The organism is Allobosea sp. FBZP-16 (assembly GCF_002831785.1).
GTDB lineage: Bacteria > Pseudomonadota > Alphaproteobacteria > Rhizobiales > Beijerinckiaceae > Allobosea > Allobosea lupini.
The window spans coordinates 9,794-66,181 of record NZ_LNCQ01000048.1 but is presented as its reverse complement, the minus strand read 5'-3'; the positions used below and the strand labels follow the sequence as shown (position 1 = coordinate 66,181).

Genomic DNA, 56,388 nt, shown 5'->3' with positions numbered 1-56,388 from the left:
TTCGCAGTGACCTTCGGCCTCGACGATCTCGCCGCGCTCTCCGGCGACGCGCTCACCGGCGCGGTCAAGACGCTGATGGACCGCGATTTCGCGATCTTCGACCTGGCCCGCACCCTGCAGGCCAATGTCAACGAGATGGTCGGCGTTCTCCGCGAGATCGCGCAGATAAACGACAAGGAGAAGCTGAGCCTCGCCCGCGAGCGCTTCAACGGTATCGCCTATCGGCTGCGGACGCTGCTCGCCGACGCCGAGAAGATCACCGCCAACAAGGCACGGGCCAAGACGGTCGAGGACCTGATCGCGATCGGCGAAGGCAGCGACGGGCTGGTCGACATCCGCAACCGCGACATCACCACCCGCGATGGTATCAACCGCGGCCTCAAGGAGGTCGACCAGGCTGCGGCGCAGCTGCGCCGCGAGGTCGATGCCCTCGTGCAGGGCGCGCGGGGCGAGGCGCAGGCCGCCGTCGGCTCGACGAAAGAGCTGATCGAGACCAGCAAGCTCTGGCTCGGCATGATCGGCCTCGGTTCGCTTCTCGTCGCGCTAGCGCTGTCGCTGTTCTATGTCCGGCGCCAGATCGTCGGCCGCCTCAACAAGCTCTGGGCCGCGACGAAGGCGATCGCCGACGGTCAGCTCGAGACGGTCGTCGACACGAAAGGCAATGACGAGATCGCCGACATCTCGAAGAGCGTGCTGCTCTTCCGTGACAATGCGGTGGCGCTGCGCGCCGCCGAACTCGCCAAGGTCGAGGATGAGGAGCGCGCCCAGGAGCAGCGCCGCCAGATGATGGCCGAGCTCGGCGAAGCCTTCGGCGTCGTCGTCGCAGCCGCGGCGCAGGGCGATTTCAGCCGCCGGGTCGACGCCACCTTCGCCGATGCCGAGCTCAATGCGCTGGCAGCTTCAGTCAACGAACTGCTCGAGACAGTCCAGACCGGCCTGTCCGAGACCTGCGAGGTCCTCGGCCACCTTTCGGATGGTCATCTGGTCGCCCGCGTCGAGGGTCGCTACCAGGGCGCCTTCGCCGAACTCAAAAACGGCACCAACAGTCTCGCCGGCGAATTCGAGAGCACGCTGGCACGCCTCTCGGAGACCGTCTCTGCGGTTCGCAGCGCGACAAGCGAGATACTCGACGGCGTCACCGATCTCGCCGAGCGCACCAGCGAGGAGAGCAACGCCGTCTCGGTCGCGACCAACCAGCTCGGTGCCTTCGCCAGCAACGTCCAGAAAACCGCCAAGGATGCGGCCGCCGCCGTCGGCATGGCCCAGAGCGCCGAGGAGCGCGCCCAGCAGGGCGAGCAGGTCGTCGCCTCGGCCCTGGAGGCGATGCAGCGCATCCGCACCTCCTCCAGCAAGATCTCTGAGGTGATCTCGATGATCGACGAGATCGCCTTCCAGACCAACCTCCTGGCGCTGAATGCGGCGGTGGAAGCGGCTCGCGCCGGCGATGCCGGCAAGGGCTTCGCCGTGGTCGCCAGCGAGGTGCGCAGCCTTGCCAAGCGCTCGGCCGACGCCTCGAACGACGTCAAGAAGCTGGTCGAGGCCGCCCATGGCGACGTCAAGGTCGGCGTCGGCCTGGTTGAGCAGAGCTCGGCGGTGTTCGGCAGCATCCTGACTTCGGTCAACGATCTCTCGGCGCTGATGAACGGTATCTCGCAGACGGCCCGCGGCCAGGCCACCGATGTCTCGACGATCAACAAGGAGATCGACGGCATCGGCACCATGGCGCACCAGAACGCCGCGCTGGTCGAGGAGACCAATGCCGCGCTCGCCCTGACCGACGAGCAGACCCGCTCGCTCACCGAGCACATCTCGCGCTTCAGCTTCCGCGAAAGCGGGGCAGCCGAGCACGACCAGGAGCAGGCACAGGCAGCCTGACCGCGCGAAACGCGCACGATATCGCCGGACATCACGACGCCCTCCGCCGCAAGGCGGGGGGCGTTGCGTTTGAAGCGGCTTGCGGGGCCATAGCGCGCTCTCTATTTTAGAATAATTCTAAAGGAGACTGCGATGCTATCCCGGTTCCTGCCCGCCGGCCTGAGTGGCCGGCGCCGCTTCGACAGCCTGAGCGAGCGCGAGATCCTGGCACTGGCGATCGCCTCGGAAGAGGAGGATGGCCGCATCTACGCCGTCTATGCCGAGAAGCTGCGCAAGGACTATCCGGCCTCGGCGGCGGTGTTCGACGGCATGGCGGCGGAGGAGGACGAGCATCGCCGGCGCCTGCTCGACGATTATCGGCGCCGTTTCGGCGAGGTGGTGGTGCCGATCCGGCGTGAGCACGTCGCCGATTTCTACCAGCGCCGCCCGGTCTGGCTGGTCGAGACGCTCGGGCTCGATCGTATCCGCGAGGAGGCGGCGGCGATGGAGCGCCAGGCGCGCGACTTCTATGTCGCCGCCGCCGGGCGCAGCACGGATGCGCAGACGCGCAGCCTGCTCGGCGACCTCGCGCGAGCCGAGGCCGGCCATGAGAGCAAGGCGGGGGAACTCGCCGAGGATCATCTCAAGGGCGAGGCCGGCTCGACGGAGGACGCCGCGGGGCACCGGCAGTTCCTGCTGACCTGGGTGCAGCCCGGGCTTGCCGGGCTGATGGACGGCTCGGTCTCGACGCTGGCACCGATCTTCGCCACCGCCTTCGCCACTCAGAATCCGTGGACGACCTTCCTGGTCGGCCTGTCCGCCTCGATCGGTGCCGGCATCTCGATGGGCTTCACCGAGGCGGCGCATGACGACGGGAAGCTGTCCGGCCGTGGCTCGCCCTGGAAGCGCGGGCTGGCGTCGGGCGTCATGACCGCGCTCGGCGGCCTCGGCCATGCCTTGCCCTATCTGATCCCGTCCTTCTGGACGGCAACGGCGATCGCGCTGGTGGTCGTCTTCATCGAACTCTGGGCGATCGTCTGGATTCAGAATCGCTATATGGAAACGCCCTTCGCCCGCGCGACCTTCCAGGTCGTGCTCGGCGGAGCGCTGGTGCTGGCGGCTGGCATCCTGATCGGGGGAGCGTGAGGGCGAATCCGTGCCCACGGAGCCGGACGGCGTAGGGCTGCGGCGGGCCGGTCCCTCGACGATCAGAGCTCGGTGCCCATAACAGCCCCGCTCTCATCGAGCGGCGGCGTTCCATGTGCTGTCGGCCATCGCCTCACGCCGGCATGACGGGAAGGTGATGGCCCGGCCGATGGACTTCGCCGGCCGTCGCTCCTTAGATGGGGAAGACAAGGCGATGCGTCGAGCGGGCCTGTGGCTGCCTCCGGGCGATGCCGCCCAAAATCTTTCCCGACGTCAGATGTAATGGTGAGGATCAGATCATGACCGTGACGATCATCCAGCCCAACCGCAGGATTCTTCTGCTCGGTGCAGCGGCTGCCGGCGTCGTCGGCCTGCTGCCGCGCTATCTTTTGCCCGCGAACGCGCAGAGCGGCGCTCTTGCCGCGACGGAGACGATGCGCGGCGGCGCCAACAACTACATCCCGGGCGCGCCCATGGTCGACAATCTCGGGACCGGCTTCACCGCCTCCGGCATCGTGCGCGAGGCCGGCAGCGGCAAGCCCCTGCGCAATGTGCGCATCCAGATCTGGGCCGCGACCGAGCGCGGCGGCGAGCGCGAGCCGAGCAATCGCGGCAGCGTCATGACCGACGCGAACGGCCGCTATAGGCTCGACATCTCGCCGATCGTGCCGCAATTCGGCCAGCCGCACATCCATATCGCCTATGACGATCCCGGCTTTGCGACGCTGTTCCTGCGCCCGGTGCTGAACAGCCGCCATGACAAGAGCATGACCGTCGACTTCGTTCTCGCTCCCACGGCGGGCAATGCCGGCAAGTCGAGCTGAGACGGGTCGGCGGCGCATCGCCTGGCTGGCGATCGCCGCCGTCGCCATCATCCCCGTAGTCGCGGCGGCGCTCAGCCCGCTCCAGCGCGGCCGCGAGTTTCTTTGGGTCGTCGGCGGCATGGCCGGCGTCGCGGCGCTCAGCCTGCTCTTCGTGCAGCCACTTCTGACTGCAACCGCTCCGGTCCTGATGCAGCCCGCGCGCGGTCTGCGCTGGCATCGCTGGGGCGGAATCGCGATCGTTGCCGGAGTCGCGCTGCATGTCGGGGCGCTCTACGCCTATAGCCCCGAGGACGTGATGGATGCGCTGCTCCTGGTCGCGCCGACGCCGTTCTCGCTCTACGGCGTGATCAGTCTGTGGTGCCTCGTCCTGACCGCCATCCTCGCCGTGATGCGCCGGCGCCTGCGCTTCTCCCATCGGAACTGGCGCATCGCCCACAGCGTGCTGGCGGTGGCGATTGTCAGCGCCGGTTCGGTTCACGCAATCCTGATCGAGGGGGCGATGGAGGAGTTCTCGAAGCTCATGGTCTGCATCGCCGCCTTGGCTGCGACCACGGTCGGCGCCCTGGAGATCAATGTCCTGCGCCCCTTGCGCCGGCGCCGCAATCTGCAACGCGCCTGAGGCGGTGCGATCGTGGATAGGGCAGCGCCGATTCCCGCCTGGCAAGTCCCGCGCTTCCCGCAAAGCCGTTGCACGTCTCGCTACCCGGATGCTAGGCGTGCTGCGGGCCGGTAGCTCAATGGTTAGAGCTCGCTGCTCATAACAGCGCCGGTGCCGGTTCGAGTCCGGCCCGGCCCACCAATTCATCTAGCGTCGACAAATTCGGGCAGTTCCGCCCTGTTCCGGCGTCAAACTGGCGGTATCTGTCACAGATCGAGACCGCCGCGGCGATGGCGATGCCCAGGCAAGGGTGGCCATATGGCCCGACCCTGCCACGGGCAGGGCCGGGCTGGTCTCACGCCCTGCCTTGCGGGCCTTCCCTGTACGCTGCGGCAAAGGAGGCGGCATCCGGTGCCAGGATGTCGTATTTCTCGGCGAGCGTCGCGAATAGGCCTCGAACCGTCTCGGCCTCGACCTCGCCGCGCAACGCGGCCACGCAGGCCTTGATCGCAAAGTCGTGGGCCCGGTCGCGTTTGCCGTGCGGCCAATCGACCAGGAACATATACGCTTCCATGACGGTCGATATCGCCGCCGGATGGCCCAGCCCGGCGAAAATGACGACCGGCCGTTCGAACTGATCGGTATTCATCGGTCGTGGCCCTCCGTGATGCAGGCGACGATCGGTTTTGTTGCCATAGCCATATCCTCCGAAAAGCAACATGGATCCGGGTTACATGCCCTCTTTATGCAGGGCGATCATTGATCTGGTCATTGCTTCGGAATTCGCAAGACCGCCTGAGCGAGAGCGGCGCTCGTCGTCGACGGCCGCCCGGACAGCCTGACACCCGGCTGCCCTTCGGCCCGGGCCTGCGCAGCCATATCGAGGCGGATCGTCGGCTTCGATGCGTAGCGCGTCGACGGCCTTCGACAAGCGAGGGAACATTGCGCTAGGAGCGCCATTCTTATCTACGCAGCGACAACCGGCCTTCGATGACGACCATGCATATGCTCCCGTTCCGCTTCCCAGGCGTCTTGAATTCCCAGGAACTCCTGGTCGCGGAGGCGATTCAGGCGCGTGCCTTTGCCGCCCTGAGTGCGCATGGCGTCATAGCGGACGGTGATCAGGACCAGGCCAAGGCGAGGCTCGGCGCAATCGTCCTGCGCCTGATGCTCGACCGGCCCGGGTCGATCGGCGATCTGTCTGCCGCTGCCATCGAGGCCTTCGGCTCGGGAACCGAGGGCGAGACCGGCGCCGGCAAATAGGCTCAGAAGACGGCGGCCATCGCGCCGCTAGTGTGCGGTCCGCCGCAGCATCGCCGTATCGTAGCCGAGTGCCGCGGCACGCGTGACGAGGCGAGCGTATTCGCGGTCCGTGATCCGCGGCGACCGTGTCAGTATCCAAAGATATTGGCCGGATGGCTCGCCGACGATGGACCAGGAATAATCTGCCGCGCGATCCAGCACCCAGTAGTCGCCCTCGAACGGGGGAAAGAAACTCACCTTCAGCTTCGCATTGTTCGAGCCGTCGACGACTTTCGCCGTCGCCTCCGCCGTTCGCAAGGGACCTGAGACGGAGCCTTCGCGGCAGGAATTCACCACAGCGATCGAGCCGTCGGGCTTCGCCGCATAATCGGCGGTGACCGCTTCGCAGCCCTTCTGGAAGCTCGCTTCATAGCGCGCCTGTTCATGCCAGCGGCCGACATACCGGCTCAGCTCGACGGGCTTGGCCGGTTGCGGAACGTTCGCATTGCCGCTTGGCTGGGTCGGATTGCAGGCGGCGAGCATCAAGCTCGCACCCAGAACGATGGCACGCGCAGATGAGGACATCGGAGCTCCGTCAGGTTGGCAAGGCGGCAACGCGAAGGTTTTCGCGTGGTTCCGCCACCCGCGAGCCATTCCCGCCGATGTTCGAGCCCCATCGCTCGTGGGGCCTGCCAGCTACCCCACGACGATATCGTCATACTCCGGATGCCGGCTGACCCAGCCGGCCATGAAGGAGCAGCGCGGCACGACCTTGCGCCCGGAGGCGCGGATCTGCTCGAAGACGCCCTTGGCAAGCCGCGAGCCGATGCCTTGGCCGGACAAGGCCTGCGGCACCTCGGTGTGGGTCAGCACGACGCGGTCGCCATCGAGCTTGTAATAGGCGAGGGCGAGTTCGCCGCCGATGTCGAGTTCGAAACGATTCTGGTCGGGGCGGTCGACGACGCCGGTACCCATCGAGCATTCCTCTCAGGCTGCCGCTAACGCGGCCCGGTGGCGATGCCGGGCCGCGGAGCCGGTTGGGGCGCGCCCGGGCGTCAGCCGGCCAGCTTGGCGGCGATGCCGGCAACGTGCTTGCCCTGGAAGCGGGCGCCGGCGAGCTCGTTCTCGGACGGCTGGCGCGAGCCGTCGCCGGCGGCGATGGTGCTGGCGCCATAGGGCGAGCCGCCAGTGATCTCGCTCAGCGTCATCTGGCCCTGGAAACTGTAGGGCAGGCCGACGATGACCATGCCCTGGTGCAGCAGCACTGTGTGGGTCGAAAGGATGGTGCTTTCCTGGCCGCCATGCTGGGTCGCGGTCGAGGTGAAGACGCTGCCGACCTTGCCGATCAGCTTGCCCTGGAACCAGAGGCCGCCTGTCTGGTCGAGGAAGTTCTTCATCTGCGCCGGCATATTGCCGAAGCGGGTGGGGACGCCGAGGATGATGGCGTCGTAGTCCGGCAGTTCGTCTACGGTCGCGATCGGAGCGGCCTGGTCGAGCTTGAAGCCGGATTTGCGCGCGACCTCCTCGGGGACGAGCTCGGGCACGCGCTTGATCAGCGCCTCGGCGCCAGCCTCGCGCACCCCTTCGGCGACCGCCTGCGCCATCGTCTCGATATGGCCGTAGCTGGAATAGTAGAGAACCAGAACCTTCGTCATCGCGATCATCCTCCTCGTCTTCGCAGCTATGGGGAACCGCGCGCCCCGAAAGCCTAGGTCGGGTGTGCAAGGGCAGTTGTACACTCACCCATCTGACAGCGCAGCCGTCGCGGCGCATGGCCACGACGAAAGCGGCCGGGCATCACCCGGCCGCCATTGAGTATCTTCAGCTTGCGCTGCGCCTACTTGAACGCGATCACGACGCCGTCGGCGCCGATCGTAGCCTGCAGGCCCTGGCGGCGCGTGTCGAGGCTGATGGTCACGCCCTTGTCGTTCTTGAGCCACACGCGGCCCTGGCCGGCCCGGCCGACGGCCCAGCCTTCCTTGAGCTGGACATAGGGGCCGGCGAGGTCGTTGCGCTCGGTCAGGCCGTAGACGCGCCCGCTGGCGACGACGCGCGAGGCGCCGATGCCACCGATACCGAGGCCGCCGACCGAGATCGGATAGGAGCGGCCGCGATAGGTGAAGGTGCCGCCGCCGAGTTCGCCCGAGGCGATGAAGGCGACCGAGATCTGCTCGATCTTGACCGTGCCGGTCTGCGGACCCAGCGTTCGCGGCTGGGCCACGGCCGTGCCGGTGACGAGGGCAAGCGCAGCGGCGCCGGCGAAGAGGGATTTGATGGCGGGCACGAGCAGTACTCCTTGGTGATGTAACGGAGTAAACAACCGCCGGAGCGCCCGGCGGTTCCGTGTGCCTGCCTCGCTGCCTAGAGCAATTCCGCAATTCTCCGAATGGCGGAATTGCTCGAGGTCTTTGCCTTATCGCATTTCTTCACGCGAACCGGTGTCCACTTCGCTCGACAATGCTCTAGCGGAAGGGCGGGCTGTATTGGATGCCGCCCCTGCTCCAGAGTTCGTTCGGGCCGCGCGCCAGCTGCAGGCGCGAGCTCTTGCCGAGATGGCGCTCGAAGCTCTCGCCGTAGTTGCCGACGGCCGAGATGATGCGCACGACCCAGTCGTTGGTGACGCCCATCGCCTCGCCCATCTTGCCGTCGAGACCGAGGAAGCGCTTTACCTCGGGATTCGAGGATTTCAGCATCTCCTGGACATTGGCCTTGGTGATGCCGAGCTCCTCGGCGTTGATCAGCGCCAGCACGGTCCAGCGTACCAGGTTGAACCAGGTCTCGTCGCCGGTGCGGACCCAGGGGCCGAGCGGCTCCTTCGAGACGACTTCCGGCAGGATGACGTGACTGTCCACGTCCTGCAGCTTCATCCTGACGGCCGAGAGGGCGGAGATGTCGGTGGTGTAGGCGTCGCAGCGGCCCGATTCATAGGCCTTCAGCGCTTCTTCCGAAGTGCCGAAGGCGGCAGCCTCGTATTTCACCCCGAGCTTGCGGAAATAGTCGGCGAGGTTGAGCTCGCTGGTCGTGCCCTGCGCCACGCAGACCGAGGCGCCGCCGAGCTGGGCGGCGGAGGAGACGCCGAGCTTCTTCGAGACCATGAAGCCCTGGCCGTCATAATAGTTGACGGTGGTGAAGGTGACGCCCTGGCCGGCATTGCGCGAAAGCGTCCAGGTGGTGGTGCGCGGCAGGACGTCGATCTCGCCGGCCTGCAGCGCGATCAACCGGTCCTTCGAGGTCAGCGGGACGAAGCCGGCCTTCTCGGTGTCGTTGAAGATCACCGCGGCGAGCGCCCGACAGATGTCGATGTCGAAACCCTGCCAGCGGCCGTTGGCGTCCTGCGTCGAGAAGCCGGCGACGCCGGGGCTGGTGCCGCAGATGATCTTGCCGCGGTCGCGGATCATCTTGATCGTGTCGGCGCCGGCGGGTGCAGCGAAACCCGCGGCGAGCGCCAGCGCGGCGGTCAGGCGTAGCAAGGTCCGTTTCATCGTTGATCCCCTGTCGTTGTTATCAGGCAAAACTCTCCCGTTGCGGCGGAGACGCTGCCCCGCCGCGTTCGTCATCTCAGGCCTTCAACCTCAGGCGACCTTGGCAGCCACTGGCTGTTCGAGCGCGACCAGCAGCGCGTCGAGGTCGTTCCAGAGGTCGTCCGGGTCCTCCAGGCCGATGCTGATGCGCAGTGCCGGACCCTGATGCGGCCAGGGCACGACGGTGCGCTCGCCCTCCGGCGCCAGCGGCGCGATCAGGCTGCGCGTGCCACCCCAGGAGGCGCCGATGGCGAAGACCTCGAGCGCCGAGAGCGCCTGTTCCAGCCGAGCATGCGGCACTGGCTTCAGGACGACGCTGAACACGCCTGACGAGCGGCCCATGTCGCGCTTCCAGAATTCATGGCCGGGGCAGGAGGGCAGGGCCGGATGCAGCACGGTCTCGACCGCGGGCGAACGGGTCAGGCGCTGGGCGAAGTCCTCGGAGACCTTGCCCATATGGGCAAGGCGCAGCGCCAGGGTCTCCAGGCCGCGCAGAGCGAGCTGGACTTCGTCGGGCGAGACGCCGACGCCCAGGCCACGCAGCGTCACCTTCAGCTGTTCGCGCAGGCCGAGATCGGCGACGGTGATCGAGCCGAGCAGCAGATCGGAATGGCCGCCGACATATTTGGTCAGCGCTTCGCAGGCGAAGTCGACGCCATGGGCCAGCGGCTTGAAGATCAGCGGCGTCGCCCAGGTGTTGTCGCAGCCGACGAGCACGCCCTTGGCCTTCGCCGCCTTCACGATGGCGGGGATATCCTGCACCTCCATCGTGTTCGAGCCGGGCGACTCGACCCAGACCAGCTTGACCTTGTCGTCGATCAGACCGGCGATACCGGCGCCGATCAGCGGATCGTAGACGCCGTAGTCGATGCCGCGCGGCTTCAGGTAGTCCTCGCAGAAGCTGCGCACCGGCTGGTAGACCTGATCGGGGATCAGCACCTTGTCGCCCGGCAGCAGCACCGAAAGCAGGACGATGGTGACCGCCGCCTGGCCGGACGGGACGAGCACGGTGCGCACGCCGCCATGCAGCGCGGTGAGCTGTGCTTCGAGCGTGCGGTGCGTCGGGGTGCCGTGCAGGCCGTAGGTATAGCCGTCGAAGCCGCGATGCCTGCGGGCGAAGAAGCTGGCCGCGTCGGGATAGACGATGGTCGAGGCGCGGTGCGTCGGCACGGTGAGGCTGGCATAGCCCTCTTCGTTGACGGCGGGGTGGTGAACGCTGCGGGTCGCGTCATGCATGGGAAGAGGTCCTTTCGTGGAAGAAAGGTTCCCTCTGCGGGGCCTTGCCGGCAATCAGGCAAAACTCATGGCTCGATGCCTGGATGTTATGGTCAACGCACTTCCATCAGGCAGTCGATGAAGTCGCGCACCAATTGCGATTTCGGCCGGTCGAGCGGCAGGATCAGCAGGCTGCGGCTTTGCACCTCCGGTGCGAAGGGGCGCAGCACCAGCCGGCTCGGATCGGCACCGGCGACCGCATAAGGGCTGACCAGGCCGACGCCGACGCCTTCCGCGACGAGGGCACAGACGGTCGCGGCATAGATGGTCTCGACGACGATGCGCGGCTTGACGCCGGCTTCCGCGAAGATGCGGTCGAGCCGCTGGCGGGCACGATCCTCCGGCACATAGGCCACGAACGGCAGGTCGTGCAGATCGGCCGGGCCGATCTGCTCCTTTTCGGAGAGCGGATGGCCGAGCGGCAGGGCGCAGAGCACGCGCGGCTGGACGAAGGGCTGGTGCAGCACGCCGGATACGTCGATCTCGTCGGCGGCGAGGCCGATGTCGAAGGCGCCGGAGGCGACGCCGTCGCGGACATCGCGCGAGGGCAGTACCATCAGCGTCACCGCGATGTCCGGGCGCCGGTCGCGGAAGCGGCGGACCGCCCGCGGGACCAGCGACGAGCCCAGCGCCGAGAGCGAGCCGACGCGCAATTGGCCGGCGCCATGGTCGCGGATGCGGGCGGCGGTGGCGCGCAGCGTGTCCATGCCGAGGAAGGAAGCCTGGACCTGGGCGTAGAACAGCTTGGCCTCGGGCGTCGCGACGATGCGGTTGCGGATCCGGTCGAACAGCAGGAAGCCGAGCGACTTCTCCAGCTCGGCGATGGCGCGGCTGACGCCGGGCTGGGTGACGCCGAGCAACTCGGCGGCGCGCGAGATCGTGCCGGCCTTCATCACCGCGGCGAAGGTTTCGAGCTGTCGGCTGTTCAAGCGGCGTGCGCCCCCGAGACTGTCGTGCGGCGCCAGCCTAGCCGCCGTGCCGAGCCGAGGGAACCATCGAGATATTGCCGCCGGAACCGCTTAACCGCGGATTTACCCTGTTCCTTTAGGTTCGGCGGGCATAACTCCAAGAAGGAAGCGCCAAGCGATGCTTGCCCAGGCCCTGAAGCTGCCTGATCCTGCCAATGAGGATGCGCCGGGCGCGGAAGCGGCAGCGCGGGCCGTACGCGAGATCGCGGAACGCTTCGGCAAGCTCAGTGCCGAGATCACCGATATTTCCGGGCGCGTCGGCGACGTCAATGCCGAGCTCGACCGGCAGACGGATGGGCTGCACCGCGTCGTCGCCTCGGTCGAGCAGGTCTCGCGCTCGAACCAGGCGATCCAGCAGGCGGCCGATACCGCCCAGCAGGCGGCCTCCGTGGTCAAGAGCGGGCTGGAGCGCGTCACCGGCGCGGTCCGCCAGGGTCTGAATGCGGCGCAGAGCGACATCGCCGAATTGTCGGACGGTGCGCAATCGATCTCGCAGGCGCTGAACGAAGCCGTCGGGCGCGCCCACAAGGCGCGCGAGGCCAGCGAGGCGATCCAGACGATCACGCGCGAGATCCAGCTGCTCTCGATCAATGCCGGCGTCGAGGCCGCGCGCAGCGGCGCCGCAGGCCGTGGCTTTGCGGTGATCGCCGCGGCGGTGAAGCAGCTCGCCGAGCAGACGCGCGACGCGACGGCCGCCAGTGCCAAACAGCTCGACGCGCTGGTCTCGACCGTCGACCAGCTGGCGAAGCAGAGCGAGGCGAACGCGCTGGCGGCGCGGCGCGCCAGCGACGAGAGCCAGGGCATCTCGCAGCAGATCGGCGAGCTCGATCATTTCGGCCGTTCGGTGGTCGGGCTGATCTCGGAGATCGACTCGATCTCGGCGCCGGCGCGCGAGAATGCTGCGGCGTTCGCGCAGGTGGGCGACGAGATCAAGGGACTGGTCGCGGGGGTCGATCAGTCCGGCCGCAATCTCGAGGTCGCGGCCCGGCGCGGAGCGTCGCTGGTCTCGACCAGCGAGGCGGTCCTCGGCGCGATCGCGAACTCGGGCGTGCGCACGCCGCAATCGGACATGATCGAGATCGCGCTCGAGGCGTCGGCGGCGATCGCCGGCCTGTTCGAGCAGGCGCTGGCGACGGGGCAGGCCAGCGAGGCCGATCTGTTCGACGAGGCCTACAGGCCGATTCCGGGCAGCGATCCCCAGCAATTCATGACCCGCTTCACCGAGTTGACCGACCGGCTGCTGCCTTCGGTTCAGGAGAAGATGCTGTCCGCGAGCAAGCGGATCGTCTTCTGCGCGGCGGTCGACCGCAATGGGTACCTGCCGACGCACAACCGCAAGTACTCGCAGCCGCAGGGGCCGGACCCGGTCTGGAACAACGCCAATTGCCGCAACCGGCGCATCTTCAACGATCGCACCGGCCTTGCCGCGGCACGCAACCAGAAACCGTTCCTGCTGCAGACCTATCGGCGCGACATGGGCGGCGGCAATTTCCTTGTGATGGAGGACCTTTCGGCGCCGATCGTCGTCAGGGGCCGGCACTGGGGCGGGGTCCGGTTCGGGCTCAGCGTCTGAGGGAGTTGGCGGAGCCTTAACCGCCGCGTGCCAGTGTCCTAGTCGCGTACGGGTTTCGAGTTGCGGACATGCATATCGCGCCATCCTTCCCCAATCTCTCGGTGCTGCTGATCGATCCCAGCCCGCACTATCGGCGCATCATACGCACCATGCTCTACCAGGCGCAGCTGCAGCGCGTGTTCGAGGCCGCTGATCTCGCCACGGCGGCGACGACCTTCATTCAGAAGCAGCCCAACATCGTGATGCTGGACTGGGACCTGCCCGACGGCGACAGCGTGAAATGCCTGGCCTCGATCCGCTCTTTCAAGACGTCGCCCTTCGCCAAGGCGCCGGTGCTGGTGATGATGGAAAAGCCTGACCGGCGCGCCGTGGTGCAGGCCGCCAAGCTCGGAGCGCACGAGATCATCGTCAAGCCGATCTCGCCGAACAATCTCTGGCTGCACCTTTCGGGCATCATCAACATACCCCGCAAGTACAAGGAAGCGAACGGCAGCATCTCGCTGGTGCCGCGCGCGATCAGCAACAGTCTGTTCTGAGATTGAACGAAGCTGCCGCGGAACGGTCACAATCCTTGCCGCGAGCCGGGGCGGTTAGCGAAATTTTTACCAATCCCGGAGATGCTTCCCAGTCAATAAACACAGGGCGCGCCGCCGTGGTCATTACCGTCTCCCTTCCGCCTTTCCTCGGCCGATCAGAGGCTGCTGCTTTCCGTAACCAGCTCCTCGTCGCGCTGGAACAGAAGGAGAGCATCGCGGTCGAATGCGCCGAGGCCGGGCCGTTCCCGAGCGTGTGGATCCAGCTCCTGCATTCGGCTGCAACCAGCGCCAAGGCGCGCGGCCTCAGCGTCACGCTCAAGGCGGCCTCGGACGAGTGCCGACAGTCTTTTCAAGCGATCGGGTTCGACCCGGCGCAAAGCGCTCTCGTTCTGGAGTGATCCTGCGATGAAGATCCTCGCGATCGACGATACCAAGACCCTGCTCAGCCTGCTCAGCATGACGCTGCGCAATGCCGGCCACGAGGTGGCGGAGGCGGAGAACGGCGAAGAGGGCCTGGCCCGCTTCGACCAGTTCAGGCCCGACCTCGTCATCACCGATCTCAACATGCCGGTGATGGACGGCATCGAGTTCACGCGCGCCTGCCGCGCGCGCCCGGCCGGCCAGAACACCCCGATCATCGTGCTGACCACCGAGAACGGCGCCGAGATCAAGGCGGAAGGCCGCCGGGCCGGCGCCAGCGCCTGGATGGTCAAGCCGTTCGAGCCAAACACCCTGCTCGGCCTCGTCGCGCGCTACCAGAACTGAGGCGGTCCATGGATCCCCTGGCGGAACTCAAGCAGACCTTCTTCCAGGAGTGCGAGGAACTCCTCGGCGCACTGGAGCAGAAACTCCAGGCGCTCGACGAGGGCTCGACCGATTCCGAGGACGTCAACGCGGCCTTCCGCGCCATCCACTCGATCAAGGGTGGTGCCGGCGCATTCGGCTGCACCGAGCTCGTCGGCTTCGCCCATGTCTTCGAGGCGGCGCTCGATCATCTCCGCTCGGGCCGCGTCGCGCTGGCGGATGCGCCCTTCACCCTGTTCCTGCGCTGCTCGGATGCCGTCGCGGATCTGGTCGCCGCTGCGCGCAACGACGAGGTTGCGCCGGTTCGCCCCGATCTTCTCGCTGCGCTCGAACAGGTCGGACAGGCCAAGGCGGCAGCGCCCGCTGCTCCCGCCGCGCCTCCGGCTGCTCCCGCGGCCCCGGCCTCCGATGGACCGCCGGGGATCGCGGCGCTCGGTAACCTGCTCGCCATGGTCGACGCCAAGATGGGCGCACCCGCCGCCGCAGCGCCAGCCGCGGCCAATGACGGCTGGGACGATGACGAGCCCGTCGCCGCTGCGCCGGTTCGCAGGCCCGGCCACGACGTTCGCATCAAGATCACGCCGGAAGCCGACCTGTTCCGCCGGGTGATCGAACCGCGGGTCGCGATCGGCATCCTGCCGGCCGACGAGATCGTCTCGGTCGCCTGCGACCTCAGCCATGTGCCGCCGCTCGAGACGCTCGACGTCACCGACTGCCATATGCGCTTCACGGTGATGATGCGCACCGAGCTCAGCGCCGACGAGATCGTCTCCAAGTTCGATTTCACCCTCGCCAACGAGGAGTTCGAGGTCGAGGTCCTGGCGGAAGCCGAAGCCGGGCCGGAGCCTGTTGCCGAGGCGGCACCCGCCGCGTCGGAGGTGCCGCAAAACGTCGCCGCCGACCTGTCGGCCATCCTTGCCCGGCTCGGGCCGGCAGCCGACGCCGCGCCGCAGCCCGATATCCAGCCCGCCGCTGCGCCCGCGGCGGCTCCGGTCGCTGCTGCACCTGCAATCGCAACCGCTCCGGCGGCAGCACGTGCGGCTGCGCGGCCCGTCTCCAACGAGGCCGCTGCGCGCCAGCGCCAGGCGGTCAGCGTGCGCGTCGATCTCGATCGCATCGACCGGCTGATGAACCTCGTCGGCGAGATCGTCATCACCCAGTCCATGCTGGTCGAATGCGTACGCTCGCTGCCCTATGACGTCTATGCCAAGACCGCCGAAGGCATCCTGACGCTCTCGCGCCAGACACGCGAACTGCAGGACCATGTCATGGCGGTGCGCGCCCAGCCGGTGAAGGCGGTGTTCCAGCGCATGCCGCGCCTGGTGCGGGAGCTCGCCCAGACGCTCGGCAAGGAAGTGAAGCTCGTCCTCGAAGGCGAGAACACCGAGGTCGACAAGACGATCATCGAGGAACTGGCCGATCCGCTCACCCACATGATCCGCAACTCGATGGATCACGGCGTCGAGACGCCGGAAGAGCGCATCGCCGCCGGCAAGAACCCGGAAGGCACGATCAAGCTGATCGCCGAGCACCGCGCCGGCCGCATCGTCATCTCGGTCACCGATGACGGGCGTGGCATCGGTCGCGACCGGCTGCTGGCCAAGGCGAAGTCGCGCGGCCTCGTCGGCGCCGACGAGAAGCTTGCGCCGGAAGAGATCGACCAGCTGATCTTCGCCGCCGGCCTGTCGACGGCGGACGCCGTCAGCGACATCTCCGGCCGCGGCGTCGGCATGGACGTGGTGCGCCGCAATGTCGAATCGCTCGGTGGGCGCATCAGCGTCGATTCCGAGCCCGGCCGCGGCTGCAAATTCACGCTCGCTTTGCCGCTGACGCTCGCCGTGCTCGAAGGCATGGTGATCCGCTGCGGCGACGACCGATACGTTATCCCGATCGCCAGCGTGATCGAGACGCAGCACCTCGCCAACACGCCGATCGAGCACCTGACCTTCGGCCAGGAAGTGCTGCGCTGGCGCGGCGAGATCACGCCGCTCCACCGGCTCGGGGCCGTGATGGGCTCGGCCGGCACGCGCGACGAGAACATCATCATCATCGCGGAGACCGAGCGCGGCGGCAATGTCGGCATCGCGGTCGACGAGATCGTCGGGCAGCAGCAGGTCGTGGTGAAGAGTCTGGAGTCGAATTACGGCACCGTCAACGGCGCCTCCGCCGCGACCATTCTGGGCGATGGCCTCGTCGCGCTCATTCTCGATGTCGACTCGATGTTGCGCCTGGCCGCATCGGGTGTCCGCCAACCCGTTCCCGAACTCAAACTGGCTGGATGAACCATGTCCCTGCAGCTCAGCGAAAAGCACTTCACCTCGGCGCAGCCTGAGTCGGCTGCGCGCCGGATCGTCACCTTCCGGGTCGGCGACCGCACCTTCGGCATCGATGTCGGCATGGTCCGCGAGATCAAGGGCTGGCAGGCGACGACGCCGCTGCCGCATGCGGCCCCGCATGTGCGCGGTGTCCTCAACCTGCGCGGCGTGATCCTCGCGGTCTACGATCTGCGCACCGCGATCGGCCTCGGCTCCACCGAAGCCACTGCGACCCATGTGATCGTCGTCGTCGATGTCGAGGACAAGACCGCCGGCCTGCTGGTCGACTCGGTCTCGGACATCGTCGACGTGCCGGTCAGCGCGGTCCGTCCGGCGCCGGATCTGGAGCGCGACGAGCACGGGCTGATCGAAGGCCTCGTGCTGCTCGACACCGAGATCGTCGCCCTGCTCGACCTCGCCGCGGTGATCCGCGACGGCGGCGACAATCAGGACAAGCAACTGCGCGTCGCCTGAGCCGCAGATGGCTCCCGGCAGCGCCCAGCCGGACTGCCGACTGATGGCCAGGACCGCCTGAGAGACAAGAAAGAACCGATGGCTCAGCTGGGCGCCTTCTCGAAACTCTCGGTCAAGCTGCCGGCGCTGTTCGCCGGTGGCGCCGCCGTTTCGGGCGGGCTCGTCGCATTCGCGGTTCAGCAGAGTGCGGCTGCCCGGCTTGGCGCCCTTGGCCTGTCCAGCCAGCAGGTCGAGGCGGCCCTGTCTGGTTTCGCAAGCACGGCCTTGCCGTTCGGCGTCGCCGGTGTCGCCCTTGCCGCCGGTCTCGGCTGGCTCGCTGCCCGTTCGCTGGCGCGGCCGATGATGGCGATGCGCGAAGGCATGGAGAAGCTGTCGGAAGGCATGCCAGGCGCCGCGCCGGAGCTCGCCCGCCGCGACGAGATCGGCCAGCTCTCGCGGGCTCTGCGCCAGGTCCAGGAAAGCTCGGTCGAGGCCGGGCGGATCCGGGCGGCGCTCGACGGCTGCCGCACCGCGATCATGGTCTGCGATGCGAACGGGCGGATCGTCTACGTCAACAAGTCGCTGCTCAAGTTCTTCAGCGAGGCGCAGGAGGATTTCCGCGCCGCCTTCCCGGGCGTTTCGGCCAAGGACATGCTCGGCAAGGTGCTGGAGCTGTTCGCCGGCCCCCAAGGCGTTCCCGAAGCGCGCGCGATGCGCGTCGCGCTGGGCCGGCGCATGGTTGGGCTGACGCTGACCGTCACGACGCAGCCCGATGGCCAGAGGCTGGGCTCGACGATCGAGTGGCGCGAGCTGACCGAGGAGTTGCGGGCCGCCGACGAGGTCGCGGCCGTCGTCGCCGCCGCGGCGGAGGGCGATTTCTCCCGGCGCGTTCCGCTCGCCGGCAAGCCCGAGGCGCTGCAGCGCATCGCCACGGGCGTCAACGAGATCAACGCGATCGTCGAGGCCGCTACCGACGAGTTCGCCGCCGTGCTGGCCGGCCTCAGCGAAGGGGACCTGACGGGCCGCATCGACGGCGCCTATGACGGGCGGCTCGGCGAACTGAAAGCCGGGCTCAACCAGACCTTGGCGCGGCTGACGCAGACCGTCTCCGGTATCCAGCTGGCGGCGGCCCATGTCGCGGCGACAGCGGTCGAGATCAAGGCGGGGGCGGTCGATCTGGCCGGGCGGACCGAACAGTCGGCAGCCGGGCTGGAAGAGACGGCCGAGACCACCGGCCAGCTCGCGGCCTCGATCACGCAGAGCGCCGGGCGCTCGCGCGCCGCGACCGAGCTCGCCGGCGAGGCGATGGCGGTGGCCGGCAGCGGCCAGCAGGTCGTCGCCGAGACGATCGCGGCGATCGGGCAGATGGAGCAATCCTCGGCGCGGATTGCCGAGATCGTCACCGTGATCGACGGCATCGCCTTCCAGACCAACCTTCTGGCGCTGAACGCCGCCGTCGAGGCTGCCCGCGCCGGTGAGGCCGGGAAGGGCTTCGCGGTCGTCGCATCCGAAGTGCGTACTTTGGCGCAGCGCTCGGCCACGGCTGCCAAGGACATCAAGGGCGTGATCGCCAACTCCAATGCGCAGGTCGCCGAAGGCGTGCGCCTGGTGCGCCGGACCGGCGAGACGCTCGGCAAGATCGTCACGGCGGTCGAGCAGGTTTCGGCGACGGTGTCGGAGATCTCGCAGGCGAGCGCCGGCCAGGCCGGCGACATCGCCGCGATGAGCCGCTCCGTCGCGGCGATGGACGAGGCGACCCAGCAGAACGCTGCGCTGGCCGAGCAGAGCGCCGGCGCGGCGGCGAGCCTCGCCGAGCAGACACAGGCGCTGCGCGAGCTCGCCGACGTCTTCCGCTTCGAGCGGCCGATGGCTCATGCCCGATCGCTGCCGGCCCCGGCCCCGAGCGAGCTGCGCCGTGGGCCGACCCGCAAGGACCATTATCATTCCACCGAAGCCCGCCCTGCCACTCCGCGCCGCCGCGTCGCCGGTGGCGGCCGGATGGACGAGTGGGTCGAATCCTAAGTCGCGTCACCAAGGTCAGAGCATGCTTGCCCCGCAATCCGTCCAGTCGGATACCGCGCTCAGCCGCGACGACATGGCCCTCGTGGCCAAGCTGGTCTACGAGCACGCCGGCATCGTCATCCGCGAGCACAAGGAGGCGATGGCGCGCGGCCGGCTGGCGCGGCGCGTCAAGGTGCTCGGCCTCAACTCGATCGCGGAGTACTGCGCCTATCTGCGCACGGCGGCGGCGAGCGACGAGATCCCCGAGCTGATCAACGCGGTCACCACCAACCACACCGCCTTCTTTCGCGAGCGCCACCATTTCGACCATCTGCGCAAGGACGTGCTGCCGCGCCTGATCCAGGAGCGGGCAGGGCGGCGCGGGCGCATCCGGATCTGGTCGGCGGCCTGCTCCTCGGGCGAGGAGCCCTACAGCGCCGCCGCGATCTCGCGCGACGTGATCGGCCATCGCAGCGATCTCGACTTCAAGATCCTGGCGACCGACATCGACACCGACATCCTCGACCGGGCCGCGGCAGGTCAATACCCCGCCGAGCAGTTCGACCGGCTGCCGGCGGACCTGCGCCCGCTGCTCAGGCTGGAAGGCCAGAATTCCCGCGGCGAAGCCCGCATCGCCGAGGACCTGAAGCGGCTGATCGCCTTCAAGCGGCTCAACCTGATCGAGCGCTGGCCGATGAAGGGGCCGTTCGACGTGATCTTCTGCCGCAATGTCTTCATCTACTTCGATACGCCGACCAAGGCCGCGATCCTCGACCGCTATGTCGCCCTGCTGCAGCCGGGCGGCTTCCTCTATCTCGGCCATTCCGAATCCCTGCCGCAGCCGCATCCCCAGCTCAGGCTGATCGGCCGCACCATCTACGAGCGCACGCCATGAGACTCGTCCAATGAGCCTTGCCCGATCCTCACGGCGCTATTTCGACCCGCGCTTCGAAGCGACCATCATCACGGTCGCGCCGGGCGAGCACGAGATCACCTCGGCCCAGGACGAGATCGTCGCCACCGTGCTCGGCTCCTGCGTCTCGGTCTGTATGCGCGACGCGCAGATCGGCGTCGGCGGGCTCAACCATTTCCTGCTGCCGAAGAACAATGGCGGCACCGACGCCAGCGCCGGCGAGCGCTATGGCGACACGGCCATGGAAGTGCTGATCAACGGGCTGCTCAAGCGCGGCGCCAGGCGCGGCCAGCTCGAGGCCAAGGTCTTCGGCGGTGCGCGCGTGCTCTCCGGCGCGACCATGCTGGCGATCGGCGAGGGCAACATCATCTTCGTCAACGAGTTCCTCGCCCGCGAAGGCATTCCGGTGGTATCCAGGGATGTCGGCGGCACCCGTTCGCGCCGCATCCACTACCAGCCCGCCACCGGGCGCGCCTGGGTCCAGCACGTCCAGCAGGCCGCGCGCGATCCCGAGCGCGAACAGGAAATGGCTTATCTCAACCGCCTCAAGACCCAGCCGGTGGCTGGTGAAGTGGAGATCTGGTGATGAGCGTGCTCACCTCAGGCGGCCCGGTCAAAGTCCTCGTGGTCGACGATTCCGTGCTGATGCAGAAGTTGATGACGCAGATCATCAACTCGACGCCCGGCTTCCAGGTGATCGGCGTCGCCGGCAGCGCCGAGGAGGGCTGGGACGCGATCCAGGATCTGCGGCCCGACATCCTGACGCTCGATCTCGAACTGCCCGGCCGGCACGGCCTCAAGCTGCTGGCCCGTGTGCTGAAGCAGGACCCGCTGCCGGTGCTGATCGTCTCGGCCTTCGGCGGGCCGGGCGCCGACAACACCATCCAGGCGCTGGAGCTCGGTGCGATCGACTTCATCGAGAAGCCGGACGGGGCGACGCATACGCTCGAAGGCTTCATGAAGCATGTCGCCGCGGCGCTGCAGCGCGCCTCGGCCAGCCGGCGCCTGATGGCTGCTGCCAAGGAGATGGTCACGCAGCAGCGGCCGCAGAGCGCGCCGGCACGACCAGCGGCCGTGCATGTGCCCGCCAACCATGGCAAGGTCTCGCTGATCGCGATCGGCGCCTCGACCGGCGGCGTGCCGGCGGTGCAGACTGTGATGCGCGACGCGGCGCATCTGCGCCTGCCGATCGTCGTGGTCCAGCATATGCCGGCGGGCTACACGGCCAAGTTCGCGGCGCGGCTTTCGGCTGCGACCGGGCTCGACGTGCGCGAGGCGGCAGATGGCGATCGCCTGCGGCCGGGCATGGGGGTCGTCGCGCCGGGCGGCACAAAGCATCTGGAGATCGAGGAGCGCCGGGGCGAGCTGATCTGCCATCTCAAGGAAGCGCCGCTGGTGAGCGGTCATTGCCCCTCGGTCGACGTGATGTTCCATTCGGTCGCCCGCGCGCTCGGCAGCCATGCGATCGGCGCGCTGCTCACCGGCATGGGCCGCGACGGCGCTGACGGTTTGTTAGCCATGCGCAAAGCCGGCGCGGCGACGTTAATCCAAAGTGGCGAGACCTGTGTGGTAAACGGGATGCCGAAAGCCGCGTTCGAGTTGGGCGCCGCCGAACGGGTCGTACCGCTCGACCAGATCGGAGGCGCCATCGCGGGACTGCTGGGCGAGCGCCCGCAGCAGCGTACCGCATAGATCGTCGCGCGTCCGAACGGACGCGGTCACGACGATCTATCACATCGTTATCGCATCGGATTCGTCCGAAGAATGGAATCCATTTTTCGGTCCGATGCCAAGGAGAGTGCCATGTCAAAGGCGAGAAGCGACTACCGCATCCTCGTGGTCGACGACCAGAAGAGCATGCGTGGCCTTGCCACCTATTTCCTCAAGCAGATCGAGTTCCAGGATATCGACGAGGCGGAGAACGCCCGCGAGGCCCTGATGAAGATGCAGACCAAGCGCTATGATCTGCTGCTGCTCGACTGGAACATGGACGGGATGAGCGGAATCGACCTGCTGCGCGCCATCCGCTCGGTGCCGGAGCTCAACCAGATCAAGATCATCATGGCGACGTCGGAGCGCTCGGTCGACAAGATGGACGAGGCGACCAGCAACGGCGCCGACCATTATGTCGTGAAGCCGTATGAGCTGCGCGATCTCGAGGTGCGCGTGAAGAAGGTGCTGGCCTGCTGAGCGGCCGGCAGCCTGAGTCAATTGTCGACGCCCCGGCCTCCCGCCGGGGCGTTTTTCGTTTTCGCTCGCGGATATCTTACTTTGCGAGTAGGCTCCGCCAGCCGTAGCCTCGCAACATCGCGGAGCTTGCCCATGCGTTTCGATCGCCGCCAGATTCTCGCCTTGCTTGCGCTCGTGCCGGCCGCGCCTGCGCCTGCCGCGCAGGGAGACGGCAACGCCTACGCCTTCAGCTTCGACCGGGCGGAAGGCGGGCGCATCCCGCTCTCGGCCTATCGCGGCAAGCCGGTCCTGATCGTCAACACGGCGACGCAGTGTGGGCTGGCCGGGCAATTCGCCGGGCTGGAGCAGCTCTGGGAACGCTATCGCGAGCGCGGCCTCGTCCTGATCGCGGTGCCGAGCAATGATTTCGGCGGGCAGGAGCCGCTCGACGGCGCGGCGATCGCCGAAGCGGTCCGCCAGAGCCATGGCGCGAACTATCCGATCACCCAGAAGAACGTGGTGCGCGGCCCGGATGCACATCCGTTCTATCGCTGGGCCGCCAATCAGCGCCCCGGCGAACTGCCGAGCTGGAACTTCCACAAATACCTGATCGGCCGCGACGGCAGCCTCGCCGGCAGTTTCAGCTCGCGGATGGACCCGCTCTCGCCGGAGCTGATCCGCGCGATCGGGCAGGAGTTGGCGAAGGACTGAGGGGCAGGGGACGGCTCCGCGCCATTCCCTCTCGAACCTGCAAGAGAGGGAGCTCGCGACGTCTCCGTCATGCTCGCCCTTGTGGCGAGCATCCACGTCTTGAACACTGCATTGGATCAGAGAAGGGAAGACGTGGATGGTCGGGACAAGCCCGACCATGACGCCGAACGGCTACGCGACCCCTCATCCAGCGCTTCTTCTCCCGCAAGAGGAGAAGGAAAGGCGGCGCCTCAACTGCGCGCGTAGATGTCCTCGATGCGGACGATGTCATCTTCGCCGGTATAGCTGCCGACCTGGACCTCGATCAGCTCAAGCCCGATCTTGCCCGGATTCTTCAGCCGGTGCGTGCAGCCGATCGGCAGGTAGACCGACTCGTTCTCGTGGACGAAGCGGACGGTGTCGTCGAGCGTCACCTCGGCGGTGCCGCGGACTACGATCCAGTGTTCGGCGCGGTGGAAATGCTTCTGCAGGCTGAGCTGGCCGCCCTCCTTGACGTGGATGTGCTTGACCTGGAAGCGGGCGCCGATGTCGATGCGCTGATACCAGCCCCAGGGCCGGTAGATGCGCAGATGCTCGCTCGCTTCGGGGCGCCCATCCGCCTTCATCTGCTCGACCAGCGTCTTGACCTTGCCGGCCGCCGCCATCGAGGCGACCAGCACGGCATCGCGGGTCGAGACCACGACGACGTCGTCGAGCCCGACCACGGTGGTCAGCACGTCTTCGCTGCGGATCAGCGAGCGGCGGGTGTCGAGTGCGACCGCCGGCCCCTCCAGCACGTTGCCGTCGCCATCCTGCGGCTTGATGGCATGAATCGAATCCCAGGAGCCGACATCCGACCAGTCGAAGGAGGCGGCTAGCATCCCGGCATGGGCAGTGCGCTCCATCACGGCATAGTCGATCGAAATCTTGACGGCTTTGCCGAAGCTCTCGGGATCAAGCCGCAGGAAGTCGAGGTCGCGGCTCGCCTTGTTGACCGCCGCCTCGGCCGCCGAAAGCACGGCTGGGGCGTGGCGCGAGAGCTCATCGCGCATGGTCTTGGCCGAGAACAGGAAGTTGCCGCTGTTCCAGAGATAGCCTTCGGCGACGTATTTTTCGGCGATGTCGCGCTGCGGCTTCTCGACGAAGCGGGAGAGGCGATTGGCACCGGGCTCGGGCAGGGCCTCGCCGGGGGCGAGATAGCCATAGGCCGTCGAGGGATGCGTCGGCTTGATGCCGAGCGTCATGATCAGGCCGGTTGCGGCCAGGCGTGCGGCGCGCTTGCAATCCTCGCGGAAGGCCTCGGCATCGCTCACGACATGGTCGGAGGCGAGCGCGACGCAGACCGCCTCGGGGTCGCGTTTGCCGGCCATGACGGTGCCGACCGCGATGGCGGCGGCGGAATCGCGCCGCTCGGGCTCCAGCACGATCTCGCCCTTGATGCCGAGCGCCAGCATCTGCTCGGCGACGATGAAGCGGAAATCATTGTTGGTGATGACGATCGGCGCGCCGAAGGCCGGATCGACGAGGCGCTGCAGCGTCGCCTGGAAGGTCGAAAGGCCGTCATCCAGCAGCGCGATGAACTGCTTCGGCATGGTGTCGCGCGACAGCGGCCACAGCCGAGTGCCGGAGCCGCCGGCCATGACAAGGGGAACGATCTTTGCAGTCATATCGAACTTCCGGCGGGAACTGGTCCGTCTAGTCCTACAGCAGCGAAGCTACCATCCGATAAACGCTCATAGGGAGAGGCGGGTGGTATCGGTCGAGGTATCGTTCACCCTTTCGGCTTCTGCCCGGGCCGGAACGCGACGATCACCGCCGGATCGGTTTCGAGATAGGGGCCCTCGATCAGGTCGATGCAATAGGGGATCGCCGGCATCACCGCGTCCAGGCATTCGCCGATGGCGCGCGGGCGGCCGGGCAGGTTGACGATCAGCGACTTGCCGCGAATGCCGGCGAGCTGGCGCGAGAGGATCGCAGTCGGCACCTTGGCGAGGCTGACCTGGCGCATCAATTCGCCGAAGCCCGGCATCAGCTTGTCGATCACGTCCTCTGTCGCCTCCGGCGTGACGTCGCGCGGGGCCGGGCCGGTGCCGCCCGTCGTGACGATCAGGCAGCAGCCCTCCTTGTCGGCGAGCTCGATCAGCGTCTGCGCGATGCCGGCGCGCTCGTCGGGGATGACACGCGTCACCGCCTGCCAGGGGCTGGCCAATGCCTTGCTGAAATAGTCGAGGATGGCCGGGCCGCCCTCGTCGGCATAGACGCCGGCCGAAGCGCGGTCGGAGACGGTGACGATGCCGATCTTCGCAGTAGCCATGGCTCTCCTCAAACCCGGTAGAAATCGCGATACCAGTGCACCATGCGCCCGATGCCCTCGGCGAGCGGCGTGTGCGGACGGAAGCCGACCGCCGCCTCCAGCGCCGAGACGTCGGCGGCGGTGCGCAGCACGTCGCCGGGCTGGCGCGGCTTCATCTCCATCACCGCCTTCCTGCCGAGCGCCTGTTCGATCGTGGCGATGAACTCCATCAGCGGCACCGGATCGGAGTTGCCGATATTGTAGAGCCGCCAGGGTGCCGAGGAGGTGGCCGGACCGGGCTCGTCGCTCGACCAGGCCGGGTCGGGCTGGGCGACCTGGTCGAGCACGCGGACAACGCCCTCCACAATGTCGTCGACATAGGTGAAATCGCGCTCGTGCCTGCCCTCGTTGAAGACCTCGATCGGCTCGCCGGCCAGGATCTTCCGGGTGAAGATCATCGGCGCCATGTCGGGCCGGCCCCACGGGCCGTAGACGGTAAAGAAGCGCAGGCCCGTGGTCGGCAGCCCATAGAGATGACTGTACGAATGGGCCATGCCCTCGTTCGCCTTCTTGGTCGCGGCATAGAGGCTGACCGGGTGGTCGACATTGTCCTCGACGCGGAAGGGCGTACGGGTGTTGGCGCCGTAGACCGAGCTGGACGAGGCGTAGACCAGGTGCTCGACGCCGTTGCGGCGGCAGCCCTCGAGGACATGGCCGAAGCCGGTCAGGTTGGAATCGAGATAGGCCTGCGGGTTTTCGATCGAGAAGCGCACGCCGGCCTGGGCACCGAGATGGACGACGCGCTCGAAACGCCCGTCGGCAAAGAGCCTGGCCATGCCGTCGCGATCGGCGAGATCGAGCTTTTCGAAGCTGAAGCGGTTGTGGCCGTCTAGGCGGGCGAGCCTCGCCTGTTTCAGGGCAGGATCGTAATAGTCATTGAGATTGTCGGTGCCGACGACTTCGTCGCCGCGTTCGAGCAGAACCCGGGCTGTCTCGTTGCCGATGAAGCCGGCAGCCCCCGTCACCAGAACGCGCATGATCCTCCTCGCGCCAGACGCGGCGTTTCGTCCACCGTCTATCGAGCAGCTTGCGGCCCCGGTCAACGCGGGCTGCGGTCGCGCCAGCCTCTCAGCCGCATGCGTGCCGCTGCGGCGAGCCGGGGCAGAGCAGTGGAGCTGTCGGCGAGCGCGACGATCGCATTTGCCATCTCCTGCCGCTCACCCCAGGGATAGGCCGACGGATCGACCTTGTCGCCGGCGCCGCTGTCGAGGCGGAAGGGGCGGCCGGCGGCGAAATCGGCACGGAGCATTTCGATGGCGAGTGCCCGCCCGGGGGAGAGGCGGGCGTGGCCCTCGTCATAGGCGATCTTGAGGAAATGCGACTGGCCGGGGAAGTCGAGCAGCAGGCCGCCGGCGATGGGCCGGCCGTCCAGACGGAGCAGGTCGACGCGGATGGCGTCTGTGGCGGCGAAGTTCCCGACGATCTTACGGATATAGGCACCGTCATCAGCGAGACTGGCGAGGGCGGTGCCGCCACGGCCTTTCCAGCCGGCCGCCTCGAGCGCGAGAAAATCTTCCAGCGCGGCGATGGCGTCGGCGCCACGATGGCGTTGATAGCTGAGCGTGCCGGCCTTCTCCAGCTGGCGATGTTGCTGCATCCGCTTCTTGTAGCCCTGGCCGAGGGCGCGGCGCAGATAGCGCTCCGCGTCGTCGCCGGCCTCGGGAATCAGCATGGGCCGCTGCCAGCGCTCGAAGGTCGCGATGCTGCTGCTCGTCGCAACCAGCGCCGCTTCGAATGCGGTGAAGACGCTGCCCGCCATGGGTAATAGAGGCAGCTTCAGGACCTTCGGCAGGTCCGGCGCCTCGACGATGGCCAGGATCAGGGCCGCGGCGGCGTCACGCGCATGCTCGCGATCGAGCACCGGGGCGGAAGACACTTCGTAGAGCGACACCAGCGGCGCTGCGAGGACCGGCGCGAAACCGCTGTTGAGGTTCCGCGTCCGGCGCAGCGCCCAGAGCCCGAGCAGGCGATCATCGCCTTCTTCCTGGGCTGCGAGGACGACGACATCATTGGCACTGATCCCGAAGCTCAGCGCCGCGGCGACGGCTGCCGGAGCCATATGCAGATTGGGCGCCTCGGCGCGCCGGCAGAGATCGGCGAATGCTTCGGCGTAACCGGCGCCATAGATCCCGGCCGGCAGGCGGCGGACCGCGATCGGAGCGGTCATGGACGCGATGGGCCACCGCGGCGGCGCAGGCCGAGGACGAAGGCGATCACCTGCGCGGTGGCGAGATAGAGCTCCTCGGGGATGCTGTCTTCGAGCTCGACGGTCGAGAGCGCCTGCGCCAAAGCGGCATTCTGCTCGATGGCGATGTCGTGCTCGCGGGCGGTCTCGATGATCTTTTCGGCGACGACGCCATGGCCCTTGGCGGTGACGCGCGGCGCGCCCTGGCCGTCATATTCGAGCGCGACGGCGAGCGGCAGCGGCTGCGACGGGCTCATGAGCGGCGGTCCAGGAACTGGCCGGCCGCTGCTTTTGCCTGCTGCGGGTGGCCGGTGAAGACCTCGAACTCGGCGCTGTCGAAGCGCGACCTGAGCAACGAGGTTTCGAGATCGGGCGTCGCCTGGCGCAGCAGGCGGCTGGTATCCTCGCGCTCGGCCCAGAAGGAGACGCCGATGGCGCGGCCCTGCAGTGTGACCACGCCCTGCAGTGCGCCGAGAGGTTCGACATCGATTGCGAAGCGCACGCGCCAGAGCGGTGCGTCGGGCGTCGCCGAGCCGGATTGCGGCGGGTCGCGCTCGATCTCCAGGGGCAACACGGCGGTGCCATTGGGCAAAGCGAGCGGGATCTCGGTCAGCCAGCGCGCCGGCGGTGGCTGGTCGAGCCGCGTGGCCTCCTGCGGCAGCGAGGCGTATTGGGCGAGCGCGATACGGTCGAGCGCCGCTTCGGCCTGGCCGAACAGGGTCTGGGCGATGGTCGCGGGCCGGGCTGCGCTGGTCAGGCTCGGCTCTTGAGCCGGCTGCGGCGTCAGCAGGCCGTCGCGAGGCGGGGCGGGGCGAGCCTTGGATGGTGTCGCAGCGGCGGCGTCCTGCTCTTGTGTATTCCGGGTGGCTGGGCGCCCGGGCTGGGGCGCCGCTTCGTTGGCGGTTTCGCCGGGCAGTAACAGTTTCGCTGCTGGTGCGCCTTCGACGGCTGGCTTGAGCAGGTCGCGCAGGCTCTGCAACGCCGCCTTGAGATCGCTCTGAGGCGTTGGCGCCTCTCCTGCGGCCTGCCGCGCTTCGAAGAAGACGCCCGAGCGGACGACGGCTGCCTTCAGCGCTTCCGCCGTGACGGGGCGGGCTTCGGCCGCCGGCAGGCGCTGGGCGAGGATCTGGTCGACCAGCGTCATCAATGGCTTCGGCAAGGTCAGCGCGACCGAACCTTGCGCCAGGCTGCCGAGATTGGCGAAGAGCGGGGCGAGGCTGTCCTGCCGCCCGAGTGCCGCGCCGAGCAGGGGGCCGGCGATCGCGCGCGGCGAGGCAGCGGTCTGAGAAGCGATTGCGGCGGTTGTTGTGGTGGGTGGCGTACGACCGGTCTGCAAGGGGATGGCGGCGGTCGATGTCTGCGCGGTCGCAGGCGCGGCGCTCGCCGAAGTGGGCGCCTGGGTCTGCTGCGGAGTTGGTGGCGCGGTGCCGGCCCCCTGCTGATCAGTCGGCGTCGGAGCGTTCGGGCTGTTGGCCGGCGCCGGGCGGATACCGACCAGCGTCGCCTGCAATGGCGCTCCCGGCTCGGCGGGGGCGGCGAGCTTGAGCATCAGGGCGGCGCCCGGCTGCAGCGCCGCCTGCCTGGCCTCGGGGCCGGCGAGCACGAGTGCGACCTTGACGCCGTTGACCAGGGCGGTGGCGTTGCCGCCGTCGTCGTGCGCGACGAGCTTGGCCTCGACCGTCTTGCCGGCGGCGAGGCCGCCATTGCCGCTCATCGTCGCGAGCAGGGTCGCGAGATTCTGGCTCTTGATGAGCGTGGCGAGTTGCGCTGGATCGGGCGGAATGGCTGCCATTCGGGCAGCCTGGCACGAAATGTTAAGGATTCTCTTGCGCCGGGCAGCGTTGCGTCAGCTGCGCTGGTGCGGGCGCCAGCTCTGCGGCAGGTTGCCCACCCGTTCTGGAGAGATCGTCATGGATTATCGCGCGCTCGGCCGCTCCGGCCTCAAGGTCTCGCCGCTCTGCCTGGGCACGATGATGTTCGGGGCGCAGACGGACGAAGCCGATGCGCGGGCGATCATCGACAATGCCGCCGCCGCCGGCATCAACTTCATCGATACCGCCGATGTCTACGCCGAGGGGCGCTCGGAGGAGATCACCGGCCGCGCCATCGCCGGCAACCGCCAGGACTGGGTGCTGGCGACCAAGGCGGCGAATGCGATGGGCGAGGGCCCGAACCAGCGCGGGCTCTCGCGCAAATGGCTGCTCGAAGCCTGCGACGCCAGCCTGAAGCGGCTCGGCACCGATTTCATCGACATCTACTATCTGCACAAGGAAGACCATGGAACGCCGCTCGCCGAGACGATCCGGGCAATCGGCGACCTCGTGCGGGCCGGCAAGATCCGCTATTTCGGTGTCTCGAATTATCGCGGCTGGCGCGTCGCCGAGATCTGCCGGCTCTGCGACGAGCTCGGCATCGACCGGCCGGTGGTCAGCCAGCCCTATTACAACGCGATGAACCGCATGCCCGAGGTCGAGCACCTGCCGGCCTGCGGCTATTACGGGCTCGGCGTCGCCAGCTATTCGCCGCTGGCGCGGGGCGTGCTGACGGCGAAATACGAGCCCGGCCAGGCTCCGCCGGAAGGCACCCGCGCCGGCCGCGCCGACAAGCGCATCATGCAGACCGAATGGCGGGAGGAATCGCTCGTCATCGCCCGCACCATCCGCGACCATGCCGCGGCGCGCGGCCTGACGCCGGTGCAGTTCGCAGTCCGCTGGGTGCTGAACAACAAGCTCTTGACCGCGGCCGTGGCCGGCCCGCGCACCATGGAGCAATGGCAGGGCTATCTCTCGGCGCTCTCGGCCGATTTTACCGCCGAGGACGAGGCGCTGGTCGACAGCCTCGTGCCAGCCGGTCATCCCTCCACGCCGGGCTACAGCGATCCGGCTTATCCGCTGGAGGGAAGGGTGGCGCGGACGGGGTGAAGCGGCGTGCCTCCCGTCATTGCGAGGAGCGTAGCGACGAAGCAATTCAGGGGACGTAGCGCTCTGCCGCCCTTGGATTGCTTCGCTGCGCTCGCAATGACGGTGTTGGGTTCTACAGGTGCAGCTTCAACCCCTTGATCGCCTTGTCGACGGCCTTGCGCTCGCCATGCAGCGCGAGGCCGACGAGGTCGAGCGCATCGGTCGCCACTGCCTCGACCGCGGCGCGATTGGCTTCGTCATGGCCGGTCGCGAACAGCTCCCGCGTATAGAGCGAAGGCGTCAGGCCCGCTTCGCCGGCCCGCTGCAGCACGCGGGTGAGGTCGGCCGAGCTCGCGGCGAAGATCAGGATCGGCTGGCGCACCAGCGGGCCGTAGACCTTGCCGGAGCCGTCGCGGTAAGCTTGGCCGCCGAGCTCCGGCGCGGCGGCGACCAGCCCGCCGGCGAGGAAGGCGGTGACATTGAGCTTCTGCCAGGCGGCGAGCTCGTCATGGACGATGATGGCAATCTTGGTGTCGAAGCGCATGACGACAGCGATAGAGCGTGGCGAGCGGGCCGGTCTTGAACGTTCGTGCGCGCTCGCCTCGCCGGGCGACTGGATCCGCACCGCGCCGGACGGCGAAGGAATCGAACGGATCGAGGCCTTCTTCACTGGCCATGCCTATGACACGCACCGGCACGACACCTATGCGATCGGCTATACGGTCAGCGGGGTGCAGAGCTTCGACTATCGCGGCGCGCAGCGGGATTCGACGCCGGGCGACCTGATCGTGCTGCACCCGGACGAGCTGCATAACGGCCGGGCCGGGATCGCGAGCGGCTTTCGCTACCGCATGGCTTATGTCGAGCCCGGGCTGATCATGGCGGCGCTCGCCGGGCGCGCCAGCGCGATGCCGTTCATCGGCAATGCCGTCTGCCGCGACGGCAGCCTGATGCGGGCGCTGGTCGGCCTGCTCGGCGATGTCGAGCATGGGCTGGAGCCGCTGGAGCGCGATGCGGCGGTCGGGGCACTGGCCGAGGCGTTGTTAAAGCTCGACCCGTCCTGTTCGCTCACCGCGGCGGATACGCCGGCGATGCAGGCCTGCGAACGTGCCCGCGATTTCCTGAGCGAGAGCCGCGACGAGACGATCGATTCAACCATGCTGGAGGCGGTCACCGGGCTCGATCGCTATGCGCTGGCGCGGCAGTTCCGCCGCCGCTACGGAACCAGCCCGCACCATTATCTGGTGATGCGCCGGCTGGAGCGGGCAAGACTGCTGATCCGGCAGGGCGAGGCCTTGGCCGAGGCGGCAGCCGCAAGCGGCTTTTCCGACCAGAGCCATATGACCCGGCATTTCCGCAAGGCCTATGGCCAATCTCCCGGGCGCTGGCGGGCGATGCAGGTCGGAGTCATGCCGGATGCGGCCTGAGCGGCGCTCAGGGCCGCGAACTGGTCAAGCCATCCCACGCCGCCATGGCGCCCTGCGCCACCGCCTCGAGCTCTGCGCGGCTGGCGCCGTCGCGAGCGCGGATCGACATGCCCTGCTGCACCGTGCAGTAGAAGGCGGCGATGGCGGCCGGATCGCCCGCCGAGAGTTCGCCGCTGGCGAGCGCGCCACGCAGGCGCGCTTCCAGCACGCCCTGCATCTCGGTGCGGGCGTCGCGCAAAGCGCGGCCAGCTTCTTCGCTCGTGCCGGCGGCATGGACGACGGAGAGCACGATCATGCAGCCCGCCGGCTTGCCCGGGCGGCTGAACAGGGCGGCCGAGCGCATCAGATAGATCTCGATCGCATCGCGCACCGTGGGCGCGGCGGCGATCGCGGCAGCGAGCTCGGCGCCATCGCCTGACTCGTAGAGCGCCATCGCCTCGCGATAGAGGCCCTCCTTGCTGCCGAAGCAGGCGTAGAGACTTGGGGCGTTGATGCCCATCGCCGCGGTGAGCTCGCTCATCGCGGCGCCCTGGAAACCCTTCTCCCAGAACAGCAGCATGGCCTTCTGCAGAGCTTCTGCCCGGTCGAAGGCGCGCGGGCGGCCTCTTTCGGCCATGGTCGTCACCTTTCTGTAGTGAGCGATAAATAAATCGCTTGACGCTCCGAGGCAAGCGAGTCATCGATATATGTATCAATCACTACATATATGGTGACTCATCGTGAAACTGGCAGGCAAGAAGGCCCTCGTAACCGGCGGCAGCCGCGGCATCGGCGCGGCGACGGCGCTTCGGCTGGCGCAGGACGGAGCGGATGTGGCGCTGACCTATGAGCGCGCCCGCGACAAGGCCGAGGCGGTCGCGGGCCAGATCCGGGCGCTCGGCCGCAAGGTCGTGGTGCTGCAAGCCGACAGCGCCGATGCGGCAGCGCTGACAGCGGCGGTCGACGAGGCAGCGGCCGAGCTCGGCGGGCTCGACATCCTCGTGAACAACGCCGGCATCTGGCACGATGGCGAGGTCGGGAGCTGGAGCCTCGACGAGATCGACAAAGTGATCGCGGTCAACGTCCGGGCGGTGATCCTCGCTTCGCAGGCGGCCGCCAGGCATCTGCCAGAGGGCGGGCGGATCATCACCACCGGCTCCTGTCTGGCCGAGCGCGTGACGGATCCAGGCATCGCGCTCTATGCGATGAGCAAGGCGGCGCTGATCGGCTTCACCAAGGGCCTCGCCCGCGATCTCGGCTCGCGCGGCATCACCGTCAACATCGTCCATCCGGGCTCGACCGACACCGACATGAACCCGGCCGATGGCGACCATGCCGAGCAGCAGCGCGCCAAGATGGCGATCCCACGCTATGGCAAGGCCGAGGATATCGCCGGCCTGATCGCCTATCTCGCGAGCGAGGAGGGGCGCTTCATCACCGGCGCGGGAATCGCGATCGATGGCGGGGTGAACACCTGAGCGCCGACGCGTTCAATGCCCCGGCAGGACGATGATCGTCGGCTTGGCCGGGAGCGTCGCCTTCGACAATACGATCTCCGGCCGCTCGCGCCGCACGACCGGCCAGAGGTCCTGCGAGCGGCCGAGGAAGCGGTTGAGGGTGCCGCCGCCGAAGAAGTGCATGGGGATCATCACCCTGGCCTGGAGGGATTTCAGCACCTCCAGCATGCCTTCCTGGTCGAGCGTATAGCTGCCGTCGACCGGAAAGAGCACGATGTCGACGCGGCCGAGCGCGCGCAAATGGCCGGGTTCGAGCGGATGATGGAGATGGCCGAGATGGGCGATGCAGAGCTCGCCGATCTCGAAGACGAACATCGAGTTGCCGTCATAGTCTGTGTCGCCGCCATAGCTGCGGATATTGGTTGGGACATTGCGCACGCGCATGTCCCCCATCGTGACGTCGTGACGGGCGGCGCCCCGGCCCGACGCGTCCCAGCCCGGGAGCACCTGCTTGATGGCGGGATCTGGCGCGCGCGAATAATGCGTCGAATGCGCCTTGTTCATCGTGGCGATATCCGGCGTCACCGGCGGGCGGACATAGTCGTTGTAGTCGGTCGCGACCTTCACCCCGCCGGGCGTCTCGATAAGGAAGGTGGCGTGGCCGACGAAGGTGAGCCTCACCTCGTCCTTGCCGAGGTTGGCGCGCTGGATCGGCAGGCGGTAGCTTGCCATCTCCGGCCGGCAGCCCGGCTCGTTCGCTTGGGCGAGGGCGGGAACAGGCGAGAGCAGGGCAGGAGCTGCGAGCGCGAGCATGGCCAGAAGAGCCCGCCAGCCCGCCTTGATATCGAAGCTCGCCATCGCCGTCTCCTCCGCCGCGCCTGCAGGAGCTTAGCTGCTCGCAAAAGCGGGGCCAGCCCTCGCGGCGCCCGCTCGCGAATTCGTGGGCAGCTCAGTGATAGCGGTTAAAGGAGTAGCGTCGGACGATGCGGGCGACCCCTAAGGCCTCGCCGCACTTTACCCAATGGGAATTCATTTCAGGATGCCCCCGCCGAGTGTTGAGCGCGTCGATGCCGCTCGAAAGATCTCCGCCGGTAAGCTGGTCGGCTTGAGCGATCCGAAGCATGGCAGATTGCTTGTCTTTGCCGACAATCGCTTCTAGCGAGATCGCCGTAAAAATCTCATGCGACGGTGCGGCTCTGAGGCCGTCATACAAGAGGTCGGCAACCTCGACCGATTGCCCCGTCTCTACGGCAGCGAGAAAGGCTGCAATTGGCCACGTTGGCGCTGATCCATTCCGCCCCAGGAACTCATCCAGCTCCGTCTCGCTCATCCTGGCCCGGACGATGCGGTAGACGTTGAGCATGCGCTTGACCGAGCGCGGGCTCTTGAAGGCGATGGCGCCGATCTCTGGGCTGGCGAGGAAGGCAACCTCTTCCTTCGTCAGCCGCACGGTCGCCAGCGCCAATTCGACGGAGGTGAGATCCTCGGCGGCGGATGCCGTATCGGCGAGACCTTCGAGCGCAATTCCGTCGGCCGGAGACGTTTCCGATCCCGGCTTTGCACCCGGCGTAAACGATTTGCGGACCGGACCGCCGCTCGTTCCGGCAAGCGGCGAGGGGACGTTCTCCGGGACGTCGAGATTCGCCTGCAGCAGCTCCTGAACGTAGGCGCCATAGCTGCCGCCCTTGTCGCCCTCGGTCGAGAGCCGCCGCAGCCAGAACGGCAGCTGGAAGATCTTTTCGAGGTAATCGATGGCGCGCTTGCGTCGCTCTGTCTCGGCCTTGTGCCGGGCCGCATCGCGCTGTTCCGGCGTCGCATTGTCCGGCAATTCCTCGGCTGCAACGGTGAACTGGCGCGCCACCGCCTCCTCGACCCAGCGGACATCGACGCCGACCACCACGACGAAAAGCTCGAAGGTGAGCAGCAGGTGGATCGCCTGCAACACGTCATAGACCTGCTGATGGGTGCAGCGGTCGAGATCGTCGATGTAGAGGACGATGCGGTCGGGGATGACGAGCCCCTGTTTGTCGAGCTGCATCGCCTCGTAGCGCGTCCGGGCTTCTGTCTCCGCCGGAGTGAGCGGCTCGCCGCGCGCCTGCTTGTCCCTGGCGGCGAGCCCGTCGCGATTGGCGGTGAAGATCGCGTCGAGCTGCTCGAAGGAACGGCGCGCGCGGCTGACCAGCCCGACCTGCTTGTCATAGTCGCGGACATCGCCGTCCTCGAACAGGAAATAGCGCAGGATCGTGCTCGGCGCGCCGGCCGCGGCGCCATCGCCGTATTTCGCCAGGGGCGCCTTGGCGTCCTTGGCCTTCTGCTGGGCTTCGGTAAGGGCGCGCGCCGCCTCGCGGGCGGCGACTTCCTTGTCCTCGACCTCCTTTGCCAAGTCCTTGCGGGCTTTTTCGACCGCTTTGGCATAGGCCCAGGCGCCGTCGAGCACCGGCTTGGCGAGCTTCATTGCGCCGGCCAGTGCCTGGAATCCGGCAAAAGCGGCGCCGGCCCAGGCGATCAAGCGGCCACCTGCGACCGCCGCGGAGGTTTCATCGACGATCTGCCAACCTATACCAGCAAAGGCGACGAGGACGATCGCTGCGATGGCCAGCCAGCGCTCCTTGCCGCCGCCGATGATAACCTTTGCGACCAGCGCGAGTTTGCCCGGCCAGCTCGCAGCTTCCGTAACCGTCGCGGTGAAGCCGTCGAGCTCCTTGGCGAGATCATCGCGATAGAGCCGGCGGCCGACCTCTTGCAGTTTGGCGCGATTGCCCTTGTCGGTGCGGATTGCCTCGAACTGTTCCGACAAATGCTCGGACGCCAGCGCGAGGTCGCTCGCCGCCAGCTTCCTGCGCGCCGAGGCGAGGGCCTCGTCCGCGTGCCGCGCGGCCCGCTCGGCGTCGGCGAGCTTGTCCTCCGCCTTCTGGGCGGAGGCTTCGAGGCTGCGGACACGCTCGGCGACCTTGCCGATCAGTGCGAGATAGTCCTTGGAGCGCTGGCCCTCATAGCCGCCGCGCCGGAGCTGATCGAAGAACTCGGCGGTCAGGCTCGCCCAGAGATTGGCGTCGGCATAGTGCCAGGCGTTGAAGCGGATCTGGACGGCGTTCTCGATGAAGCGCGGTGCCGTCGCCGGCTTTGCTTCGGGAGGAGCGGCCTGAGCGTCGCCGGCCGAGGTGGCTTGACCGGCCTTGGCCCGCGCCTCGCGTTCCTTGCGGGTCAGGTCGGCGATCTCGAGCTGGAGCCGCTCCATGAAGCTCGACTTGCCCGAGCCCCATTCGCCGAAGATGCCGATCGACAGCGGTGGACGCGCTTCTTCCAGGCAGATCAGGCGGGCGAAGGCGGTGACATCCGCGTTGATGCCGAGCGGGTCGGAGCCGGCGGTGGAAGCGCGGTCGGCATGAAAGCCGGAGATGGTGGCGATGCGTGGGGGACGGACTCCGGTATCTGCACCCTCCGATGGAACAGGGTGTTCGACGAGGCTTCGCCAGGCGGTCAAGCTTTCATCGGGCTCCTTCGATCGGGCGATAATGTCGACCATCTCCGGCGGAAACGCAGTCAGGTCAACGCCCAAGCTTCGGCGCGCGAGGCCCAGAACATTATCGTTCGCGCCGGCTGTATCGGTGAGCGTCAATGCGGCGACGATATGCCGGAGATCGACTTGCGCTCGCTTGACCGTGACGAGGGCAATTGCACACGCTCGCTCAAGAATTCTCGCTGCATTGGACGACAGCTGCAGTGAGCCGTCCACGGGGACCGGCTTTATGTTCATATAAGGCGACAGCGCCAATGAAATAGATCTCTGCGTTCGCCCGGCGATCCAGTCGTACAGCCATCGCGTCGCGGTCGCACTCGAGTGTTCGTCCGATGTCTGACCCAACAGAAGCATCGCCCACAATAGGTCTCGAGCACTCACCTGGGTGCCGTGGGGCTTGGTCGACACGGCAATGGCGCCGGCGAGATCGATCAACTCCTTGGCGCGATCGGAATGCGCCAGAGCGCGCGCCTCGCTGATGGTGAGGATGGTCGTGGCGTTCGATGCGGGTCGGAGATTCGCTTTCGTCGATTTGGGTTGCCTCGCGCGGCCTGACGGACCCACCTTTCTCGATGCTGTCCGCTTGGAAGCCGCCTCCATCCGCGGATCGTTAGGTTCGGCCGCGTGGTCGGTGCCGTCGCGCCGTTCGCGCTCGGCCGCTGCGGCGCTTGTGCGCTCGGTGAAGGCCCGCGCCTCCTCCGGCGTCGCCTCGCGCATCTCGCCGGAGGCCGAGATCGTGGTGATCTGGCTGGTGTCGGGCGTGGCGGGAAGTGGACGTTTCGACTTCGCCATCTGGCTGCCCTTCGTGGCGCCGGTGATCGGCTGACGTTGGGGCAGTCTTGCGCGGTGCAGGCCGGGTTTCAAGTCAGGGTTGCAGGCGTGCCTTTGCAGCCCACCGTTGCCTTCCGCGGTGTCGTCGCCTATCTAGCGGCCAGATTTCCCCAAAGCCCGAACGCCAGTCGCAAGCGGAGCCCGCACGCCCCATGTCTCGTCAGTTCATCTACCATATGCGCGGCCTGTCGAAGACCTATCCGGGCGGCAAGCAGGTCCTGAAGGACATCCACCTCAGCTTCTATCCGGACGCCAAGATCGGCGTGCTCGGCGTCAACGGCGCCGGTAAGTCGACCCTGCTCAAGATCATGGCCGGGTTCGACAAGGAGTGGACCGGCGAGGCCTGGGTCGCCGAGGGCGCGCGCGTCGGCTACCTGCCCCAGGAGCCCAAGCTCGACGAGAACCTGACTGTCCGCGAGAACGTTATGCTCGGCGTCGGCCCGCAGAAGGCGATCCTCGACCGCTACAACGAGCTCGCCATGAACTATTCGGACGAGACTGCGGACGAGATGACCAATCTCCAGGACGAGATCGAGGCCAAGGGCCTGTGGGATCTCGATTCCAAGGTCGATCAGGCGATGGACGCGCTGCGCTGCCCGCCGGACGACTGGGCGGTCGGCAAGCTCTCAGGCGGCGAGCGCCGCCGCGTCGCGCTGTGCAAGCTGCTGCTGGAACAGCCCGAACTGCTGCTGCTCGACGAGCCGACCAACCATCTGGACGCCGAGACCACCGCCTGGCTCGAAGGGCACCTGCGGACCTATCCAGGGGCGATCCTGATCGTCACCCACGATCGCTACTTCCTCGACAACGTCACCAGCTGGATCCTCGAGCTCGATCGCGGCCAGGGCATCCCCTATGAGGGCAACTACTCGGCCTGGTCGGTGCAGAAGCAGAAGCGCCTCGCCCAGGAAGGCCGCGAGGACGTCTCGCGCCAGAAGACGCTGGAGCGCGAGGCCGAGTGGATGGCCGCTTCGCCGAAGGCGCGCCAGGCCAAGAGCAAGGCCCGCATCCAGCGCTATGACGAGCTGGTGCAGAAAGCCTCGAACAAGGGGCCGGACACCGCCCAGATCATCATCCCGATCGCCGAGCGGCTCGGCAACAACGTCGTCGATTTCGAGGACCTGTCGAAGGGCTTCCAGGACAAGCTCCTGATCGACGGCCTGACCTTCAAGCTGCCGCCCGGCGGCATCGTCGGCGTGATCGGCCCCAACGGCGCCGGCAAGACCACGCTGTTCAAGATGATCACCGGGGTCGAGAAGCCCGATGCCGGCACGATCAGGATCGGCGAGAGCGTCCAGCTCGGCTATGTCGACCAGAGCCGCGACTCGCTCGACGACAAGAAGAATGTCTGGGAGGAGATCTCGGGCGGCAACGACATCATCTATCTCGGCAAGAAAGAAATCAATTCAAGGGCTTATTGCTCCGCCTTCAACTTCAAGGGCGGCGACCAGCAGAAGAAGGTCGGCTCGCTCTCGGGTGGCGAGCGCAACCGCGTCCACCTCGCCAAGATGCTGAAATCAGGCGCCAACGTCCTGCTGCTCGACGAGCCGACCAACGACCTCGACGTCGACACGCTGCGCGCGCTCGAAGAGGCGCTGGAGGATTATGCCGGCTGCGCCGTGATCATCAGCCACGATCGCTGGTTCCTCGACCGCATCGCGACCCACATCCTCGCCTTCGAGGGCGACAGCCATGTCGAGTGGTTCGAGGGCAACTTCCAGGATTATGAAGAGGATAAGAAGCGGCGCTTAGGGATTGATTCAACGATCCCGAAGCGCATCCAGTACAAGAAGTTCACGCGCTAGGCGGCTGAGGTAGGATTCAAAAAGGCCCGCGCTCCGGGGATGGGGCGCGGGCTTTTTCTTGGGGCCTGTCGTGGAGTCTTGTTGGAAACGTTTGTCATCCCGGCCGGAGCGAAGCGTAGGGCCGGGATTCATGCCTGAGCCTTTGTCGGGAGCGCTCCGGAATGGATCCCGGATCAGCGCCGCTGTGCGGCTTGTCCGGGATGACCAGTGATCTTTATGGTGAGCCAGTGCGCCGCAGGGCTTGCCGGGTCTAGCTCACGCCCGAGCCTCCTCGCCGAGCAGCTTCTGCAGCGCCACGAGATCGGTGCCGACGAAATCCGAGGAACGGCTGACCTGCGCCCATTCCGCCGCCTCTCTTTGCCGCTGAGCATCCGCCTGGGCGAGGACGAAGAGGGCGTCGCTGCCGAGGACGAGATGGGCCGGCAGGGTCTCGCGCCGGCTGAGATCGAGGATGATCCCAGCGATCCGTTCGGGATCGCCGATCTCGTTGCCGACGTAAGTCCTGAGCAGATCGAGCACGGCGCCGACGCTGGGCTGGTAGTCCGGCATCACGGCCGGGGCATTGCCACGGGCGATCTCGCCCCACGAGGTGCGCATGCCACCGGGCTCGACGCAGACGATCTTGACGCCGAAGGGCGCGACCTCCCTGGCGATCACCTCGCTGAAGCCGCCGACCGCCCATTTCGCCGATTGGTAGGCGCTGAGGCCGGGCGTAGCCGTGCGCCCGCCGACCGATGAGATGTTGATGATGTGGCCTGAGCGCTGGGCCCGCAGCACCGGCAAGGCGGCGCGGGTGAGGTTCACGACCCCGTAGAAATTCGTCTCGATCTGGGCGCGGAAGCTCGCCCCGCTGGTCTGCTCGAAGGCAACGGCATGGCCATAGCCGGCATTGTTCACGAGCACGTCGAGCCGACCGAAGGTGTCGAGCGTGGCGGTGACGGCCACGGTCGCAGCCGCCATGTCGGTGACGTCGAGCGCGAAGGTGAGCAGCGTATCGGGATATCGGGCCTCGAGATCGGCGAGGCGGCCGGGATCGCGCGCGGTCGCGACGACAGTGTCGCCGGCCGCGAGGGCCGCCTCGGTGACATTGCGGCCGAGGCCGCGGGCGGCGCCGGTGATCAGCCAGGTCTTGGTCATGAGTCGTCCTCTCGAAATTGTGAGTGAGCACTTGCTCATTTAAATAAGCGGAATGGACCTGTTCGCTTTTCTCTTTGCGGGTGTCAGGCGGAAATGCCGTCCCAGAAGACCGAAAAGCCGGACTTCCGGTAGTGCTCGTGCCGGCTCGGCTCCTGCGCGATCAAGTCGAGCGTCATGGTGCCCAAAGCGTCGAGGACCGTGCCGATGAAACTCTGCGGCTGGTCCTTCAGCACGCCGTCGCGGTGTCCCTGCTCGAACAGGGCGCTGATCTCCGCGAAGGCGACGGCTGACTTGCTACGGGTCTCCTGGGTGATGCGGTCGGATACCGCGAGCTGGCGCAGCGCCTTGCGCTTGGCCGGATATCTCGCGCCCCAATCGATGAAGCCGTTCCAGAAGTGCTCGAACCGGTCGCGCACGCTGCCATGGCTCGGATAGGAAGGCACGGTGAGCCTGGCGAAGTCGGTCTTCAGCTCGAGATAGAGCTGGTTGAGCAGCTCGTCCTTGCTGGCGAAATAGGTGAAGAGCGTGCCTTCGGCGAGGCCGGCTTCCCTGGCGATCTTGGCGGTCGGCGCGCCGGTGCCATGCTCGGCCACCAGCTTGCAGGCCGCGGCCAGGATCGCTTCGCGCTTCGTTTCGCTGAGGGGGCGGGCCATGCTTCGCTTAATCTAGATGAGTGAGTGATTGCTCATTTATTCCGGCGGCACCGAAAGTCAATGCCCGCTGATGAGCCTCAAGAAGCTGTGAACCGGTATGATGGCAGGGCAGGCGGGCCGGTTGCGCAGGCCCGGCGGCGCTATGCCCTATGCCTTGCCCTTCACTAGGATGCTGGCGTCGACGTCCTGGATGTCGCGCTTGCCGCAGAGGGCCATGGTGATGTCCATCTCCTTGCGGATGATGTCGAGGGCGAGCTTGACGCCCTCTTCGCCCCCGGCCCCTAACCCGTAGAGGAAGGGGCGGCCGATCAGCACGCCGCGGGCGCCGAGCGCCACTGCCTTGAGCACATCCTGGCCGGAGCGGACGCCGCCATCCATCCAGACCTCCATGCGCCCGCCGACCTGCTCGACGATCCCCGGCAGGGCCGCGATCGAGGAGACCGCGCCGTCGAGCTGGCGCCCGCCATGGTTGGAGACGATCAGCGCGTCGGCGCCGCTCTGGGCGGCGAGCTCGGCATCCTCGGCATCGAGGATGCCCTTCAGGATCAGCTTGCCGCCCCAGCGGTCCTTGATCCATTTGACGTCGTCCCAGCTCAGGGTCGGGTCGAACTGCTCGGCGGTCCAGGCCGAGAGCGAGGTCATGTCGCCGACCCCCGTCGCGTGGCCGACGATGTTGCCGAAGCTGCGCCTTTTGGTGCCGAGCATGCCCATGCACCAGCGCGGCTTGAAGACGAGGTTGATCAGGTTGGCGATGGTCGGCTTCGGCGGAGCGGAGAGGCCGTTGCGGATGTCCTTGTGGCGCTGCCCGAGAATCTGCAGGTCGAGCGTCAACATCAGCGCCGAGCAGCCGGCCGCCTTGGCGCGGTCGATCAGGCGCTCGATGAAGGCGCGGTCGCGCATCACATAGAGCTGGAACCAGAACGGCTTGTCGGTGTTCTCGGCGACGTCCTCGATCGAGCAGACACTCATGGTCGAGAGCGTGAAGGGCACGCCGGCCCGGGCGGCGGCCCTGGCGGCGAGGATCTCGCCATCGGCGTGCTGCATGCCGGCGATGCCGGTCGGCGCCAGCGCCACCGGCATCGAGACCTGCTCGCCGATCATGGTCGAGGCCAGCCTGCGGTTGGTCATGTCGACCGCGACGCGCTGGCGCAGCTTGATATTGGCGAAATCGGCCTCGTTGGCGCGATAGGTGCTCTCGGTCCAGGCGCCGGAATCAGCATAGTCGTAAAACATGCGGGGGACGCGGCGCTTTGCCTGCAGACGCAAATCCTCGATGGTCAGAAGCTGGGCCATGGTCGCCAAATCCCGCGTTTTCTCCGTTCGCTCGGTCGCATGGAACGCCTTGCGAGGCAACCATTCCGGACCAACACCTAGGTCACGCCGAGATAGCGCCCCGGCTTGTGGTTGACGGCGAGGATGAGATTGAGCACCGCCGCGCCGGCGAGCGAGATCGCGACCTTCGCCAGCGGCAGCAGGAGCAGCGCGCCGATGAGGATGGCCAAGTCCACGGCGAGCTGAAACCAGCCGGCGCGGATGCCATGCCGTTCCTGGAGATACAGCGCAAGGATATTGATGCCGCCGAGCCCAGTACGGTGACGGAACAGGGCGAGCAGGCCCAGCCCGATCAGGCTGCCGCCGGCCAGCGCCGCATAGAGCGGGTCCACCGCTTCGATTCTGATCCAGAACGGCGTCGCCCAGGTGAAGACCGAGACGAGGCCCACCGAGACGAAGGTGCGCAGTCCGAACCGCCAGCCCATGCGAGCAACGGCCAGCCAGTAGAAGGGCAGGTTGAGCGCGAAGAAGACGACGCCGAAATTCAGGCCGGTCGCGATCTGCAGCGACAAGGCCAGGCCGGCGATGCCGCTCGTGACCAGGCCCGCCTTGCTGTAGAGAACGATGCCGATGCTGACGAGCAGCGTGCCGAGCAGCATGGCGAAGACATCTTCGTAAAAGCGGTGGCGCTCAGTCGCGAACGTGGCCTGCGTCATGGTGAGGCGGCGATCCTTTCAGGCTGCGTTCAGCCGGCGTTGGCGATGCAATGGTTGAGCCATGCCTAGCGATCCTGTAGGGCCGGGTACCCGATTTTCTCGAGAGATCCCATCATGCTTCTGCGGCTCGTCGCTGCATTCCTGTTCTGCGGCCTTGCGACCGTCGCCTCCGCTCAGCAGGAGGTCGGCTGGAAGAGCGGGCGCGAGGCTGCGCAAATCGAGCGCAAGATCACGGCGCTGATCGGCAGGATGACGCTGGAGGAGAAGGTCGGACAGCTCCACCTCTCCGGGCGCGGCGAGGGCTTCGACATCGACCAGGTCAAGGCCGGCCGCATGGGCGCGGTGATGAACTTCGTCGTGCCGCAGGAGGTCCGGCAGGTCCAGGAGGCCGTCAGGCAGTCGCGCCTCAAGATCCCGCTGATCATCGGGCTCGATGCCGTCCATGGCTTCTCGACCTATTTTCCTCTGCCGCTCGGCCAGGCGTCGAGCTGGAACCCGCAACTGATCGAGCAGGCGGCCTATTGGACGGGGCGTGAGGCGCGTGCCGCCGGCGTCAACTGGACCTTCGCGCCGATGGTCGACATCTCGCGCGATCCGCGCTGGGGGCGGGTGCTGGAGGGCGCGGGCGAAGACGCCTATCTCGCCAGCATCATCGCTGCAGCGCGCACGCGTGGCTACCAGCGCGGCGGCGTGGCGGCGAGCGTCAAGCACTTCGTCGGCTATGGCGCGGCCGAGGGCGGGCGCGACTACAACTCGACCTGGATCCCGACGAGCCAGCTGCACGACCTTTTCCTGCCGCCGTTCAAGGCCGCCTTCGACACTGGCGCGATGACGGCGATGGCGGCGTTCAACGCACTGAACGGCATGCCGGCCACCGCCCATCGCGGCATGCTGACCAACCTGCTGCGCGGGCAATGGGGTTTCCGCGGATTCGTCACCTCGGATTTCGGCTCGATCACCGAGCTGCGCCTGCACGGCATCGCCAAGGACGACGCGGAAGCGGCGCGCAAGGCGCTGCTCGCCGGCATCGACATGGACATGATGGGCGATGTCTACCACAAGCACCTCGCCAATGAGGTGAAGGCTGGCCGCGTGCCGGTGAAGGCGCTCGACGAAGCCGTCCGGCGCGTCCTCCGGGTCAAGTACCATCTCGGCCTGTTCGAGCGGCAGGACGTCGATGTGGCGGCAGCGCCGTCGCTGATGCAGACCGAGGAAGCCCGCAAGGTCGCCCGCCAGGCCGCGCGTGAGGGGGTGATTCTGCTCAGGAACGAGAGGCAGACGCTGCCGATTGCGCCGGCCGTGAAGTCGGTCGCGGTGGTCGGCGCGATGGCGGTGCCGGAGGATGAGCGGGTCTGGACCGATCCGGCAGGGCTCGGGCGCCGCGTCGTGCAGCCGCTCCCGGACGCGCTGCGCGAGCAGCTGCCGTCCGATGTCACGGTGACCTACGAGCCGGCCTTCGCCAAAAATTGCGGCACCGAGTTCAAGGACAAGGATGCCGCGCTCAAGGCCGCGGCTGCCGCCGACCTCGTCGTCACCATGCTCGGCGAAGACTGCGAGTTCATGGGCGAGGGCGCCTCGCGCACCGATCTCGGCTTGCCGGGCGTGCAGCAGGAGCTGCTGGAGGCGCTGGTCGCGACCGGTAAGCCGGTGGTACTGGTGCTGGCGACGGGCCGGCCGCTGGTCCTCACCTGGGCCGACAAGCATGTCGCCGCGATCGTCCAGACCTTCCATGGCGGCACCGAGGGGCGCGCCGCGATCGCCGAGGTGCTGGCCGGCAAGGTCAATCCGGCGGGGCGCACGCCGATGAGCTTCCCGCGCTCGGTCGGGCAGATTCCGGTCTATTACGACCAGCTGCCGACGGGGCGGCCGCAGAAGATCCGCCAGCGCTACGAGTCCATCTACATGGACGAGGCCAACGAGGCGCTCTACCCGTTCGGCTTCGGCCTGTCCTATAGCCGCTTCGCCTATGCCAATCCGCGGGTGACGAACGCCACGGTGCCGTTCGACGGGGCGACCGAGGTTGCCGTCGACGTGACCAATCAGGGGGACCGCGACGGCCAGGAGGTGGTACAGCTTTATATCCGGCAGCCCGTCGCGGAGCGCTCGCGGCCGCTGCGCCTGCTCAAGGGCTTCGACAAGATAACGCTCAAGGCCGGCGAAACGCGGACGGTACGCTTCAAGCTGGAGGGCAAGGCGCTCGGCGGCCACGACGACGCCGGCCGCTACCAGCTCGACCCAGGTATCGTGGAAGTTTATCTTGGGGGCTCTTCACTCGCCACGGTAAGGACGCAATTCGAGCTGGCTAAGCCTTAAGCGGACGTAACGGCAACTGCCGGCGGTTTCATCTCGACAAGCTTGCGTTTTCGGTCAATTCTTGCTGCGCGGGGCCTTTTCGACGTCTTTGCCGAGAGGACTCCGTTACGACCACGGATGCTCCGAAGGATGCGGCGATGGCGACCGGAACCGTCAAATGGTTCAATACCGAGAAGGGCTACGGCTTCATTCAACCTGCTGACGGCGGCAAGGATGTGTTCGTGCACATCACTGCCGTCAAGGAAGCGGGCTTGATGTCCCTGACCGAGGGACAGAAGCTCTCCTTCGACCTGAAGACCGAACGCGGCAAGACCGCGGCGGGTGACCTGAAGCTGCTTTGAACGCAGCAAAAGGCCTGATAGGCGTGACGAAGGCTACCGGCCTGCGGTTGTCATGACTGCGCCCAAAGCCGGCAGGCTCGCGTTTCATTTGAGAACCGGCCCCGCCGGCCAGGCAACGACGCGCTCATGACGAGTCGTGCTTTGCCTTCCTGGTTGCGTTCTCGGCGTTCCCCGTCTAGCGCGCGTAGCGCCGCGCTCCGGCGACGCAGAGCACCACGGCGGCCGAGGTTGCGATCATCTGCCAGCCGACCGTTTCGCCGAGCAGCAGGCCGGCCAGCGCCAGGCCGAAGAAGGGCTGCAGCAATTGCAGTTGCCCGACCGCGGCGATGCCGCCCTGGGCGAGGCCGCGATACCAGAAGACGAAGCCGATCAGCATGCTGAACAGCGAGACATAGGCGAGGCCGAGCCAGGCCGGGCCGCCCGCCTGTGCGAAGGAGGGCGGCAACGTCGCAAGCGTCAGGCCGGCCATGATCGGCAGCGAGATGACGAGAGCCCAGGAGATCACCTGCCAGCCGCCGAGATGGCGCGACAGGCGCGCGCCTTCGGCATAGCCGAGGCCGCAGACGATGACGGCGGCGAGCATCAGGAGGTCGCCCACGGGGGAAGCGGCGATGCCCTGCGTCCAGGCGAAGCCGACAACGCAGAGGCTGCCGAGGATGGCGAAGAGCCAGAAGGCCAGGCGCGGGCGCTCGCCGCCACGCAGCACACCGAAGATCGCGGTCGCGAGCGGCAAGAGGCCGATGAAGACGATCGAATGGGCGGAGGTGACGTGCTTCAGCGCCAGCGCGGTCAGCAGGGGGAAGCCGACGACGACGCAGAGCGCGACCACGGCCAGCGGCAGCAGGTCGGCGCGAGCCGGTCGCTTTTCCCGGAGCGCGAGCAGGAGGGCCAGTCCGAGCAGCCCGGCGATGGCGGCGCGGGCTACGGTCAGGAACACCGGGTCGAAATCGGCGACGGCGACGCGGGTCGCCGGCAGCGAGCCGCTGAAGATGACGACGCCGATGAAGCCGTTGAGCAGGCCGTTCGCAGTTCTGTCCATGATCCCTCCGGGGCTGGCCTGCATGCGGCGAAGCCTTGCGGATTTCCAGAGACAGTCCGGTACAGTTCAGGCAAACTGTCCTGATGCAGGAAGCCGTACAGATTAAGGATTCAGTCGATATTGCGGCAGCAGCCGACACCCTGGTCGGGCGCGTGATGGCAACGATCCGGCAGCGGATCGCCGGGCGGACTTTGGCGCCGGGCGCCAAGCTGCCCTCGATCCGTGGCCTGGCCGAGAGCATGGGCGTGTCGAAGTCGACCGTGGTCGAGGCCTATGAGCGGCTGGCCGCCGAAGGCGCGATTCAGGCTCGGCGCGGCTCGGGCTTCTACGTCCGGCGCCTGCCGCCGCTTTCGCTCACCGATGTCGCGCCCCGGCTCGACCGGGCGGTCGATCCGCTCTGGATCTCGCGGCAGTCGCTCGATGCCGGCGCGGACAGCCTTCGGCCCGGCTGCGGCTGGTTGCCGCCGGACTGGATGCCGGAGGCCTCGATCCGCAAGGCGCTGCGCAAGCTCGGCCGGGCCGATGCAGCGACGCTGGCCGAATATGGCACGCCGCTCGGCTTAACCGGGCTGCGCCATCTGCTCGCGCATCGGCTGGCCGAGCGTGGCGTCGAGGCGCCGCCGGACCAGATCGTCCTGACCGAGTCCGGTACGCAGGCGATCGATCTGGTCTGCCGCTTCCTGCTCGAGCCCGGCGACACGGTACTGGTCGACGATCCCTGCTATTTCAATTTTCATGCGCTGTTGCGCGTCCACAGGGTGAAGATCGTCGGTGTGCCCTATACGCCGTCGGGCCCCGATCTTGCCCTGTTCGCGCAGGCGCTCACGGAGCACCGACCGCGGCTCTACGTCACCAATAGCGCTCTGCATAACCCGACCGGCGCGACGCTCTCGGCCACGACGGCGCATCGCCTGCTCAAGCTCGCCGAGCAGGCAGGGCTGACCATCGTCGAGGACGATATCTTCGGCGATCTCGAACCGGATGTCGCGCCACGCCTTGCCGGGCTCGACGGGCTGGAACGGGTGATCCAGATCGGCAGCTTCTCGAAGACGCTGTCGGCTTCGGTGCGTTGCGGCTACATCGCTGCAAGGCCGGACTGGGTCGAAGGGCTGACCGATCTCAAGGTCGCGCTTTCCTTCGGCGGCGGGCGGCTCGCAGCCGAGCTGGTGCTCGATAACCTGAAGGACGGCAGCTATCGCCGCCATGTCGAGGCGCTGCGCCAGCGGCTAGCGCAGGCGATGGCGCAGACGCGCGGCCGGCTGGCGGCGCTCGGCATCGAGCCCTGGCTGACACCGCGGGGCGGGCTGTTCCTGTGGTGCCGCCTGCCTGATGGACACGACGCGGGGGAGATCGCGCGGCATGCGCTGGGCGAAGGTGTCGTGCTCGCGCCCGGCAACGCCTTCAGCCTGTCTCGGACGGCCAGGGACTTCATGCGCTTCAACGTGGCGCAGGCCGCCGATCCACGCATCTTCAGCGTGCTGCGCGAGGCGATGCGCGCGGCCGCATCGCACGAGTCTGCGTCGGAGGGGGTGGGGTGAGGAGCCATCCGTAGGCGCTCCAGTATTGCCGGTCGCCCTAGCTCCGACCCTCTTCCACCCGGGAGCAGCGGCGCGTTTGTTTGATCCGTCGATGGTGACCGGAATATCGGACAAGCAGCTTGCATCTCCCTCGTATCTGACATAAAGATATCTTTATATCTTTCACCGAATTTCGAGGTGCTCGCTGGTGACCCGCCGCTCCCACCATTCGCTGCCGACCTTGCTGGCCTCGCTGCGTGCGGCGGGCGAGGAGACCCGTTTGCGGATCCTGGCGCTGCTGGCGGAAGGCGAGCTCTCTGTCTCCGATCTCACCGACATCCTAGGCCAATCGCAGCCGCGCATCTCGCGCCATCTCAAGCTGATGGCGGAAGCCGGGCTGCTGCGTCGCTCGCGCGAAGGGGCCTTCGCCTTCTTCAGGCTCGACGATGCGACGCCCGGCGGCGCATTGGCGCTGACGCTCGCTCGCGATCTCGATCCTGCCGACCCGGTCCTGGCGGCTGATCGCGAGCGCCTGACCGCGGTGCGTGCATCGCGGGCCGCGGCGGCGCAGTCCTATTTCGCCAATGTCGCCAGGGAATGGGATCAGCTGCGCTCGCTGCACGTGCCTGACGCCGCCGTGGAAGCCGCCGTCGAGGCGGCAGTCGGCGAAACGCCATTTCAGGCGCTGCTCGATCTGGGCACCGGCACGGGGCGCATGCTTGAGCGCCTCGCGCCGAAGGCTGCCCGCGCGGTCGGCGTCGATGCCAGCCATGCCATGCTGGCGGTGGCCCGCGCCAACCTCGAAAAGGCCGGCCTGTCGCGGGTCGAGCTCCGGCAGGGCGATATCTACGCGCTGCCGTTCGCGCGCGGCTCCTTTGATCTTGTGATCGTGCACCAGGTGCTGCACTTCCTCGACGATCCCGGCCGCGCCTTGCGTGAGGCGGCGGCACTGCTTTCGCCGGGTGGGCGGCTGATCCTGGTCGATTTCGCGCCGCACGAGATGGAGTTCCTGCGCACCGAGCATGCCCATCGTCGGCTCGGCTTCGAGAAGGACGAGATCGCAGCCTGGTTCGCCGAGGCCGGTCTCGATTGCGATCTCGCCGAGGAAGTCACCGCTGCCGACGGCGTAAGTGGCCAGCTTGGTGTGATGCTCTGGCGTGGGCGCGACAGGCGCCTCCAGGGTGATTTTCCGATTCGTCAGTTCGATCGTGAGGTTGCGTGATGAACGCTTTCCGCCCCAGTCGCCACGGCTCGCGCCGTCCGCGCGTCTCCTTCGAGTTCTTCCCGCCGAAGAACGAGGAGATGGAGGTCAATTTGTGGGACAGCGTGCGCCGGCTGGAGCCGCTTGGCCCGGCCTTCGTCTCGGTGACCTATGGCGCCGGCGGCTCGACCCGCGAGCGCACCCACAACACCGTCAAGCGCATGATCGACGAGACGGCCCTGAAGCCGGCGGCGCATCTGACCTGCGTCTCCGCCTCCTGCGCCGAGGTCGACGATGTCATCCGCTCCTATTGGGCGGCGGGCGTGCGCCATATCGTGGCGCTGCGCGGCGACCCGGCCGGCGGGCTTGGCTCGACCTATGAGCCGCATCCGCAAGGCTATCACCAGACCTCCGACCTGGTCGAAGGCATCCGCAAGATCGGCGAGTTCGAGGTCACTGTCTCGGCCTATCCCGAGAAGCACCCGGAGGCGGCCTCGCTCGATGCCGACATCGATGCGCTGAAGAAGAAGGTCGATGCCGGCGCGACCCGGGCGATCACCCAGTTCTTCTTCGATAACGACGTCTATTTCCGCTATCTCGACAAGGTTCGCGCCAGCGGCATCGATATCCCGATCCTGCCCGGCATCGTGCCGGTGCAGAACTTCAAGCAGACCGCAGGCTTTGCCCGCCGGACGGGGGCGAGCGTGCCGCAATGGCTGGCCGACCGCTTCGAAGGGCTCGAGGACGATGCGGCGACGCGCCGGCTGGTGGCTGCCGCCGTCTGCGCCGAGCAGGTGCTCGACCTGATCGATCGCGGCGTCTCCGACCTGCATTTCTACACGATGAACAAGGCCGACCTGGTCTATGCGATCTGCCATCTCGTCGGCCTGAAGCCGGAGAAGGCGCAGGCGCAGCAGGTTGCGGCGGAGTAGACTGATGTCCGACTACAAGCCCACACTCGCCGACGGCACCGAAGTCGAGCGCGCCCTGCGCCAGGCCGCCTCCGAGCGCATCCTCATCCTCGACGGCGCGATGGGGACGCAAATCCAGGACCTGAAGCTGACCGAAGCGGATTTCCGCGGCGAGCGCTTCAAGGGCTGGAACCACGACCTCAAGGGCAATAACGACCTGATCGCGCTGACGATGCCGGATGCCTTGCGCGACATCCACCTGGCCTATTACCGGGCCGGCGCCGACATCGTCGAGACCAACACCTTCTCCGGCACCTCGATCGCCCAGGCCGATTACGGCATGGAGGCGATCGTCTACGAACTCAACGTCGCCTGCGCCCGGATCGCGCGGGAGGCGGCCGAGATCGCCCGCAAGGAAGACGGCCGCCGCCGCTTCGTCGCCGGTGCGATCGGCCCGACCAACCGCACGCTCTCGATCTCGCCCGACGTCAACAATCCGGGCTTCCGCGCCGTCACCTTCGACGAGGTGCGCGATGCCTACGCCGAGCAGGTGCGCGGGCTGATCGATGGCGGCTCGGAACTGCTGCTGATCGAGACGATCTTCGACACCCTCAACGCCAAGGCCGCGATCGTCGCGATCCAGGAGGTCTTCCGCGAGAAGGGTTCGAAACTGCCGGTGATGATCTCCGGCACGATCACCGACCTTTCCGGCCGGACGCTCTCGGGCCAGACGGTCGAGGCGTTCTGGAACGCGGTGCGCCATGCCGATCCGCTGACGGTCGGCCTCAACTGCGCGCTGGGTGCCCGCGAGATGCGCGCCCATATCAAGGACATGTCTCGCGTCGCCGGAACGCTGGTCTGCGCCTATCCCAATGCCGGCCTGCCCAACGAGTTCGGCCTCTATGACGAGCGGCCGGAAGCGACCGCCAAGATGCTGGCCGAGTTCGCCGATGCCGGCTTCGTCAACATGGTCGGCGGCTGCTGCGGCACGACGCCGGGCCATATCCGTGCGATCTCCGAAGCCGTCGCCGGCAAGGCGCCGCGCGCCATTCCGGAGCCGAAGCTTTATCTCAGGCTCGCCGGCCTCGAGCCGTTCACGCTCGACGAGACGATTCCCTTCGTGAACGTCGGCGAGCGCACCAACGTCACCGGCTCGGCCAAGTTCCGCAAGCTGGTCACCAATGGCGATTACGCCGCCGCGCTCGATGTGGCGCGCGACCAGGTCGCCAATGGCGCCCAGGTCATCGACATCAACATGGACGAGGGCCTGCTCGACTCCGAGAAGGCGATGACCGAGTTCTGCAACCTGATCGCCTCGGAACCGGACATCTCCCGGGTGCCGATCATGGTCGATTCGTCGAAGTTCCATGTCATCGAGGCCGGCCTGAAGACGATCCAGGGCAAGCCGATCGTCAACTCGATCTCGATGAAGGAGGGCGAGGAAGCCTTCCTCGAGCACGCCCGGATCTGCCGGCAATACGGCGCGGCGGTCGTCGTCATGGCCTTCGACGAGAAAGGCCAGGCCGACACCTATGAGCGCAAGATCGAGATCTGCACGCGCGCCTACAAGCTGCTGACCGAGGTCGCGGGCTTCCCGCCCGAGGACATCATCTTCGATCCGAACATCTTCGCGGTGGCGACCGGCATCGAGGAGCACGACAACTACGGCAACGACTTCATCAACGCGACCCGCACCATCCGCGAGACGCTGCCGCACGCGCATATCTCCGGCGGCGTCTCGAACCTGTCCTTCTCCTTCCGCGGCAACGAGAAGGTCCGCGAGGCGATGCATTCGGTCTTCCTGTACCACTGCATCAAGGTCGGGATGGACATGGGCATCGTGAATGCCGGCCAGCTCGGCAGCTACGATGATCTCGATCCCGAACTGCGCGAGCTCTGTGAGGACGTCGTCCTCAACCGTCGCAAGGACGCGACCGAGCGGCTGCTCGATGCCGCCCCGCGCTTCAAGGGCGACGGCTCGACGGCGGTCTCGGGCAAGGACCTCGCCTGGCGCGAGGCCGATGTGCACGAGCGCCTCAAGCACGCGCTGGTCAACGGCATCACCGAGTTCATCGACCGCGATACGGAAGAGGCGAGGGCGCAGGCCGAAAAGCCGCTGCACGTCATCGAAGGCCCGCTGATGGCCGGGATGAACGTCGTCGGCGACCTGTTCGGCGCCGGCAAGATGTTCCTGCCGCAGGTGGTGAAGTCCGCCCGCGTGATGAAGCAGGCCGTCGCCTACCTCATGCCTTACATGGAAGAGGAGAAGCGCCTCAACGGCGGCGCCGAGCGCCAGGCTGCCGGCAAGGTGCTGATGGCGACGGTGAAGGGCGATGTCCACGACATCGGCAAGAACATCGTCGGCGTCGTGCTCCAGTGCAACAATTACGAGGTGATCGACCTCGGCGTCATGGTGCCGACGCAGAAGATCCTCGACACCGCGCGCAAGGAGAAGGTCGACATCATCGGCCTCTCCGGGCTGATTACGCCCTCGCTCGACGAGATGGTCACGGTCGCTTCCGAGATGGAGCGCGAGGGCTTCGACATCCCGCTGCTGATTGGCGGGGCGACGACCAGTCGCGTCCATACCGCGGTGAAGATCCACCCGGCTTACAACCAGGGTCAGGCGGTCTACGTCACCGACGCCTCGCGCGCCGTCGGCGTCGTCTCCAGCCTGCTCTCGCAGGAGCAGAAGCCTGCCTATGTCGAGGGCATCCAGGCCGAATACGAGAAGGTCGCCGCCGCCCATCGCCGCTCGGAGGCCGACAAGCAGCGCCTGCCGCTGGCCAAGGCGCGCGCCAACGCCTTCAAGCCGGACTGGGCCGGCTACCGGCCGCCGAAGCCGACCTTCCTCGGCACCCGCGTCTTCCGGACCTATGACATCGCCGATCTCGTGCCGCTGATCGACTGGACGCCGTTCTTCCAGACCTGGGAGCTGAAAGGCCGTTTCCCGGCAATTCTCGAAGACGAGAAGCAGGGCGAGGCGGCGCGTGCGCTCTGGGACGATGCGCAGTCGATGCTGAAGCGCGTCGTCGAGGAGCGCTGGTTCAATCCGAAGGCGGTGATCGGCTTCTGGCCGGCGAACGCGGTCGGCGACGATATCCGGCTCTATACCGGCGAGAGCCGGCAGGAGACGCTTGCGACCTTCCACGGCCTGCGCCAGCAGCTCTCCAAGCGCGACGGCAAGCCGAACATGTGCATCTCCGACTTCGTCGCGCCCGAGGGCATCGAGCGGCCCGACTATATCGGCGCCTTCGTCGTGACGGCCGGGGCGGAGGAGGAGCGCATCTCGGAGAAGTTCGCCCGCGACAATGACGACTATCGCTCGATCATGGTCAAGGCGCTGGCAGATCGCTTTGCCGAGGCCTTCGCCGAGCGGATGCACCAGCTCGTGCGCACCGAGTTCTGGGCCTACGCGCCGGACGAGGCGTTCTCGAACGAGGACCTGATCCGCGAGGAATACCAGGGCATCCGGCCGGCGCCGGGCTATCCGGCCCAGCCCGACCATACCGAGAAGGCGACCCTGTTCGAGCTGCTCCAGGCTGAGCCGCGCATCGGCGTCAAGCTGACCGAGAGCTATGCGATGTGGCCGGGCTCATCGGTCTCCGGCCTCTATCTCTCGCATCCTGACGCCTATTACTTCGGCGTCGCCAAGGTCGAGCGCGACCAGGTCGAGGATTACTCGGTCCGCAAGGGCATGGATATCAGAGAGGTCGAGCGCTGGCTGGCGCCGATCCTGAACTATGAGCCCAGCGCCTATGCGGAGGCGGCAGAGTGATCGCCGGCCCGCTGCCGGCAAGGCAGCGGGATCACGCGGCCAGGAATTCCTCGGCCGCGAAGTCCACGAAGGCGCGCAGCTTCGGCGAGGCGTATCGGCTCGCCGGCCACATCACGCTGAACTTGGTCCGTGCCTCGACATAGCCGGCGAGGATGCGGACGAGCGAGCCGCGCTGCAGGTGCCCAGCGACGGACAGGTCGGGCACGCAGGCGATGCCGAGCCCGCTTTCGGCAAGGCCGATCTGCGCTTCGAGCGCGTTCGTCACCACGCTGGGCTGGATCTCGACCTGCGCGAGCTCGCCGCCTCTGGACAAGGGCCATTGGTGGAGCTTGCCCGTATTGGCGTAGCGGTAGACGAGGCAGCTGTGCCGGGCGAGGTCTTCCGGCGTCTCCGGGGTGCCCATCCTGCGAAAATAGTCGGGTGAACCGACCAGCGCCTGGCTGAAATGGCCGAGTGTGCGGGTCATCAATCGGGAATCGGCATGCTCGCCGGTGCGGAGCACGACATCGAAGCCTTCGCCGATGACGTCGACCACCCGGTCGGTGGCATCGAGCTCGAGTTCGATCTCGGGGTGGCGCTGCTTGAAGGCGGCGAATTTCGCGATCGGGATCATGCTCATCGAGGGCAGGCTGACGCGCAGCTTTCCTTGCGGCGTCGCCCGGCTGCGAGAGAGTTCCAGCTCGGCCGCTTCATATTCGCAGAGGATGCGTCGGCAGCGCTCGAGAAACATCGCGCCTTCCGGCGTCAGCGTGACGCTGCGGGTCGAGCGGTGGAACAGCCTGGCGCCGAGCCGATCCTCCAGCCGCGCCACCGCCTTGCTGACGGCCGAGGCGGAGATGCCGAGCTTGCGGCCGGCCTCGGTGAAACCATCCGCTTCGGCCGCATGCACAAAGGCGAAGAGTGCTCCCAGACTATCCATGCGGCGGTCACCCAGTCATGACGGGAATGTCCAAAGTGTCATGAGTTGTGTCCTGTTTTTCGTTCATTGGGAACCAGCTACCTCAAGCGCCACCCCATCTTCGAAGGCGCTACCGCCATGACATCAGCGACGAACACGATCTCGGCCGGCACGAGCGAGGCGAGACTGCCATTAGGCGGCCTGCTGGCGCTCGCGATGGCGGCCTTCATCACGCTCCTCACGGAAATCCTGCCATCGGGCCTGCTCCCGCAAATGGCCGGGAGCCTCGGTCGATCCGAGGCACTGATCGGCCAACTCGTCACCGCCTATGCGGTCGGCTCGCTCGTCTCCGCCATTCCCCTGACGATCGCCACGCAGAACTGGCGGCGGCGCACGCTGCTGCTGATCGCGATCGGCGGCTTTGCCGTCGTCAACACGGTGACGGCCATCTCCGACAGCTATGCCGTCACGCTGGTCGCCCGTTTCGTCGCGGGCATGAGCGCGGGGCTGCTCTGGGCGCTGGCGGCCGGCTATGCCGCCCGCATGGTGCCGGACCATCTGCAGGGCCGCGCGATCGCGATCGCCATGGTCGGAGCGCCGCTGGCGCTTTCGCTCGGCATCCCGACGGGGACTTTCCTCGGCACGCTGCTGGGCTGGCGCTGGACCTTCGGCGTGATGAGCGGGCTGACGGTGCTCCTGGTCTTCTGGGTTCTGGCCAAGGTGCCCGATTTTCCCGGCCAGAAGCGAGGGCAGGAGTTCGGGCTGACGGCGGTCTTCACGCTGCCGGGCGTCCGGCCGGTCCTGTTCGTCGTCTTCGCCTATGTGCTCGCCCACAACACGCTCTATACCTATATCGCGCCCTTCCTCGAGCCGGCCGGCCTCAAGGATCGGACCGATGTCGTGCTGCTGGTCTTCGGCCTTGCCTCCTTGCTCGGCATCTGGATCACCGGCGCCCTGATCGATCGATGGCTGCGCGAGCTGGTCCTGGCGAGCGTCGCGCTGTTCGGCTTCTCCGCCCTGGCGCTCGGATTAGCAGGCACGGTGCCAGCGGTGATCTATGGCGCAGTCGCCGTGTGGGGGCTGGCCTTCGGCGGGGCCGGGACGTTGTTCCAGACCGCTTCCGCCAAGGCCGCGGGCAAAGCCGCCGACGTCGCCCAGTCGATGCTGGTGACCACGTGGAATCTCGCGATTGCCGGCGGCGGCATCGTCGGCGGATTGCTGCTGAGCGGGTTTGGCGTCGCGCCGTTCCCGTGGGTGCTGGCGGCGTTGCTGA

At 67.2% G+C, this 56,388-nt stretch carries 53 protein-coding genes and 1 tRNA gene (1 of these 54 running past the window's edge); 30 read left to right on the top strand and 24 right to left on the bottom strand.

What is annotated here, in order from left to right; genetic code table 11:
- From CXY91_RS23970 to CXY91_RS23950, 5 genes are all read left to right on the top strand, one after another.
- Positions 1-1,875, top strand: the 3' portion of a protein-coding gene (locus CXY91_RS23970; RefSeq protein WP_100963999.1) for a methyl-accepting chemotaxis protein. The gene continues 525 nt to the left of window position 1, outside the view; 1,875 of the gene's 2,400 nt are visible here — the last part of the coding sequence; the start codon falls outside the window, past its left edge; the stop codon is at positions 1,873-1,875.
- A 132-nt stretch (positions 1,876-2,007) separates the two neighbouring features.
- Positions 2,008-3,000 (top strand): iron exporter MbfA, encoded by a 993-nt coding sequence (gene mbfA / locus CXY91_RS23965; protein ID WP_100963997.1) that lies wholly within the window; start codon positions 2,008-2,010, stop codon positions 2,998-3,000.
- 299 nt (positions 3,001-3,299) lie between these two features.
- Positions 3,300-3,824: a peptidase associated/transthyretin-like domain-containing protein gene (locus CXY91_RS23960; RefSeq protein ID WP_199777549.1), complete on the top strand. Its 525-nt coding sequence runs from the start codon at positions 3,300-3,302 to the stop codon at positions 3,822-3,824.
- A complete protein-coding gene (locus CXY91_RS23955) occupies positions 3,805-4,443 on the top strand; it encodes a ferric reductase-like transmembrane domain-containing protein (RefSeq protein ID WP_100963995.1) in 639 nt (212 codons plus the stop codon). Before CXY91_RS23960 ends, CXY91_RS23955 begins: the two co-directional genes overlap by 20 nt.
- Positions 4,444-4,547: 104 nt before the next feature.
- Positions 4,548-4,623 (top strand) — tRNA-Ile (locus CXY91_RS23950).
- Between the two features lie 154 nt (positions 4,624-4,777).
- Here the strand turns inward: CXY91_RS23950 and CXY91_RS23945 are convergent.
- Complete coding sequence (locus CXY91_RS23945) at positions 4,778-5,071, bottom strand: DUF982 domain-containing protein (RefSeq protein ID WP_091840241.1); 294 nt, start codon at positions 5,069-5,071, stop codon at positions 4,778-4,780.
- A gap of 350 nt (positions 5,072-5,421) precedes the next feature.
- Between CXY91_RS23945 and CXY91_RS23940 the strand changes: the two genes are divergently transcribed.
- The gene (locus tag CXY91_RS23940; RefSeq protein WP_100963993.1) at positions 5,422-5,685 is read left to right on the top strand and encodes a hypothetical protein; all 264 of its coding nucleotides are present in this window, start codon (positions 5,422-5,424) and stop codon (positions 5,683-5,685) included.
- A 27-nt stretch (positions 5,686-5,712) separates the two neighbouring features.
- On the opposite strand, the gene CXY91_RS23935 is transcribed toward CXY91_RS23940, so the two are convergent.
- The 7 genes from CXY91_RS23935 to CXY91_RS23905 form a co-directional block, all read right to left on the bottom strand.
- Positions 5,713-6,207, bottom strand: coding sequence for a lipocalin family protein (locus tag CXY91_RS23935; protein WP_210202611.1), 495 nt, complete (start codon positions 6,205-6,207; stop codon positions 5,713-5,715).
- A gap of 153 nt (positions 6,208-6,360) precedes the next feature.
- Entirely contained in the window at positions 6,361-6,639 is a 279-nt protein-coding gene (locus tag CXY91_RS23930; RefSeq protein ID WP_100963989.1) for a GNAT family N-acetyltransferase, read from the bottom strand.
- An 80-nt stretch (positions 6,640-6,719) separates the two neighbouring features.
- Positions 6,720-7,319 carry an NAD(P)H:quinone oxidoreductase gene (gene wrbA / locus CXY91_RS23925; RefSeq protein WP_100964244.1) on the bottom strand — a complete coding sequence of 200 codons (600 nt, stop codon included), beginning with the start codon at positions 7,317-7,319 and terminating at the stop codon, positions 6,720-6,722.
- Positions 7,320-7,501: 182 nt separating this feature from the next.
- The gene (locus CXY91_RS23920; protein WP_100963987.1) at positions 7,502-7,948 is read right to left on the bottom strand and encodes a hypothetical protein; all 447 of its coding nucleotides are present in this window, start codon (positions 7,946-7,948) and stop codon (positions 7,502-7,504) included.
- A 178-nt stretch (positions 7,949-8,126) separates the two neighbouring features.
- Positions 8,127-9,146 carry an amino acid ABC transporter substrate-binding protein gene (locus CXY91_RS23915; protein WP_100963985.1) on the bottom strand — a complete coding sequence of 340 codons (1,020 nt, stop codon included), beginning with the start codon at positions 9,144-9,146 and terminating at the stop codon, positions 8,127-8,129.
- 90 nt (positions 9,147-9,236) lie between these two features.
- Positions 9,237-10,421: a cystathionine beta-lyase gene (gene metC, locus CXY91_RS23910; RefSeq protein ID WP_100963983.1), complete on the bottom strand. Its 1,185-nt coding sequence runs from the start codon at positions 10,419-10,421 to the stop codon at positions 9,237-9,239.
- 92 nt (positions 10,422-10,513) lie between these two features.
- The gene (locus tag CXY91_RS23905; RefSeq protein ID WP_100963981.1) at positions 10,514-11,389 is read right to left on the bottom strand and encodes a LysR substrate-binding domain-containing protein; all 876 of its coding nucleotides are present in this window, start codon (positions 11,387-11,389) and stop codon (positions 10,514-10,516) included.
- Positions 11,390-11,546: 157 nt separating this feature from the next.
- On the opposite strand from CXY91_RS23905, the gene CXY91_RS23900 reads away from it, so the two are divergent.
- From CXY91_RS23900 to CXY91_RS23845, 12 genes are all read left to right on the top strand, one after another.
- Positions 11,547-13,001 carry a methyl-accepting chemotaxis protein gene (locus CXY91_RS23900; protein WP_100963979.1) on the top strand — a complete coding sequence of 485 codons (1,455 nt, stop codon included), beginning with the start codon at positions 11,547-11,549 and terminating at the stop codon, positions 12,999-13,001.
- A gap of 68 nt (positions 13,002-13,069) precedes the next feature.
- Positions 13,070-13,537, top strand: a complete 468-nt coding sequence (locus CXY91_RS23895; RefSeq protein WP_091840264.1) for a response regulator — start codon at positions 13,070-13,072, stop codon at positions 13,535-13,537.
- A gap of 2 nt (positions 13,538-13,539) precedes the next feature.
- Positions 13,540-13,935, top strand: coding sequence for an STAS domain-containing protein (locus CXY91_RS30370; RefSeq protein ID WP_199777548.1), 396 nt, complete (start codon positions 13,540-13,542; stop codon positions 13,933-13,935).
- Between the two features lie 7 nt (positions 13,936-13,942).
- On the top strand, positions 13,943-14,302 hold the full coding sequence (locus CXY91_RS23885; RefSeq protein WP_091840270.1) for a response regulator: 360 nt from the start codon (positions 13,943-13,945) through the stop codon (positions 14,300-14,302).
- A gap of 8 nt (positions 14,303-14,310) precedes the next feature.
- Positions 14,311-16,623 carry a chemotaxis protein CheA gene (locus CXY91_RS23880; protein ID WP_100963974.1) on the top strand — a complete coding sequence of 771 codons (2,313 nt, stop codon included), beginning with the start codon at positions 14,311-14,313 and terminating at the stop codon, positions 16,621-16,623.
- 3 nt (positions 16,624-16,626) lie between these two features.
- Positions 16,627-17,130: a chemotaxis protein CheW gene (locus CXY91_RS23875; RefSeq protein WP_057190852.1), complete on the top strand. Its 504-nt coding sequence runs from the start codon at positions 16,627-16,629 to the stop codon at positions 17,128-17,130.
- A 78-nt stretch (positions 17,131-17,208) separates the two neighbouring features.
- On the top strand, positions 17,209-19,131 hold the full coding sequence (locus CXY91_RS23870) for a methyl-accepting chemotaxis protein (RefSeq protein WP_100963972.1): 1,923 nt from the start codon (positions 17,209-17,211) through the stop codon (positions 19,129-19,131).
- A gap of 22 nt (positions 19,132-19,153) precedes the next feature.
- Complete coding sequence (locus CXY91_RS23865) at positions 19,154-20,005, top strand: CheR family methyltransferase (RefSeq protein WP_244543976.1); 852 nt, start codon at positions 19,154-19,156, stop codon at positions 20,003-20,005.
- Between the two features lie 10 nt (positions 20,006-20,015).
- A complete protein-coding gene (locus CXY91_RS23860) occupies positions 20,016-20,609 on the top strand; it encodes a chemotaxis protein CheD (RefSeq protein WP_100963970.1) in 594 nt (197 codons plus the stop codon).
- Entirely contained in the window at positions 20,609-21,715 is a 1,107-nt protein-coding gene (gene cheB / locus CXY91_RS23855) for a chemotaxis-specific protein-glutamate methyltransferase CheB (protein WP_100963968.1), read from the top strand. Before CXY91_RS23860 ends, cheB begins: the two co-directional genes overlap by 1 nt.
- A 111-nt stretch (positions 21,716-21,826) precedes the next feature.
- A complete protein-coding gene (locus CXY91_RS23850) occupies positions 21,827-22,213 on the top strand; it encodes a response regulator (protein WP_057190857.1) in 387 nt (128 codons plus the stop codon).
- 132 nt (positions 22,214-22,345) lie between these two features.
- Positions 22,346-22,903, top strand: a complete 558-nt coding sequence (locus CXY91_RS23845; protein ID WP_100963964.1) for a glutathione peroxidase — start codon at positions 22,346-22,348, stop codon at positions 22,901-22,903.
- A 230-nt stretch (positions 22,904-23,133) separates the two neighbouring features.
- Here the strand turns inward: CXY91_RS23845 and CXY91_RS23840 are convergent, their stop codons facing one another.
- The 6 genes from CXY91_RS23840 to fliK all read right to left on the bottom strand — a co-directional run bounded on the left by CXY91_RS23840 (position 23,134) and on the right by fliK (position 29,212).
- Positions 23,134-24,549 carry a mannose-1-phosphate guanylyltransferase/mannose-6-phosphate isomerase gene (locus tag CXY91_RS23840; RefSeq protein WP_100963962.1) on the bottom strand — a complete coding sequence of 472 codons (1,416 nt, stop codon included), beginning with the start codon at positions 24,547-24,549 and terminating at the stop codon, positions 23,134-23,136.
- Positions 24,550-24,653: 104 nt separating this feature from the next.
- Entirely contained in the window at positions 24,654-25,196 is a 543-nt protein-coding gene (gene mog / locus CXY91_RS23835) for a molybdopterin adenylyltransferase (protein WP_100963960.1), read from the bottom strand.
- An 8-nt stretch (positions 25,197-25,204) separates the two neighbouring features.
- Positions 25,205-26,212, bottom strand: a complete 1,008-nt coding sequence (locus CXY91_RS23830; RefSeq protein ID WP_100963958.1) for an NAD-dependent epimerase — start codon at positions 26,210-26,212, stop codon at positions 25,205-25,207.
- A gap of 62 nt (positions 26,213-26,274) precedes the next feature.
- The gene (locus CXY91_RS23825; RefSeq protein ID WP_100963957.1) at positions 26,275-27,402 is read right to left on the bottom strand and encodes a GNAT family N-acetyltransferase; all 1,128 of its coding nucleotides are present in this window, start codon (positions 27,400-27,402) and stop codon (positions 26,275-26,277) included.
- The gene (locus CXY91_RS23820) at positions 27,399-27,677 is read right to left on the bottom strand and encodes an EscU/YscU/HrcU family type III secretion system export apparatus switch protein (RefSeq protein WP_100963955.1); all 279 of its coding nucleotides are present in this window, start codon (positions 27,675-27,677) and stop codon (positions 27,399-27,401) included. Before CXY91_RS23820 ends, CXY91_RS23825 begins: the two co-directional genes overlap by 4 nt.
- Positions 27,674-29,212 (bottom strand): flagellar hook-length control protein FliK, encoded by a 1,539-nt coding sequence (gene fliK / locus CXY91_RS23815; protein ID WP_100963953.1) that lies wholly within the window; start codon positions 29,210-29,212, stop codon positions 27,674-27,676. The genes CXY91_RS23820 and fliK overlap by 4 nt, the downstream gene beginning before the upstream one ends.
- A 118-nt stretch (positions 29,213-29,330) precedes the next feature.
- On the opposite strand from fliK, the gene CXY91_RS23810 reads away from it, so the two are divergent.
- Entirely contained in the window at positions 29,331-30,341 is a 1,011-nt protein-coding gene (locus tag CXY91_RS23810; protein ID WP_100963951.1) for an aldo/keto reductase, read from the top strand.
- A 112-nt stretch (positions 30,342-30,453) separates the two neighbouring features.
- On the opposite strand, the gene CXY91_RS23805 is transcribed toward CXY91_RS23810, so the two are convergent.
- Positions 30,454-30,864: a DUF2000 family protein gene (locus CXY91_RS23805; protein ID WP_100963949.1), complete on the bottom strand. Its 411-nt coding sequence runs from the start codon at positions 30,862-30,864 to the stop codon at positions 30,454-30,456.
- On the opposite strand from CXY91_RS23805, the gene CXY91_RS23800 reads away from it, so the two are divergent.
- Positions 30,863-31,747, top strand: coding sequence for an AraC family transcriptional regulator (locus tag CXY91_RS23800; protein ID WP_100963947.1), 885 nt, complete (start codon positions 30,863-30,865; stop codon positions 31,745-31,747). The two genes, CXY91_RS23805 and CXY91_RS23800, sit on opposite strands and share 2 nt — an antisense overlap.
- A 7-nt stretch (positions 31,748-31,754) precedes the next feature.
- Here CXY91_RS23800 and CXY91_RS23795 read toward each other — a convergent pair whose 3' ends face one another.
- Positions 31,755-32,363 (bottom strand): TetR/AcrR family transcriptional regulator, encoded by a 609-nt coding sequence (locus tag CXY91_RS23795; RefSeq protein WP_100963945.1) that lies wholly within the window; start codon positions 32,361-32,363, stop codon positions 31,755-31,757.
- A 100-nt stretch (positions 32,364-32,463) separates the two neighbouring features.
- Between CXY91_RS23795 and CXY91_RS23790 the strand changes: the two genes are divergently transcribed.
- Complete coding sequence (locus CXY91_RS23790; protein ID WP_100963943.1) at positions 32,464-33,204, top strand: SDR family NAD(P)-dependent oxidoreductase; 741 nt, start codon at positions 32,464-32,466, stop codon at positions 33,202-33,204.
- A 12-nt stretch (positions 33,205-33,216) separates the two neighbouring features.
- On the opposite strand, the gene CXY91_RS23785 is transcribed toward CXY91_RS23790, so the two are convergent.
- The gene (locus CXY91_RS23785) at positions 33,217-34,041 is read right to left on the bottom strand and encodes an MBL fold metallo-hydrolase (protein WP_100963941.1); all 825 of its coding nucleotides are present in this window, start codon (positions 34,039-34,041) and stop codon (positions 33,217-33,219) included.
- A gap of 91 nt (positions 34,042-34,132) precedes the next feature.
- Positions 34,133-36,667 (bottom strand): P-loop NTPase fold protein, encoded by a 2,535-nt coding sequence (locus CXY91_RS23780; RefSeq protein WP_158673565.1) that lies wholly within the window; start codon positions 36,665-36,667, stop codon positions 34,133-34,135.
- 667 nt (positions 36,668-37,334) lie between these two features.
- On the opposite strand from CXY91_RS23780, the gene CXY91_RS30365 reads away from it, so the two are divergent.
- Positions 37,335-37,529, top strand: coding sequence for a hypothetical protein (locus CXY91_RS30365; protein ID WP_158673564.1), 195 nt, complete (start codon positions 37,335-37,337; stop codon positions 37,527-37,529).
- 157 nt (positions 37,530-37,686) lie between these two features.
- On the top strand, positions 37,687-39,339 hold the full coding sequence (gene ettA / locus CXY91_RS23775; RefSeq protein ID WP_100963937.1) for an energy-dependent translational throttle protein EttA: 1,653 nt from the start codon (positions 37,687-37,689) through the stop codon (positions 39,337-39,339).
- Positions 39,340-39,594: 255 nt separating this feature from the next.
- On the opposite strand, the gene CXY91_RS23770 is transcribed toward ettA, so the two are convergent.
- The 4 genes from CXY91_RS23770 to CXY91_RS23755 all read right to left on the bottom strand — a co-directional run bounded on the left by CXY91_RS23770 (position 39,595) and on the right by CXY91_RS23755 (position 43,117).
- Positions 39,595-40,476 carry an SDR family NAD(P)-dependent oxidoreductase gene (locus CXY91_RS23770; protein ID WP_100963935.1) on the bottom strand — a complete coding sequence of 294 codons (882 nt, stop codon included), beginning with the start codon at positions 40,474-40,476 and terminating at the stop codon, positions 39,595-39,597.
- Positions 40,477-40,559: 83 nt separating this feature from the next.
- Positions 40,560-41,129, bottom strand: a complete 570-nt coding sequence (locus CXY91_RS23765; protein WP_100963933.1) for a TetR/AcrR family transcriptional regulator — start codon at positions 41,127-41,129, stop codon at positions 40,560-40,562.
- Between the two features lie 147 nt (positions 41,130-41,276).
- Positions 41,277-42,422: an alpha-hydroxy acid oxidase gene (locus CXY91_RS23760; RefSeq protein WP_100963931.1), complete on the bottom strand. Its 1,146-nt coding sequence runs from the start codon at positions 42,420-42,422 to the stop codon at positions 41,277-41,279.
- 77 nt (positions 42,423-42,499) lie between these two features.
- Positions 42,500-43,117 carry a DUF6198 family protein gene (locus tag CXY91_RS23755; protein ID WP_100963929.1) on the bottom strand — a complete coding sequence of 206 codons (618 nt, stop codon included), beginning with the start codon at positions 43,115-43,117 and terminating at the stop codon, positions 42,500-42,502.
- A 114-nt stretch (positions 43,118-43,231) separates the two neighbouring features.
- On the opposite strand from CXY91_RS23755, the gene CXY91_RS23750 reads away from it, so the two are divergent.
- Both CXY91_RS23750 and CXY91_RS23745 read left to right on the top strand, forming a co-directional pair.
- Entirely contained in the window at positions 43,232-45,430 is a 2,199-nt protein-coding gene (locus tag CXY91_RS23750; RefSeq protein ID WP_100963919.1) for a glycoside hydrolase family 3 N-terminal domain-containing protein, read from the top strand.
- Between the two features lie 137 nt (positions 45,431-45,567).
- Positions 45,568-45,771, top strand: a complete 204-nt coding sequence (locus tag CXY91_RS23745; protein WP_057190882.1) for a cold-shock protein — start codon at positions 45,568-45,570, stop codon at positions 45,769-45,771.
- Positions 45,772-45,946: 175 nt separating this feature from the next.
- Here CXY91_RS23745 and CXY91_RS23740 read toward each other — a convergent pair whose 3' ends face one another.
- Positions 45,947-46,810 (bottom strand): DMT family transporter, encoded by an 864-nt coding sequence (locus tag CXY91_RS23740; RefSeq protein ID WP_091840351.1) that lies wholly within the window; start codon positions 46,808-46,810, stop codon positions 45,947-45,949.
- Positions 46,811-46,893: 83 nt separating this feature from the next.
- On the opposite strand from CXY91_RS23740, the gene CXY91_RS23735 reads away from it, so the two are divergent.
- From CXY91_RS23735 to metH, 4 genes are all read left to right on the top strand, one after another.
- Positions 46,894-48,348, top strand: a complete 1,455-nt coding sequence (locus tag CXY91_RS23735; RefSeq protein WP_100963918.1) for an aminotransferase-like domain-containing protein — start codon at positions 46,894-46,896, stop codon at positions 48,346-48,348.
- Between the two features lie 187 nt (positions 48,349-48,535).
- A complete protein-coding gene (locus CXY91_RS23730; RefSeq protein ID WP_199777547.1) occupies positions 48,536-49,549 on the top strand; it encodes an ArsR/SmtB family transcription factor in 1,014 nt (337 codons plus the stop codon).
- Positions 49,549-50,460 (top strand): methylenetetrahydrofolate reductase [NAD(P)H], encoded by a 912-nt coding sequence (metF, locus tag CXY91_RS23725; protein ID WP_091840357.1) that lies wholly within the window; start codon positions 49,549-49,551, stop codon positions 50,458-50,460. Before CXY91_RS23730 ends, metF begins: the two co-directional genes overlap by 1 nt.
- Before the next feature lie 4 nt (positions 50,461-50,464).
- On the top strand, positions 50,465-54,217 hold the full coding sequence (gene metH, locus CXY91_RS23720) for a methionine synthase (protein WP_100963914.1): 3,753 nt from the start codon (positions 50,465-50,467) through the stop codon (positions 54,215-54,217).
- A 31-nt stretch (positions 54,218-54,248) separates the two neighbouring features.
- Here the strand turns inward: metH and CXY91_RS23715 are convergent, their stop codons facing one another.
- A complete protein-coding gene (locus CXY91_RS23715; protein ID WP_100963912.1) occupies positions 54,249-55,136 on the bottom strand; it encodes a LysR family transcriptional regulator in 888 nt (295 codons plus the stop codon).
- Positions 55,137-55,253: 117 nt separating this feature from the next.
- Here CXY91_RS23715 and CXY91_RS23710 point away from each other — a divergent pair.
- On the top strand, positions 55,254-56,388 hold a 1,135-nt coding region (locus tag CXY91_RS23710), incomplete at its 3' end, for an MFS transporter (protein WP_100964242.1).

Bases quoted from the DNA above. Each gene is read 5' to 3' on its own strand.
- mbfA (WP_100963997.1), top strand. From the start codon at position 2,008: ATGCTATCCCGGTTCCTGCCCGCCGGCCTGAGTGGCCGGCGCCGCTTC.
- CXY91_RS23960 (WP_199777549.1), top strand. From the start codon at position 3,300: ATGACCGTGACGATCATCCAGCCCAACCGCAGGATTCTTCTGCTCGGT.
- CXY91_RS23955 (WP_100963995.1), top strand. From the start codon at position 3,805: ATGCCGGCAAGTCGAGCTGAGACGGGTCGGCGGCGCATCGCCTGGCTG.
- CXY91_RS23945 (WP_091840241.1), bottom strand. From the start codon at position 5,071: ATGAATACCGATCAGTTCGAACGGCCGGTCGTCATTTTCGCCGGGCTG.
- CXY91_RS23940 (WP_100963993.1), top strand. From the start codon at position 5,422: ATGCATATGCTCCCGTTCCGCTTCCCAGGCGTCTTGAATTCCCAGGAA.
- CXY91_RS23935 (WP_210202611.1), bottom strand. From the start codon at position 6,207: ATGCTCGCCGCCTGCAATCCGACCCAGCCAAGCGGCAATGCGAACGTT.
- CXY91_RS23930 (WP_100963989.1), bottom strand. From the start codon at position 6,639: ATGGGTACCGGCGTCGTCGACCGCCCCGACCAGAATCGTTTCGAACTC.
- wrbA (WP_100964244.1), bottom strand. From the start codon at position 7,319: ATGACGAAGGTTCTGGTTCTCTACTATTCCAGCTACGGCCATATCGAG.
- CXY91_RS23915 (WP_100963985.1), bottom strand. From the start codon at position 9,146: ATGAAACGGACCTTGCTACGCCTGACCGCCGCGCTGGCGCTCGCCGCG.
- metC (WP_100963983.1), bottom strand. From the start codon at position 10,421: ATGCATGACGCGACCCGCAGCGTTCACCACCCCGCCGTCAACGAAGAG.
- CXY91_RS23900 (WP_100963979.1), top strand. From the start codon at position 11,547: ATGCTTGCCCAGGCCCTGAAGCTGCCTGATCCTGCCAATGAGGATGCG.
- CXY91_RS23895 (WP_091840264.1), top strand. From the start codon at position 13,070: ATGCATATCGCGCCATCCTTCCCCAATCTCTCGGTGCTGCTGATCGAT.
- CXY91_RS23885 (WP_091840270.1), top strand. From the start codon at position 13,943: ATGAAGATCCTCGCGATCGACGATACCAAGACCCTGCTCAGCCTGCTC.
- CXY91_RS23880 (WP_100963974.1), top strand. From the start codon at position 14,311: ATGGATCCCCTGGCGGAACTCAAGCAGACCTTCTTCCAGGAGTGCGAG.
- CXY91_RS23875 (WP_057190852.1), top strand. From the start codon at position 16,627: ATGTCCCTGCAGCTCAGCGAAAAGCACTTCACCTCGGCGCAGCCTGAG.
- CXY91_RS23870 (WP_100963972.1), top strand. From the start codon at position 17,209: ATGGCTCAGCTGGGCGCCTTCTCGAAACTCTCGGTCAAGCTGCCGGCG.
- CXY91_RS23865 (WP_244543976.1), top strand. From the start codon at position 19,154: ATGCTTGCCCCGCAATCCGTCCAGTCGGATACCGCGCTCAGCCGCGAC.
- CXY91_RS23860 (WP_100963970.1), top strand. From the start codon at position 20,016: ATGAGCCTTGCCCGATCCTCACGGCGCTATTTCGACCCGCGCTTCGAA.
- cheB (WP_100963968.1), top strand. From the start codon at position 20,609: ATGAGCGTGCTCACCTCAGGCGGCCCGGTCAAAGTCCTCGTGGTCGAC.
- CXY91_RS23850 (WP_057190857.1), top strand. From the start codon at position 21,827: ATGTCAAAGGCGAGAAGCGACTACCGCATCCTCGTGGTCGACGACCAG.
- CXY91_RS23845 (WP_100963964.1), top strand. From the start codon at position 22,346: ATGCGTTTCGATCGCCGCCAGATTCTCGCCTTGCTTGCGCTCGTGCCG.
- CXY91_RS23840 (WP_100963962.1), bottom strand. From the start codon at position 24,549: ATGACTGCAAAGATCGTTCCCCTTGTCATGGCCGGCGGCTCCGGCACT.
- mog (WP_100963960.1), bottom strand. From the start codon at position 25,196: ATGGCTACTGCGAAGATCGGCATCGTCACCGTCTCCGACCGCGCTTCG.
- CXY91_RS23830 (WP_100963958.1), bottom strand. From the start codon at position 26,212: ATGCGCGTTCTGGTGACGGGGGCTGCCGGCTTCATCGGCAACGAGACA.
- CXY91_RS23825 (WP_100963957.1), bottom strand. From the start codon at position 27,402: ATGACCGCTCCGATCGCGGTCCGCCGCCTGCCGGCCGGGATCTATGGC.
- CXY91_RS23820 (WP_100963955.1), bottom strand. From the start codon at position 27,677: ATGAGCCCGTCGCAGCCGCTGCCGCTCGCCGTCGCGCTCGAATATGAC.
- fliK (WP_100963953.1), bottom strand. From the start codon at position 29,212: ATGGCAGCCATTCCGCCCGATCCAGCGCAACTCGCCACGCTCATCAAG.
- CXY91_RS23810 (WP_100963951.1), top strand. From the start codon at position 29,331: ATGGATTATCGCGCGCTCGGCCGCTCCGGCCTCAAGGTCTCGCCGCTC.
- CXY91_RS23800 (WP_100963947.1), top strand. From the start codon at position 30,863: ATGACGACAGCGATAGAGCGTGGCGAGCGGGCCGGTCTTGAACGTTCG.
- CXY91_RS23805 (WP_100963949.1), bottom strand. From the start codon at position 30,864: ATGCGCTTCGACACCAAGATTGCCATCATCGTCCATGACGAGCTCGCC.
- CXY91_RS23795 (WP_100963945.1), bottom strand. From the start codon at position 32,363: ATGGCCGAAAGAGGCCGCCCGCGCGCCTTCGACCGGGCAGAAGCTCTG.
- CXY91_RS23785 (WP_100963941.1), bottom strand. From the start codon at position 34,041: ATGGCGAGCTTCGATATCAAGGCGGGCTGGCGGGCTCTTCTGGCCATG.
- ettA (WP_100963937.1), top strand. From the start codon at position 37,687: ATGTCTCGTCAGTTCATCTACCATATGCGCGGCCTGTCGAAGACCTAT.
- CXY91_RS23770 (WP_100963935.1), bottom strand. From the start codon at position 40,476: ATGACCAAGACCTGGCTGATCACCGGCGCCGCCCGCGGCCTCGGCCGC.
- CXY91_RS23765 (WP_100963933.1), bottom strand. From the start codon at position 41,129: ATGGCCCGCCCCCTCAGCGAAACGAAGCGCGAAGCGATCCTGGCCGCG.
- CXY91_RS23760 (WP_100963931.1), bottom strand. From the start codon at position 42,422: ATGGCCCAGCTTCTGACCATCGAGGATTTGCGTCTGCAGGCAAAGCGC.
- CXY91_RS23755 (WP_100963929.1), bottom strand. From the start codon at position 43,117: ATGACGCAGGCCACGTTCGCGACTGAGCGCCACCGCTTTTACGAAGAT.
- CXY91_RS23750 (WP_100963919.1), top strand. From the start codon at position 43,232: ATGCTTCTGCGGCTCGTCGCTGCATTCCTGTTCTGCGGCCTTGCGACC.
- CXY91_RS23745 (WP_057190882.1), top strand. From the start codon at position 45,568: ATGGCGACCGGAACCGTCAAATGGTTCAATACCGAGAAGGGCTACGGC.
- CXY91_RS23740 (WP_091840351.1), bottom strand. From the start codon at position 46,810: ATGGACAGAACTGCGAACGGCCTGCTCAACGGCTTCATCGGCGTCGTC.
- CXY91_RS23735 (WP_100963918.1), top strand. From the start codon at position 46,894: ATGCAGGAAGCCGTACAGATTAAGGATTCAGTCGATATTGCGGCAGCA.
- metF (WP_091840357.1), top strand. From the start codon at position 49,549: ATGAACGCTTTCCGCCCCAGTCGCCACGGCTCGCGCCGTCCGCGCGTC.
- metH (WP_100963914.1), top strand. From the start codon at position 50,465: ATGTCCGACTACAAGCCCACACTCGCCGACGGCACCGAAGTCGAGCGC.
- CXY91_RS23715 (WP_100963912.1), bottom strand. From the start codon at position 55,136: ATGGATAGTCTGGGAGCACTCTTCGCCTTTGTGCATGCGGCCGAAGCG.